Genomic DNA, 54,119 nt, shown 5'->3' with positions numbered 1-54,119 from the left:
GTCGCCTTCAGCGTCCTCGCGCGACACGTAGACCACCCAAGCGCCCTCGTCGGTCGCGAAGACCCGGACCTCGTCGACCGCACCGTCCGGCAACGGGGCGTCCGGCCACGTCACCCACCGCACGTCGTCGCCCGTGACGATCGCCGCGACCGGCCGTGTGGCGTCCGGCACGATCGTCGCGTCACCGACGCCGACGGCGTCGATCGGCTCGAGGAAGCTGCTCATGCAGCGACCGTACCGCGGCCCTGTGGCCGGGCCGTGAACGGCCGGGAGGCCCATGGCGGGCCCGCACCGCGCCTCCCGTCCGCCCGTTGCCGGTCCCCCTGCCGGACCCGCCGCAGCGGTCGGGCGCATGATGGGCGGATGGCACGCATCCTCGTCACCGGATCCACCGACGGCCTCGGGCGGGGAACCGCCGACTCGCTGCTCCGCAGCGGACACGACGTCGTCGTCCACGCGCGCAACCCGGCCCGCGCCGAGGCGGTCGCCGACCTGGTGGAGCGGGGCGCCGAACTCGTCGTCGCCGACCTGGCGGACCGCGACGCCGTGATCGCCACCGCCCGGGAACTCGACGCTGGCACCCCGCTCGACGCCGTCGTGCACAACGCCGGCGTGATCTCCGGCCGTTCCCTGGTGCCCGTGAACGTCGTGGCGCCGTACCTGTTCACTGCGTTGCTCCGCTCGCCGGAGCGGCACGTGTACCTGAGCAGCGGGATGCACCGGGGCGGCCGTCCGCGCCTTGACACCGTCGACTGGACCGGCGCTTCGGAGACGAACTCGTACTCCGACACGAAGCTGTTCGTGACGGCGCTCGCCGCCGAGGTGCCGCTCCGACGCCCGGGCGTGCTGAGCAACGCCGTCGACCCGGGCTGGGTGGCGACCAAGATGGGCGGGGCCGGCGCTCCGGACGACTTCGAGCTCGGACACCGCACGCAGGAGACACTCGCGACCGAGCCGGACCAAACCGCGACGGGTGGTTACTGGTTCCACGGGGAGCGGCAGGAGCCGCACCCGGCGGTCGCCGACCAGCGGTTCCGCGCCGAACTGCTCGACGCGCTGGCGACGGCCACCGGCGTCACGCTCTGAGTCGCGCGCACCGTCGTCAGGAGCGGCGGAGCGTCTCGCTCGGGTACTCGCCGTGCTGTTCCGCGTACGCCCCGGAGAACCGCCCGGCATGCGCGAAGCCCCAGTACCGGGCGACGTCGGCGACGTTCGTCGTCGCCGGATCGGACGCCATCAGCTCGGTGCGGATGCGGTCGAGGCGCACCGAGCGGATGTAGGCGTTCGGGGACATGCCGAGTAGTCGCTGGAACGCGGCCTGCAGCGCGCGGAGGCTGAGGTGCGCCATCTGGGCCAGGTCGGAGGTGGTGATCGGCAGGTGCGCGTGCTCGTGGACGTACTCGACGACCTGGCGGATCCGACGGTGCTGCGGCAGCAGGAGTCCGGGTGGCAGGTCGGCGGTGGCGCGGGGGTAGAGCTCGAGCAGGGAGACCGCGGCCAGTCGCCCCATCTCGGCCTGCAGGAGCGGCGAGGCCTGCCGGTCCATCGTCGTCGACGAGATGAGCTGGACCGTCTGTCGCCACTGTCGTACCGCGTCGTCGTCGATCTGGGCGGTGTGGTCGAAGCGGCGGAGCGACAGCCCACGCTCGGCGGCGACCGCCTCGACGGCGGCACGGTTGACCTGGACGAGCCGTTGGTCGTAGTCCTCGAAGCGGAACGTGAACGCCTCGTTCGGCCACATCTGTGGCCGACCCGGCACGAGGTGGATGGCGCTCCCGCCGTCGCCCAGGATGCCGAGCCCGCGGGTGATCCACTGCACGACGAAGTCGTCGCCGGCGGGCATCTCGCCGGTCAGACGTCCGCCGAAGTGCACGGCGCGGAGCGTCATCGTCCCGTCGCCGGCCGCGGTGTACCGGTAGTCGAAGTCGTCCCCGGTGGTGTCGGCGTCCCATGCGATGCCGTCGTACGCCGTCGCGAGCGTCTGCTTCGCCGCCGCGAGGTCGGTTCCGCGTTCGTCGACGCGGATGCGGTCGGGCCGCTCGGGTTGCTCGGTGTGGTCGTCCATGGTCGCTCGAGCAGTAGTTTCACACCGCCGTTCGAGCACGGCGCACCATTGTCCAGAACGGGTCAGAAGAGCGCTTCGCCCTCGTACACCGCGAGCAGCATGGCCGCTGCCGTGCGGGCCGTCCTGGCCGGCTGCGCGGACCGGTGGACCGCTGCTCCGACCCGGGCACCCTGGACCAGGAGCGTCAGCGCCTGGCCGAGGTGCACCGGCAGCGCGGCGTCGGCACAGCGTTCCGCGATGTGGGCCTCGACCTGCCGGAGGTGTTCCTGCACGAGGTCCGGATCGCCGTGGTCGTCGCAGTGGGGCCGACCGCTCGTGCACTCGCGCTCGAGGTGGTCGAACACGGCCAGCACCCGGTCGCGGGGGTCCACGAACTCGGCTTCCCGCGCCAGGAGCCCCTGCATCCACTCCCGGTGCCGGGACCGGACGGACTCCGCGACGAGCTGCCGCACGGACGGGGCGGGCAGCTGCTCGACCACCGTGGTCGTCGTGCTCACGCGGTGACGAAGAAGTCCGCGTACGTGGGGTCCGCCGGTACGCCCCGCACGACGCCGGCCAACCGCCGTTCGACGATCGCGTCGAGTTCGGACGGCGGTGTCATCCCCCGCCGGCGCCACTCACCCGGTCGGCCGCGGAGCACGTCGAGGAACGGGTCACCCGGGACGTGACGGCTCGCCGCGCTCATGCGCCGAGGCCGATCACGACGACGGCCGCGGAGGCGGCGGCGGTGACGGAGACGATGCCGGTCGTGGTCGCGGCGACCATCAGCGCGCGCATCCGGGCCTGCTCGCGGACCTCGGTGAACGGGCTGCGCTCGGAGACGCAGCGCGCCCGGCGTGCCACGGCGGTCCGGGCGTGCCTCGGCTCGAGTCCGGACTCTGTGGTGGTGAACGTGGTCATGGTGCCCATTCCTCTCTGTGTCCTCGCCGCTGCCGGCGACCCGGTCGATCGGGCTGGGGACGACGGTAGGTCGCGCTCCGCCGCGGTCGCGGACGAGCGCCGGCCCACGGCGAAAGTCGGACAGCCCGGATGCGGAAGGTGTCCGGAACCGGCTGCGGCACCAGCGCGATCCGGCCAGGACACTCCTGCGAAGGCGTTCGTGGCGTCCGGACGAGGATGGCGGCACACGACGAACGGAGGACCGGGTGACCCTCGCCCTGCAGAACGGACCGAGCGGATGGCAGCGCGTGCGACGGCACGGCCTCCTCATCGCGAACGTCGCCGTCTTCCTCGGGTGCTTCGTCGGCATGGTGTTCGCCGGGTGGCGGGTGTCCGTGGCGGACGCACTCCAGCACGGCCAGGCCGTCGAGTCGCTCTGGGGGTTCCTGTCGAGCGGGGAGTTCGCCGAGGCCACGTTCGAGAACTGGGAGAGCGAGTTCCTGCAGATGGGCGCGTACATCGTGTTCACGGTGTTCCTGTTCCAGAAGGGCTCGAGCGAGTCCGAGCCCCTGGACGAGGAGAGCCCGCAGGACGAGGACCCCCGGGAGCACGCCGACGACCCGCGAGCTCCGTGGCCGGTCCGTCGGGGCGGGATCGTGCTCGTGCTGTACGAGAACTCGCTGCTGATCCTGTTCGCCGTGCTGTTCCTCGCCAGTGTCGTGGGGCACGTGATCGGTGGCGCTGCGGCCTACAACGAGGAGCAGCTCGAGCACGGCGGCAGTGTGATCTCGGCGTGGGGCTACCTGGGGACGAGCCAGTTCTGGTTCGAGTCGATGCAGAACTGGCAGTCGGAGTTCCTCGTCATCTCGGTGATGGTCATCGCAACCGTGTCCCTGCGGCAGCGTGGGTCGAGCCAGTCGAAGCCCGTGGCGGCGCCGACGGAGCAGACGGGCGCCTGACCGGACCCGGCTGACGACGATCGCGGGCTTTCCCCACCGACCACGGGGGCCAGCACCGGTGTGCGGGACGACCCCCGCGGCGAGGCTGGTGTCGGGCAATAAGCTCGTCACCGACACGAAGAGGTCCGCATGTACACCGCCGTCGCCACCCCGGGCGAACCCACCACCGTCCCCCGGTTCCGACCGTTCCGCGCCGTCGCCGACGCCAGCACCTGGCGGGCGTACGCGTTCCACGTGGCGCACCTGCCGATCGCGATCGGGGCGCTGGCCTGGTTCGTCGTCGTGCTGGCCGTCGGCATCCCGGTGTCGCTGACCTGGGTCGGACTGGTCGTCGCCGCGTTCCTGCTCGGCGGGTCGAACTGGTTCGCCGCGATCACCCGCCGGATGTCGGCCGCGCTGCTCGGGCAGACCGTCGTCGCTCCAGCACCGCCCCGGCGTGCGTCGACGCCGCTCGGCACCGCGTTCGCGCGGCTGTCGGACGGCCCGACCTGGCGGGCGTTCGCGTACCTGCTCGCCGGGTTCGTGCTGACCACCACCACCTTCGCCGTCTCGACCGCGGTGCTCGTCAGTGGTCTGGGCGCGATCACCCACGCGGCGTGGGGGCACTTCCTGCCGGCCCAGGAAGGTGCGGACGGCGAGCTCCACCACGGCGCGCAGTTCTTCGGCGTCTTCGTCGACACTCCGCCGCTGCAGGTCGCGTTCGCGGCGCTGGGCCTGCTCATCGTGCTGTTCCTCTGGCCGGCCGTGAACCACGGGCTCGCGGCGCTGCAGCGGGTCGTCATCCGGTCCCTGCTCGGTGCCACCGCCCGCGACCTGCGGCTCCGCCAGGTCACGGCATCCCGCGACGCCGCCGTGCTCGACGCCGACACCACCCTGCGGCGCATCGAGCGCGAGCTGCACGACGGCACGCAGGCCCGGCTCGTCGGCCTCGCGATGACCCTCGGCGACGCCCGTGACCGTCTGCAGACCGGCACCGACCCGGACGCGGTCACCGCACTGGTCGACCGGGCGCACGCCTCGACCAAGGAGGCACTGGTCGAGCTCCGCGCCCTGGCCCGCGGGATCCACCCGCCCGTCCTCGACGAGGGGCTCGAGGCCGCACTGGCCTCGGCGTGCTCCCGGACGCCGTTCCCCGTCGCGCTGTCGGTCGACCTGCCCGTCCGGCCGTCCCGCGTGGTCGAGGGGATCGCCTACTTCGGCGTGCTCGAGCTGCTGACGAACGTGTCGAAGCACGCCCACGCATCGGCCACCGCCGTCCGGGTCGGCATGCTCGGCACCGACCTGCTCGTCGAGGTCGAGGACGACGGCCACGGCGGCGCGCACGTCGCCCTCGGGACGCCCGACGGACACGGCACCGGACTCGCCGGGGTGCTCGAACGCCTGCGCGCCGTCGACGGCGACCTGCAGGTGGACAGCCCAGCCGGCGGCCCGACCCGCGTCCGGATGCGCATGCCGAGCGGAGCCGAACGGTGAGGATCGTCGTCGCCGACGACAACACGATCGTGCGGGAGGGGCTGACGTCCCTGCTGCGCGGTCGGGGGCACGAGGTCGTGCCGGTGTCGGACGGTGACGCCGCGGTGGCGGTCGTCGCGCACGGCGAGGTCGACGTGGTGGTGATGGACATCCGGATGCCGCCGACGCACACCGACGAGGGCGTGCGCGCGGCGATGCGGGTGAAGGACGTCCGGCCAGACGTCGGGGTGCTCCTGTTCTCGCAGTACGCCGAGGCCCAGTGGGCGCGGGCCCTGCTCGACGTCGCGACGGTCGGGGTCGGGTACCTGCTCAAGGACCAGGTCGCCGAGGTCGGTACCTTCATCGACTCGCTGCACCAGGTCGCCGCCGGCAACGTCGTGCTCGACCCGGAGGTCGCGTCCGCGCTGGTTCAGGCGCCACGTGCCACGAGCGGTCCGCTGGACTCGCTGACCGCCCGCGAGACGGACGTGCTCCGCCTGATGGCCGAGGGCCGGTCGAACGCCGCGATCGCGGACACGCTCTTCCTGTCCGGCGGGACCGTCGAGAAGCACGTCACCGCCGTCTTCACGAAGCTCGGGCTCGAGGCGACGCCGAACGAGAACCGGCGGGTGCTCGCGGTCCTGCGGTTCCTGGCGGACTGAGCGGGGCCCTGGACGGGCCGGAGGGCGGACGGGAGGCCCGTGGCGGGCCCGCACCGTGCCTCCTGTCCGTCCCGTCCCGCGTCTCAGGCCGCGACCGGCTCCGCAGGTCGCTCGCGCAGCGCCGGGCAGTGCTCGGCGGTGGGGTGCTCGGTGATCGCGATGACCTCGTCGAGTCGCCCCCTCGCCGCCTCGAGCTCGGCCAGCTGCGCGGTGATCCGGTCGCGCTCGGCGATGAGCAGGGCGAACGACTCCGGTGTCGACTCGCCGCGGTCGACGCACGGCAGCAGCTGCACGATCGTGCGGCTCGCGAGCCCGGCCGCGAACAGCTGCTGCACGAGCTGGACGCGCTCGACGGCCGCGTCGGCGTAGACCCGCTGCCCGCTCGGGGTGCGCGACGCCGTGAGCAGCCCCTGCTCCTCGTAGTACCGCAGCGAGCGGACGCTGACGCCCGTCTCGGCCGCGAGGTCCCCGATGCGCATGTGTGCTCCGATCCGGGCTTGCCCCTGACATGGATGTGAGGTCTTAGCGTAACCGAGCCACCGTGGGACACACCCGCGCGGCAGGAGGAGACACCATGGACATCGCTGGATCGGTCGCACTCGTCACCGGCTCGAACCGCGGCATCGGACGCCGCTTCGCCCTGGAGCTGCTGGAGCGCGGGGCCACCAAGGTCTACGCGACCGCACGCCGCCCCGAGCTCGTCGACGTCGAGGGCGTCGTCGCGCTGCCCCTCGACATCACCGACCAGGCATCGGTCGACGCGGTGGCCGTCGCTGCGGGTGACGTCACGCTGCTCGTCAACAACGCGGGCATCTCCACGCAGGGGTCCCTGGTGACCGACGACCTGGCCATCGTGCGCGCCGCGATGGACACGCACTTCTGGGGCAGCCTGTCGATGATCCGCGCCTTCGCGCCGGTCATCGAGCGGAACGGCGGCGGCGCGATCGTCAACGTGCTGTCGGCGCTGTCGTGGTTCGCGGCCCCCGGTGCGGGTGGGTACGCGGCGGCGAAGGCGGCCGAGTGGAACATGACGAACGCGGTCCGGCTCGAGCTCGCCGACCGTGGCATCAGCGTGCAGGGCCTCCACCTCGGCGCGGCCGACACCGACATGATGGCCGACTACGACGGCCCGAAGACGGACCCGACCGACGTGGCACGCCTGGCGCTGGACGGTGTGGAGCAGGGCACGGCCGAGGTGCTGGTCGACGACTGGAGCCGCATGGTGAAGGCGTCGCTCGCCGACGCACCGGAGCGCTTCTACTCGCAGATGGCCTGAGCATCCCCCGGCGGCTGGGCACGCGCTCCTGACCGGACACGCGCCCCTGACTGGGGGCGTGTCCTCGCAGCGCAGTCCTGGACCCGGTGCGGGGTGATCAGCGAGCATGGACCCCGATCAGGAACGGGGGGCACGTCGCCCGCCGCTGGAAGGGAACCATGCGTCCAGTCAGGAACGCACTCAGCGCCGGGGCGATCGTCGCGATCCTCGCAGGCCTCACCATCACCGCGGCACCCGCCCAGGCGGCGACCCCGGGGGCCGGCACGAGCTGTGCCCCCGGGACGCTCTCGGTGCAGACGCTCGAGACCGGCTGCACGGCGACGTCCGGCACCGTCGTCACGCCCGACGGCCGCACCTTCGCGCTCCCCGCACCGGGTGAGAGCGTCATGGCGAGCAGCTCGGCCGCGCCCGGCGCAGCCGAACTCGCCGACGTCCTCATCGCGAACAACGGCTCGGCCGGTGTCGCCGTCCGCGTCGACGAGGCCTGGACCGGCTCGGCCCCCGCCGTCGAGCAGGAGCGCGTCCAGAGCGCGACCGCCACGACCCAGGCGGCCCCGAGCGCCGCGACCGCCGCGAGCACGAAGTGCACGAGCACGGCGTGGGCCCCGTCCGGCTACAGCTGGGCGAGCACGGTGAAGTGGTACTACAACCAGACCGACCAGAAGTCGACGTACGCCAAGGACGCCCTGCGCAAGGGAGCGAACGCGTGGATCGGCACGATCTCGGCCTGCGACCGCACCGTGACGTCGACGGCCAAGAACGACTACCTGCGCCTCGCGACCCAGAAGCCCAACCTCACCGACCAGGGTGGCTGCTCGCGGAACAACGGCTACAACGTGATGGGCTGGGGCAAGCTGCCCACCGGCACGCTCGGCGTGACCTGCGTCTGGTTCGACGGCAACGGCAACGCCCGTGAAGCCGACCAGCGCTACGCCACGGGCTTCAAGTGGAGCTCGACGGCCACCTGCTCGGGAGCACGCTTCGACACCCAGGTCGTCGCGACGCACGAGTGGGGCCACCTGTACGGCCTCGACCACGTCGCGACCGGCACCGGTCAGGTCATGGAGCCGTCCGGCGGGTACTGCGAGCTCGAGGGGCGCACGCTCGGCCGCGGTGACATGACGGGCATCTCGACGCTCTACTGAGCTCGACGCTCTCGTGGGACAGCGACGGGGTCGCGGCGGAGAACCGCCGCGACCCCGTTGTGCTGTTCCGGATGTCCGCCGGAACTGGTCGTCCGGCCTCGCTCAGACCGCGTCGGCGCGCAGGAAATCCGCCACCGGGGTCGACCCCGTGTTGAAGCGGAAGGTGTTGCCGGCCGTGCCGGGGTGCTCGACGACGTCGGCGAGCACGTGCGCCACGTCGCCGCGCGGCACCTGGGTCGACGAACCGTCCCAGTCCACGGACCCGGTCGGCTCGTCGTCGGTCAGGGTGCTCGGCGCGACGATCGTCCACTGCAGCCCCGAGTCGCGGAGCACGGCGTCGGCGATCATCTTGGACTGCGCGTACGCGAAGAAGTCCTGGTCCTGCGGGATCCCGTGGTCGAGCTGCGAGCCCGAGAACGACACCATCACGTAGCGGTCGACCCCGGCCTGCTTCGCCCCCTGGATCGACAGGACGGCGGCGTCGCGGTCGATGGCCCACGTGCGGTCGACGGAACCGCCACCGGCACCGGCCGACCAGACCACGGCGTCGTGCCCGCGGACGAGCTCGGCGAAGTCGTCCAGGGTCAGCTGCTGGATGTCGGCGACGTGCGGTTCGCCGCCGTGTGCCCGGATCTCGTCGGACTGGTCGGCGTTCCGGATGACGGACGTGACCGTGTGTCCGCGCTCGGACAGGATGCGGGTGGCGAGGAGTGCGACCTTGCCGTGGCCGCCGAAGACGATGACGTTGCTCATGGGCCGGACGCTACTCGGAGCGGCTCCGTGCCCGGGGAACGCCGGCGATGGCGCCTGGCGCCCGGCGCGTCTCGTGCGTCTCGATGCTCGGAACACCCGAGGTCAGCGTGCGTACCGTCGGGGGCAACACGACAGGAGTCACGATGAGCAAGCAGCACGAGCAGCACACCCTGGTCCGCACCCTGGTCCTCGGCATCCTGAGCGGCGGCCGGAGTGCCACCCCGCTCGCCGTCCTCGCACTGAACCACGACCGGTCCTCGTTGAAGGGCTCGTGGCAGCAGTGGAAGGTCTTCAGCACCCCGGTCGGCCGCGGGCTGCTCGTGGCCTCCGCCGTCGGTGAGCTCATCGGCGACAAGCTGCCGAAGACCCCGAACCGCATCGCCCCGTCCGCGCTGCTCGGCCGCGTCGCGTCCGGTGCCCTCGCCGGCGCCGCGCTCGGCACCACGGGCAAGCGCGACCTGCGCATCGAGGGTGCGATCCTCGGTGGCGTCGGCGCCCTCGTCGGCAGCTTCGTCGGCTGGGGTGCGCGCAAGCTCCTCGGGGGCGCGGGCCTGCCCGACCCCGTCGTCGCGCTCGCCGAGGACGCCGCGACCATCGCCGGCTCCGTGAAGGTCATCACCGCCGACTGAGCGTGCCGCTTGCGCGTTTCGTGAGCAGGAACGGTCGGGTCGCACCGCCGCACCCGACCGTTCCTGCTCACGATCCGCACGCCGCGGCCTACGGTGGCCCCCATGCACATCGTCGTCATCGGAGCCACCGGCCACATCGGCTCGTTCCTCGTTCCCCGTCTCGTCAGCGCCGGCCACCGGGTCACCGCCGTCACCCGCGGCACGAGCACCCCGTACGCCGACGCCCCGGAGTGGCAGCAGGTCGAGCGGGTCACCGCCGACCGCGAGCACGAGGACCGCGACGGCACCTTCGGCTCCCGCATCGCCGCGCTCGGCGCCGACGCCGTCGTCGACCTCGTCTGCTTCACCGAGTCCTCGGCCGCCGCGTTGGTCGATGCCCTCCGTGGCTCCGGCACCCACCTGGTGCACTGCGGCTCGATCTGGCTCGCCGGCGTCTCCCACGTGCTGCCGATCACCGAGCAGAACGCGACCCCGCCGTTCGGCGACTACGGCGTCCAGAAGGATGCCATCGCCCGGATGCTCAAGGAGGAAACCGCATCAGGCGGTTTGGTCACGACGTCGCTGCACCCCGGTCACATCAGCGGTCCGGGCTGGACGCCGATCGGTCCGCTCGGCAACCTCGACACCTCGGTGCTGACGAAGCTGTCCGCCGGCGAACCGCTCGAGGTCCCCGGTCTCGGCGCCGAGACGATGGCACACGTGCACGCCGACGACGTCGCGCAGGCGTTCCAGCTCACCGTCGAGCACCGCGATGCGGCGGCGGGCGAGGACTTCTTCGTCACGGCCCCGACGGCGCTCACCGTGCGCGGGTACGCCCACCTGGCAGCGTCGTGGTTCGGCCAGGAGGCCCGGCTCGACCCCGTCACGTGGGACCGGTTCCGCGAGACCACGGCTCCGGAGCACGCTGACGCCAGCTGGGAGCACCTGTCCCGCAGCCAGGTCTTCAGCACCGAGAAGGCGAGTCGTCTGCTCGGGTACGCACCGGCGTTCACCGCCGAGGAGACCGTGCTGGACGCCGTGCGCTGGCTCGTCGACCACGGTGAGCTCGAGGTCACGAACCCCCTGGTCCGCTGAGCCCCGCGGTCAGGCCCGCTCCGGCTCGACCACGAGCCCACGGTTCCGGTGCACGGCCCAGACCGTCGCGGCGAACCCGGCCAGCACTGCGGCACCGATCGTGACCGCCGTCCAGCCGCCGGTGTTCCACAACACCGACGCCAGGGCGGAGCCGATCGCGCCGCCGACGAAGTTCGAGGTGACGAAGGCGGTGTTGAGCCGGCTGCGCGCGGCCGGGTCGACCGAGAAGAGCCGGGTCTGGTTGAGCACGTTCGCGGCCTGCACCGCGACGTCGAGCAGGAGCACCGCGAGCAGCACCACGACGATCGACTGCGCACCGATCCCGGCCACGACCAAGGAGACGAGCAGGAGCACGATCGCTCCCCCGGTGACGGGCACCGACAGCCCGCGGTCGTGCAGTCGCCCGACCCGCTGCGCCGCCACGGCACCCGCGAGCCCCACCAAGCCGACCAGCCCGATGCTGCTGGTGGAGAAGTCGTAGGGGTCGCTGCTCAGCAGGAACGTCAGCGCGGTCCAGAACATCGTGAAGACCGCGAAGACCGTCGAGCTGATCACCAGGGTGACCTGCACGGTCCGGTGGGTCCGGACCGCGCGGAACACCGAGAGGATGAGCTGCGGGTACGGCACCCCGCCGCGGGCTTCGAGCTCCGGGACGGCCCGCCGCAGCAGCACGGCGAGGACGACCGCGACGACGGCGGCGAGCACGTAGATCGCGCGCCACCCGAAGGCGTCCGCGACCAGGCCGCTGATCGTCCGCGACACCAGGATGCCGGTGAGCACCCCGGACGCGATCGTGCCGACCACGCGTCCGCGCTGCGCGGGGTCGGCGAGGTCCCCGGCCAGCGGGATGAGGAGCTGCCCGGCGACCGTGGTCAGCCCGACCAGCGCCAGGGCGACCAGGAGTGTCGTGAACGTCGGGGCGATCGCGGCGAGGAGCAGCGCGACCGCGGAGGCGACGAGCACCCAGGGGATGAGCCGTCGTCGGTCGAGGACGTCTCCGAGCGGCACGACGAGCAGGATGCCGAGTGCGTAGCCGACCTGGGTCAGCGTCACGAGCAGCCCGGCGAGCGATGCCGAGGTGTCGAGGGTCGAGGCGATGTCGTCCAGCAGCGGTTGGGACCAGTACAGGTTGCCGACGGCCGCTCCCCCGGCGACGGCGAACAGCAGGGTCCGGCCCGTCGACATCGAGTGGTCCGTGGTCATGCTGCGGGTGCTCCCTCGTCCAGGGCGGCCAGGGCGTTCAACGTGCGCGGGTAGCCGATGAGCGGGACGAGCACGGTGAGGACGTCCAGCATCTGCTGCCGGGTGTTCCCGACGTTCAGGTTGCCTGCGACGTGCCCCTGCACCTGTGCGTCGGCCCCGCCGAGCGCCGTGAGCACGGCGAAGGTCAGGAGTTCACGGGTGGGCAGCGACAGCCCGTCACGTCCGACGGTATCCCCGAAGCAGTTGCCGGACAGGAACCGCTGGAAGTGCACGGCGTCCGCGGGAGCGTTCTCGTACATCGCGTCGACGCGGTCCGCGCCGACGACGGACCCCTGCACCGCCCGGCCGCGCTCGAGTCGGTCGGCCGGGGTCGTCGTCGACTGTCCGGGCAGCGGCAGGGCGACCCCACGGGCGACGAGCACCGTGTTGGTGATCGTGAGGAAGTCGCCGACGCGTGCGGAACCGACGTAGGCAACGGCCTGGTACACGATCTCCTTGACCTCGGTGGGTGACAGTGGACCGTCGAGCGCCGGGGTGAGCAGGTCGCGGAAGGCCGTCGGTGCTCCGGCCGCGATCGTCGCACCGAGTTGGACGACCACGCGGTCGTGCTCGCTGAGCGAGGCGTTCCGCAGGGTCTCGTCCACGAAGTCGGCGTGGTACCGGGCGAACTCGGGGTCGGTGTCGGCGAACGTCATGTCCTCGACGCTAGGGCCGACCGCGGACCGGTGACAGGTGCTGTCCTCCCCCCTCAGCCGTCACCGCCGCCGGAACAATTCCCCCAGGTGCCACGGCCCGGGCGTGAGCCGCACGGCCGCCTCGGCTCGGACCCGTTCCTCGAGCTCGCGGTCACGGGTGAGCTCGTGGATCTCCTGCTCGGCGCGCAACCGGAACCGCAGCCGGCTCAGGGGCCCGGTGGACGGAGCCGGCACCACTGCCCGGACGGAGTCGGTCTCGTTCATGCATCCTCCGCCGAGGCAGCGACAGCGTCGGTCGACGCGGTCGACGCGGTCGACGCGGTCGACGCACCGGTCGCACTCGTCGCCGCGAGGTTCGCCAGCAGCTGCAGCCGTTCCTCGGACGCCGACCCGGGCTCCGTGCCGTAGACGACCATGGTGAGCCCGGAGTCCGTGACGAGCTCCATCGTTTCGTAGCGCATGTCGAGATCGCCCACGTCCGGGTGGTGCAGGCGCTTCACGCCGCTCTGGTGCCGCATCACGTCGTGTGCCGCCCAGCGCCGCCGGAACACGTCACTGCGGGTGGAGAGCTCCCCGATCAGGTCGGTCAGTCCCCTGTCGTACGGCGAGCGGGCCGCCTCGGCGCGCAGGGCGGCGACCACGTCGCGGGCGACGGCGTCCCAGTCCCGCCAGAACTGCTGACCGCGCGGGTCGAGGAACGCGAAGCGTGCGGTGTTCGGGGTACCGGAGGGCGACAGGAACAGCGGCGAGTACACCGCACGGGCGAGTGCGTTGCCGGCGAGGAAGTCGAACCGGCCGTTGCGGACCCAGGCGGGGGCGCTGATCGAGTCGAGCACCCGCTGCACGTTCGGCCGGACCTTCGACGTCGGGATGGTCCGGCGCGAGGCGCCCGAGGCGTTCTGCAGTCGGGCCAGGTCGAACAGATGGGCGTGCTCGGCATCGTCGAGGCGGAGCGCGCGGGACAGCGACTCGAGGACGCTCTCGGACACCCCGGTCAGGTTCCCGCGCTCGAGGCGGACGTAGTAGTCGACACTCATCCCGGCGACCAGTGCGAGCTCTTCGCGCCGCAGCCCCTTCACGCGGCGGACCCCACCGAAGTCGGGCAGACCGACCTGCTGCGGCGTGACGCGCTCGCGGCGTGTGCGGAGGAAGTCGCGCACTTCGCTTCTGGTGTCCATGCGCCCACGGTACGGCCGGCCGGGTGCCGGAAGCAGGGGTTGCTGGTACCCGTCAGCCGGGGGTCGGCGGTCGTAGCGTCGTCGGCATGGAGACAGTCACCCTGAACAACGGACTCGAGATCCCCGCCATCGGTTTCGGCGTGTTCCAGAGCGCCCCGGAGGAGACCGTGGACGCCGTCCGCACGGCCCTGGAGACCGGGTACCGCCACATCGACACCGCCGCCGGGTACGGCAACGAGCGCGAGGTCGGCGAGGGCATCCGCGCCTCGGGCATCGACCGCGACGGCATCGTGGTCGAGACCAAGATCTGGGTCTCGGACTACGGCTTCGACCAGACCCTGCACGCCTTCGACAAGGCCACCGGCAAGCTCGGCTTCGACACGATCGACGTGCTGATCCTGCACCAGCCCGCGCCCGCCCGCTTCGAGCAGACCGTGCAGGCGTACCGGGCCCTCGAGCGCCTGTACGCCGACGGCCGGGTCCGCGCGATCGGCGTGAGCAACTTCATGCCGCACCACCTCCGCTCGCTGCTCGAGCAGTCCGACGTCATCCCGGCGCTCAACCAGATCGAGCTGCACCCGTACTTCACCCAGCCGGACGTCCAGCGCGCCGACGCCGAGCACGGCATCCTCGATCAGGCGTGGTCCCCCATCGGCGGCATCACGTTCTACCCGGGCTGGGGCGACGAGCGGGTCAGCGTGATGGAGGACCCGACGATCCGGTCGATCGCCGAGGCGCACGGCAGGACGCCGGCGCAGGTGATGCTCCGCTGGCACGTGCAGCAGGGCCGGAACGCGATCCCGAAGTCGACGAACCCCGGGCGCATCGCCGAGAACTTCGACGTCTTCGACTTCGCGCTGACCGAGGACGAGCTCGCGCGGCTCGACGCCCTGGACACCGGGCGTCGCAACGGCCCGGACCCGGACGGGACGGACACGAGCTGGTTCGACCGGGTGATCCCGGAGGCCTGACGCGAGCACGAGCGGCCTGGAGGCGCGGGGCGGGCCCGCCCCGCGCCTCCACGCCCGTGGGGTGGTCACCGCCACCGCGTCAGGCGAGCTGGCGCGCCCGCTCCGCGATGCCCTCGGTCGCCGCCCACGAGGCGAGCACGCGGAGCGCGTCGGCCGTCGGGCTGCCCGGCGTCGCCGGGTAGATGGTGAGCGCGAGCCCCGGGTCCTCGGCGAGTTCGAGCGTCTGGAAGTGGAGTTCCATCGGGCCGACCACGCTGTGCCGGAACGCCTTGACGCCGGCGTAGTGGCGTCGGACGTCGTGTGCCGCCCAGAGGCCGCGGAAGTCGTCGCTCCGCATCGACAGCTCGCCGATCAGTGCAGCGAGGTCCTTGTCGTTCGGCGTCCGGCCCGCTTCGCGGCGCAGGATCGCGACGTTCGTGTGCGCGGCCCGCTGCCAGTCCTGGTAGAAGTTCCGCGCCTGCGGGTCGAGGAAGATGAAGCGCGAGAAGTTCATCGGCCGTGCCGGTGCCGCGACCAGGTCCGAGTGCATCGCGAAGCCGAGCGCGTTCGCCGCGACGATGTCCTGCCGGTTGTTGATGATCATCGCCGGGGCGTCCGTGACCACGTCGAGCAGGTACTGCAGCTCGGGCCGGACGGCGGCCACCGGGACGACGCGACCGGCGCGGCGGGGGGTCTCGTTCTGGTGCCGCGCGAGGTCGCGCAGGTGCTCGTGCTCGGCGGCGTCGAGCTGCAGCGCCCGGCCGATGGCGTCGAGCACGCTGTCCGAGACGCCCTGCAGGTTCCCGCGTTCGAGCCGCGTGTAGTAGTCGATGCTGACGCCGGCCAGGCGTGCGACCTCTTCGCGACGCAGCCCGGTGACGCGACGCCGCGTGCCGAATGTCTCGACGCCGGCCTGCTCGGGGGTGATGCGGGCGCGACGGCTGGAGAGGAAGTCGCGCGCTTCGTCGCGGTGGTTCATGCCGTCACGGTACTTCGCGCGGTTCCGCGCGAGCGAGGGGCTGCGGGAACCCCTTTCACGCGCGCGTGAACGGGACGGAGACGATCCGGTCGTCTCCGCTCGACGGTGTCCCGCGGCCGTCGGTGTTGTTCGTGACGAACCAGAGGGTGTCCGACGGGCCCTCGAGCACGGTGCGGATGCGGCCGAAGTCACCCGCGAAGTACTCGGTCGCGGTGCCGGGTTCGTCGGCGGGGATCGCCCGCAGCACCTCGCCGCGCAGGTTCGCGACGAACACGGTGTCGTCGATGACGGCCAGGCCGCTCGGGGACGCCTCGTCGGTGGACCACTGCTGCACGGGGTCGACGAAGCCCTGGTCCTCGCCACCGGTGCCCTCGACCTCGGGCCAGCCGTAGTTCGACCCGGGCTCGATGACGTTGAGCTCGTCGCGGGTGTTCTCCCCGAACTCCGACGCGAACATCGTGCCGTCCGACGACCAGCCCATGCCCTGCACGTTGCGGTGTCCGAGGCTCCACACCGGTGACCCGTCGATCGGGTTGTCGGCGGGGACGTCGCCGTCCGGGGTGAGCCGCAGGATCTTGCCCGCGAGCGACTCCTCGTCCTGTGCGTCCGTGCTCGCGCCGGCGTCCCCGACGCTCGCGTAGAGCATGTCGTCGGGCCCGAACGCGATCCGCCCGCCGTCGTGGAACGTGTTCTTCGGCAGGCCGTCGATGATCGTCGTCGCCTCGCCGAGCCCCCACGACCCGGTGCTCCCCGTCAGCTCGTACCGCTGGATCCGGTTGCCGTCGTCCGCCGTCGAGTACACGAACAGGTCGTCGTCGTGCAGTGCGAGTCCGAGCAGGCCGCCCTCGCCGCCGTGGCTGACGCCGTCGACCGTGCCGACCTCGCGGGTGGAGCCGTCGGACCGCAGCTCGAGCACCCGGGCCGAGTCGCGCTCGCTGACCAGCGCGTCGCCGTCGCGACCGGTCAGGACCACCGACCAGGGGGCCTCCAGGCCGGTGACCACGTCGGTGGTGTCACCGTCGAGCGCCACCTGACCGGCCGACAGGTCGGCGGGCGCGCTCGCGCGGGCCGACGGCGAACCGACCCGGTCGGATCCGTCCCGCTCTGCTCCGTCGCCACTCGTGCAGGCGGCGAGGGCCAGCGTCGCGACGGCGGCGAGGCCGGCCACCGACCAGAGGCGGCGGCTGCGGGGCGTTCCGGCGGGTGTGTCCACGATGATCCTCCCGGGTCGTGCGTCGATCACACACGCCGTCGTCGGGAAACCCCTGAGGGGGTCTGCCGGCACCTCCCGACGGTGCGCACACCGGCCTACCGTCGTCGGCATGCAGATCCAACCGAAGCAGCCGACCGTCAAGAACCCGGCGGCGCAGTTCACCGGAGACGTGTACCTCGACGCGATCGCCTCGCCCCAGGAGCCCGGTCAGACGATGACCGTCGCCAAGGTCCGGTTCCTGCCCGGCGCCCGCACCGCCTGGCACGCGCACGCCAAGGGCCAGACCCTGCACGTCACCGAGGGCGTCGCGTGGATGGGCACCCGGGACGGCCGCGTCATCGAGGTGCAGGCTGGACAGACCGTCTACACACCCGCCGGCGAGGAACACTGGCACGGCGCGACCCCGACGGACTACATGGAACACCTCGCGATGCTCGAGGCCGCCGACGACCCGGCGACCACCACCACCTGGCTCGAGCACGTGAGCGACGAGGAGTACACCGCATGACCACCATCGCCATCGTCGGGGCCGGCAAGGGCCTCGGCCTCGCCGTCGCCGAGCGCTTCGCCCGTGAGGGCTTCGCCGTCGCCCTGATCTCCCGCAACCAGGACCGCCTGGACGGGCTCGCCGCGGAACTGCGCGAACGCGGCCACACCGCCGCCGGCTTCGCCGCGAACGTCCGCGACGGGGACTCCCTGCGCACCGCACTCGAGCGCGCCACCGAGCAGCTCGGCCCCATCGAGGTGCTGCAGTACAGCCCACTGCCCGCCAAGGAGTACATGCGGCCCGTGCTCGAGACCACGGCGGACGACCTGGTCGGCCCGATCGAGTTCTCGGTCTACGGCTCGGTCAACGCCGTCCGCCAGGTGCTGCCCGGCATGCGCGCGATCGGCCACGGCACGATCCTGTTCGTGAACGGCGGCAGCGCGGTCCGACCGGGAGCCCGCGTCACCGGCACCTCCGTCGCCTTCGCGGCCGAGAGCGCCTACGCGCAGCTGCTGCACGACGCCGTCCGCGACGAGGACGTCCACGTCGGCCAGCTCATCATCCCGTTCGGCATCGACGACGGGCAGCCCGAGCACTCCGGGGAGTCCATCGCCGACCGCCTGTGGGCGATCCACACGGAGCGCGGCGACTTCCGCACCTACGCGGAGGCGCTGCCCGAGCTCTCGTGAGCGTGGCGCTCGCCGCTTCGTGAGCAGGAATGGTCGGGTCCGGCACAGCGACCCGACCATTCCTGCTCACCATGTGACGGACGGGAGGCCCGTGGCGACGCCGCCACGGGCCTCCCGTCCGTCCCGTGTGTGCGTGACGCACGTCAGTGCGCCCGTCGCACCGCCACCCGCCGCCGACCCCGCGAGGTCAGCCACGCCCCGGCCGTCACCACGAGGGGCAGGCCGATCGCGAGCAGGGCCAGCACCGGCCAGTCCGCCACGAAGGGCATGTGGTTCACCCCGACCGGACTCTCGGTGAACCGCAGGGTCAGGGCGCGGATCGGCAGGAGCCCGAGGAGCGTCCCGATCACCGAGCCGACCGTCGCCAGGATCGCCGCCTGCCAGGTCGACACCCCTCGGCGCAGGCGCGGGGCGGCACCGATGGCGTCGAGCACCTCGTCGTCCCGCCGGCCGTCGGACCGTGCGAGCCCGATCGCCACCGCCGTCGCTCCGATGGTGACGGCCGCGGCCAGGGCGAGCACGATCGCCCGGATGAGCGCATCGCTGTCGGTCGGACCGGCTTCGTACATGAACGACGGGCCGCTCCACCGTGCACGGTCGTCGCCGCCGAAGCTCTGCCACGCCGAGCTCAGCTCGTCCGACTGCACCGGCTCGATGTCCTGCGGCAACGTCGTGACCAGCATGCCGTCGACCACGGGGACGCCGTAGTGCTCTGCGGTGGCCTTCGTCATGAAGACGCCGACCTGGATCCGCGGGGTCTGCACGTCGAGCACGGCCGGGATCGACACGCTGGCAGCCGGTCGGCTGCGCTCCGTGAGCGGCTTGCTGTCCCACGTGCGGTCGTGGAAGGTGTCGATGCGGACCGCACCGTCGTGGGCGTACTCCGGCCAGAGCGACACGGCCTGCCCGCCCTCGAGCGCGTCCCGCACGGCGGCGGACGGCCGGTGTCCGGTGAGCACGGCGTAGTCGTCGATGGTCCCGGTCCAGATGTGCGGGCTCGACACGCTCGCCGTGTCCAGGTAGTACGAGCAGCTCGTGGTGTCGTTCACCGGGCAGTCGTACGGGGACCACCGGTGCGGGACCGTGATGGTCGACGGTGCCTCGCCGGGCGTCTCCTGCGCGACGCCGAGCACCCGGATGCGGTCCTGGTCGAACACCCCGGCCACCACCTTCGCCGCGTGCGCGGTCAGCGCTGCGTCGTGGCGGCCGGTGGCACCGCCCTCCTCCGTCTCGGTCTGCACCTCGGACGTCGCGACCCCGACGGCGGTCCGGTACTCGTATCCGCGGACGTACTGGGCGTGGGTCGAGGCGCTCCACGTGATGACGACCGACGCCACGAACACGACGCTCATCACGCTCGCGAGCACCGGCACCGTGCGCACCGGGTTGCGACGGGCGTCGCGGGCGGCCAGCCGTGCGGACAGCCCAGCCCGAGCGGTGAGCCGGGTCACCAGGGCGAGCAGCCACGGTGAGCAGACGGCGATCCCGAGCTGGATCAGGCACGGACCGATCGCGACGCCGGCACCGACGACGAACGCCCAGCGGTCCTCCTGCACCGGGCGGTCGTTGAGCATGAGCACGCCGACGCCGCACGCCATCGTCATCACGGCTCCGAGGACCATGAGCAGCGGACCCCAGATGCGCCGCCGACGACGAGCCGGACGGCTCACCGGCACGGGACGGAGCGATCCCCGCAGCGCCGCGAGCACGTTGATCCGGGTGGCCGACCGAGCGGCGACGAGTGCGGAGACGAGTCCGGCGAGCACGCCAGCCACGGCGATCGACAGCAGCAGGAGCGGCGGCACGTGCAACCCGGGGAACGACACCACGTTGCCGTTGTCGATCAGTCGGAACGCGAGCACGCCGATGCCGGTGCCGACCGCGACCCCGAGGACCGCGCCGACGAGCCCGAGCACCACGCCGGAGCCGGCGACGATCGTGCGGACGAACCGCTTGTCACCGCCGACGCTCGTGACGATGGCGTAGGAGCGGGTGTCCGCCCGGGTGCCGACCAGGAACGCAGCCCCGGCGAGCAGGGCGACCTCGAACATCGCGAAGACGCCGAGCAGCGCCATCGCGCCGAGGTACCAGCCGAGCGACGAGCCCGCGGCACCACCCGGCAGGCGGGCGTCCGGCGGATCGAGCACGACCGGCCGCGACTGCACGACGATGCCGTGCGCGTTGAGCTGCCGGATCTCGGACCACGTCGGGGCGTCCGACGGCAGGTACACGGTGACGTCGGTGAGCCCGGCGTCGTCGGTGGTGTCGGTCGTCGAGAGCGTCGTGCCCCAGGGCAGGAACACGCCCTGCGAACCCGGGTCCGTCCCCAGGTCGGTCATGGTGCCGGTGATCGTGAAGCGCTTGGTGACCGGGTCGGTCAGGTCCACCGCGTCGCCGATCTGCGCCCCGAGCCGGTCGAGCGTCGCGGGTGTCACCATGAGCTCGCTGCGGGTGGTCGGCCTCGAGCCGTCGAGCACGTGCCAGTGCCCCTCGAGCGACGGGTCCCAGACGCTGCCTTCCACGGCCGTCAGCCCGATCGGACCCTTCGGTCCCTGGAGCACGACGGGCGTGCCGCCGACCGGGATCGCCAGCGCGCCGTCGGGCACGTGGGCCAGGACGTTCGCGAAGGGCGAGTCCTCGTCCGACTTCGTGACGGGGCTGTTCTTCTTCGAGTCCGTGGACTGCCACTCGACGGGGTCCTGCACCATGCCGGGCAGGTCCGGACCGGACACCCGCATCTGCGCCGATGCCTGGCCGAGGTCGTGGTCGAGCTGCTCGGTGACCGTGGCCTGCGTCGACTGCACCACGACGGCGACGGCGGCGAACCCGGCGGTGGGGATCCCGATGAGCGCGATGATCAGTGCCGCGCGGCCCGCCTTCGCGAACGCCAGCCGACGCCCCAGTCGGAGCGCCGGTCGGAGGGCGAACGGCGTCCGGGTGGTCCCGTCACGCCGACCGCGGCTCACGACGCGGTCCGGTCCGTCAGTGCTGCTTCGACACCCGAGTACACGGTCTCGTCGACCACACGGCCGTCGCGCAGGAACACGATGCGGTCCGCCCAGGCGGCGTGCCGGGCGTCGTGGGTGACCAGGAGCGCTCCGGCTCCGGCGTCGACGTGCCGACGGAGCATGCGGAGCACGACCTCGCCGGTCTGCGAGTCGAGCGCACCCGTCGGCTCGTCGGCGAGCACGAGTCGACGCTCACCGACCACGCCGCGCGCGATCGCCACGCGCTGCTGCTGTCCGCCGGACAGGTCGTCCGGGTAGGCGTCGGCACGGTGCGACAACTCGACGTTGTCGAGCGCGAGCTCCGCGGCACGGCGGGCCTGCGAGGCCTTCCACCCGTCGAGCTCGAGCGGCAGCGCCACGTTCTCGACCGCGGTCAGCGAGGGGATCAGGTTGAAGTCCTGGAACACGAAGCCGATCAGTCGGCGTCGCAGCGCCGCGAGCTCCTTGGCGGGACGGTCGGACACGAAGGCGCCGTCGATCAGGACCTCACCGCTCGTGGGCGGGAGCAGGGTGCCGGCGCAGGCGAGCAGCGTCGACTTCCCCGAGCCCGAGGTGCCCATCACGGCCACCATCTCGCCGCGCTCGACCCGCAGGTCGATGCCGGCCAGTGCCGTGACGGCCTTCGCACCGGATCCGTAGTGCACGCTCACGGCGTCGAGCTGCAGGAGCGGTGCGGCGGTCACCGTGCACTCCGCGCAACGGCAGCGGCAGACGATGCGGCAGCACCGGCAGCACCGGCAGCACCGGCAGCGGTCGGCGTCGCCGGGTGCTCGTCCGGCCGGTACCGCGCCACGCTCGACTCCACGTGGTCGAGCCAGCGCACCTCGGCCTCGGCCTGGAACACCATCGACTCGAGCACGAGCGACCATGCCAGGTCCGTCTCCGGATCGGTCGTGCGCTTCAGCCGGGTCAGGTCCTGCAGGTTGCGGATCGCGGCACCGCGCTGCACCTGCACCAGCCGGGCAACGTCGACCCCGGGCACCGTGACCGCGAGGGCGAACTTGATCGCCAGCTCGTCGCGGCCGCGCTTGGCCGGCACGGGCTCGCTGAACCAGCGGGCCACTTCCTCGCGGCCGGAGTCGGTCGCGGTGTAGACGACGTGTCCGTCGTCGTCGGTGTCGCCGCGGGCCACGAGGCCGTCGCGTTCCAGGCGGTCGAGGGTCGTGTAGACCTGGCCGATGTTCAGCGGCCAGCTCCTGCCGGTGCGGTGCTCGAACTCCCCCCGGAGCTGGTACCCGTAGCCGGGTCCGCCCACCAACAGCGCGAGTACGCCCATCCGAACGCTCATGACACTTCCCCTGTCTCGGGCCACCGTGGCCATACCGAGTATGCACATACCCGGTATGCCTGCGCAAGCGCGGATCTGGACAGGGCGGAAAAGCGGACGGGAGGCGCGGTGCCAGCTGGCACCGCGCCTCCCGTCCGTCTGCTGGTCGCGTCCCGGGGTCAGTGACCCAGCTTCGCCAGCTCCTCGAACTCGTCGTCGGTCAGCTCGACGGTGGCACCCGCGAGGTTGTCCTCCAGGTGCGCGACGCTCGACGTGCCGGGGATCGGCAGCATCACCGGGGAGCGCTTGAGCAGCCAGGCGAGCGCGAGCTGCGCCGGGGTGGCGCCCTTGCGCTCGGCGATCTCGGTGAGCGGCGAGTCCTCGCCGGTCAGGCCGCCCGTGGCCAGGGGGAACCACGGGATGAAGCCGATGCCCTGCTCTTCGGACCAGTCGAGCAGTGCCTCCGAGGAACGGTCGGTGAGGTTGTAGAGGTTCTGCACGGAGACGATCGTGGCGATCTCCTGCGCGGCCTTGACCTCGTCGACGGAGACCTCGGAGAGACCGATGTGGCGGATCTTGCCCTCGTCCTGCAGCTTCTTCAGCTCACCGACCTGGTCCTCGAGCGGGACCTTCGGGTCGATGCGGTGCAGCTGGAACAGGTCGATGCGCTCGAGGCCCAGGCGGCGGAGGCTCATCTCGGCCTCCTGGCGCAGGTACTCCGGGCGGCCGACCGGCGGCCACTCGTTCGGGCCGGTGCGGGTCAGGCCGGCCTTCGTCGCGATCAGGACGTCGTCGCCGTACGGGTGCAGGGCCTCCTTGAGGAGTTCCTCGGCGACGTACGGGCCGTACGAGTCGGCGGTGTCGAAGAAGTTCACACCGAGCTCGACGGCACGCTTGAGGACGCGGATCGCCTCGTCGTGGTCCTTCGGCGGTCCCCAGACGCCGGGGCCCGTGAGCTGCATGGTGCCGTAGCCGAGTCGGTTGACCTCGAGGTCGCCGCCGATGCGGAAGGTGCCGGAGGACGCGGCCGGACGGTTCGTGGTGTCAGTGCCTGTGGTCATGTCCCCGGTCTACGCCCGGAGCGTTGCCGGTCCCTGAGTCGGTGTCCCCCGACCGCTTGCCGTGTTCGCGGGTCGCGGGTCGCAGGTCGCGGGTCGCGGGTCGCGGGTCGCGGGCGAGCATGTCACGGACGGGTGGGCCGTGGGTACGGGGTCTCGCCCCGTTCGAGTCCGCCGACGAGCTTGGTGAGCCGGTTGCTCCGCACCGTGGCGTTCGGGGCGGTGGTGATGCGGTGCAGCACGGCGTACCGGTTCGTCGCGTCGAGCTCGGCGAACAGTGCGGCGGCTGCGGGGACGGCGTCGAGCGCGGCCTGCAGGTCTTCGGGAACCGTGGCGGTGGCCGAGCCGGCGTAGGCGCGGTCCCACCGACCGTCGCCCTTGGCACGCTCGATCTCCGCGTGCCCGCGCTCCCGCATCCGCCCTTCGGCGATGAGTGCCGCGACCAGGCCGAGGTTCCGCTGCGACCACAGCGAGGCCTTCCGGCGCGGGGTGAACCGCTGCCGGAACGTGTTGTCGTCACGCCCGCGCCGCTGCCCGTCGATCCAGCCGGAGCACAGGGCCTCGTCGAGCGCCGTGTCGTACGTCAGGGTCGTCGGCTCCGTGACGCCCTTCTTCGCGAGGACGAGCCAGACGCCGTCGGGTTCGGCCTCGTGGTCGTCGAGCCAGGCGCGCCACGCGGCAGGGTCCGGCAGCACCAGGTCGACGATGTCCATGCGGTCATCGTAGGACGCTGCCGGCCGTGGGCCCGGTCGAGTTTCGCGCTGAGCGACAGTTCACGGGGTGCAGGACGCGTGAGGTGTCGCTGGGGCCGAAACCCGGACCGCGCGCACCGTCCCCGGGCCGTCGTCAGACCCAGTGCGACCGACTCCGCCGGCGATGAGCGCGCGGCGTGAGGTGGCGGTCGTCCGGCGGGAGCCTGCTGGTTCGGTCACCGGACCTGTCTACGCCGCGCTGCTGCTGATCCGGGTCGCGTTCGCCCAGTCGTGCACCCAGTCCGGCACGGTCAGGTCACGGTCCGCCCCGCCCGCGGCCTCGAGCAGCTCCGCCGTCGACACCGTCCCACCGGAGCGCCGCAGGAACCGGGCCTGCACGACGGCACGAGCCATCACGGCACCTCGTCGCACGAACGTCTGCTCGAGGTACACGGCACGGTCGTCGACCCCGAGCACGTGGGTCCGGAGCTCGAACCGCTGCCCCAGTGTCAGCGACCGCTTGTACGTGATCGTCTGCGCGGACACGACCGGGTACCAGCCGTGCTCGGAGAGCGCCGCCCAGTACCCCGAGCGGAGCATCAGGTCGAGCCGACCGAGGTCGAGCATCGACAGGTACTTGCCGTTGTTGACGTGGCGCAGCGGGTCGAGGTCGGTGGGCACGACCCGGAACGGCGTCCGCACCTCGTCCCACAGCGATGTCCGGCGTCCGGCGACCCGGGGGCGCAGACGGATGCGGAGCTGCAGCAGGAGCAGTCGGAAGTACAGGTTCACGGGACGATCACACCAGTGCGCAGAGCACCCGTGCCAGCACCTTGGAGGAACCTCACGAAGCGCGAGCACCTCGGGTGACCGCCGACCGGCGGCTCCCGACAACCGCCGGAGCGGTCAGGTGGGTCAGCCCGGGAACATCCCGCCGGCACCGCTGCCACCCGGGTGCGCGGCCTTCGAGACCCCTTCGGCCGTCGAGCGAGCCGCGTCCGCGTCGTGCATCGCGCGCGCGCCAGCAGTGGGGTCGGAGAAGTCCTCGAGGTCCGCGAGCGCTCGCCGCCGACGACGGTTCTGCACCTCGAGCACGATGAGCAGGGCGCCGAGCACGACGACCACGGCGATGACGATCCAGACGACGACCACGACATTCCCCCGAGCCCGGGGCGTCTGCCCCGTCCCTCGCAGCGTAGCGGTGCGGAGGCGGGTACAGCCAGTGCCTCCCGCCGTCCTGTGGACCGGGAGTAGACCTGCAGCATGCAGACACGCAAGCTCGCAGACCTCGAGGTCGGCCCGATCGGCCTCGGAACCATGGGCATGAGCGCCTTCTACACGGGCGCCGGCACCGACGACGACGAGTCGATCCGCACCATCCACCGCGCGATCGACCTCGGCGTCACCCTGTTCGACACCGCCGAGGCGTACGGCCCCTACACGAACGAGGAACTCCTGCGCCGCGCGCTCGAGGGCCGCCGGGACGACGTCGTCATCGCGACGAAGTTCGGGCTGTACCACCACGAAGCCGGCGAGGAGACGCCGACCCAGCAGCGCGGCATCTCCAGCCGGCCGGAGTCCGTGCGCGAGGCCCTCGAGGGCTCCCTCCGTCGCCTCGGCACCGACCACATCGACCTCTACTACCAGCACCGCGTCGACCCGGCCGTGCCGATCGAGGACGTGATCGGTCAGCTCGCCGGCTTCGTGCAGGAGGGCAAGATCCGGCACATCGGGCTGTCCGAGGCGAGCGCGACGACCATCCGCAAGGCCCACGCCGTCCACCCGATCACCGCGCTGCAGAGCGAGTACTCGCTGTGGACGCGCGACCCCGAAGGCGACGTCCTCGACACGCTCCGCGAGCTCGGCATCGGGCTCGTGCCGTACTCGCCGCTCGGTCGTGGGTTCCTGACGGGTGCCATCACGAAGCCGTCCGACCTGGACTCCGACGACTTCCGCCTGGCGAACCCGCGCTTCCAGCAGGAGGCGTTCGAGCAGAACATGCGCATCGTCGACGCCGTCAAGGACATCGCGACCGAGGCCGGCGCCACCCCGGCGCAGGTCTCGCTCGCCTGGCTGCTCGCGCAGGGCGACGACGTCGTCCCGATCCCCGGCACGAAGCGGGTCTCCCGCCTCGAGGAGAACGTCGGCGCAGCCGACCTGACCCTCACCGCGGACCAGCTGTCGCGCCTGTCGGCGCTGCCCGTCCCGACCGGCGACCGCTACCCCGACATGTCGACCATCGGCCGGTAGACGCGACCACCTGACGGCCTGGAGGCCCGTGGCGGATCCGTCACGGGCCTCCCGTCCGTCGTTCAGTCGCGTTTGCGGACGCGAGACGCCGGCGTCAGCGTCAGACGCCCCCGAATCCGGCGGCGTCTCGCTGACTCGGCGGCGTCTTCCGAGGACGCCGGCGTCTCAGACCTCGGCGGCGAAGGACGCGGCCCGGAGCTGCAGGTCCTCGATGCGCCGGAGGCGCGCGGCCTCGACGTCGTAGCCCTCGTAGGCGGGCGGCGGCAGCTTCCGCACGTTCCGCGAGCACTGGAAGTCCTGGCAGACCAGGGTGCCGACGGTGTTGCCGTTCCGTCCAGCCGGCCCGGACCGCTTCGCGCTGTAGAACGCGACGTCGTTCGGCAGCGTGACGTCCTGGCACCACGAGCACTGCGCGCGGGAGCGGGGCGAGGCCTCGGCCTGCCGGAACAGGACGCCGATCAGCTCGCCGTCCAGGGTCGGCACGACGGCGTACGCACGCCGCCCGATCTTCGGGTCGCGCCAGCCGAGGTAGTCGAGCGCGTCCCAGTCGAGCGTCTCGAAGCTGGCGGGCAGCGTGAGGTCGGACACCTCCTTGCGTGAGGCGTTGACGAAGGACGTGCGGAGGGTCTTCTCCACGATGGGGAGCATGGATGATCGCTTTCGTGCGGGCCCGGGGCGTGCGGACGCACACCGCACCGGGCGGAGGAGGTCAGGGTTCGACGAGGGCGGTCGCACCCGAGGGCACGACCGAGGGCCTCACGCCCTGATGCCGGCGATACGGGCGCCGACCACCTCCTGGAAGCTCACCCGACCAGCCTACGTCCGGGTGTCAAGCCCGGGCACGGTCGGGTCTGACCGGCCAGCGCCGCCGCTGTGTTCGTCCGCAGTCAGTTCGGCGTCGCCGTGACCAGGACGAGCGAGCCCTCGTACGTCGGGCGGATCCGGAGCGACCCGTGCCGTCGGTCCCACTCCCCCGATTCGAGCGCGGTCCGGAGCGCCGACACCGACCGTCGCACGGTGAACTCGTCGACCAGGCCCCACGCCGGGTCCGCCCGGCGCACGCCGGGGTCGAGCAGGCGCTCGGGGCGGGCGTAGTACGCCTCGGAGAACCCGTCGACGCAGGTGAACGGGATCGGCAGCGGGGTGCTCGTCACGGTGTCACTGCCGAGCGCGTCGGCGATCCGCGGGAGCGCCGGGTGACGGCGGGCCTCGGCGGCCGTCACCTCGGGCGCGTACTCGGCGAGCCAGGAGCGCTCGATGCGGTCGGGGTCGAACGTCAGGACCACGATGGGGCCCCGGGTCACGCGACGCGCCTCGGCGAGCACGCGTTCGAGGTCGTCCCACTCGTGCAGCGAGAAGGTCGTCATCGCGGCGTCGAAGGTGTCGTCGGCGAAGGGCAGGTCTGCGGCGGGCTCCACGGCGGTCACGTCGCGGTCGGTCGGCGCGTACGACAGGGCACCGGCCCCGGCACCGACGTCCAACACGGTCCGGGCATCCCCGAGGGCCTTCGCGACCGCACGGGCGAACGCGGGTTCGGGCCGGCGGTGCTGCCGGTGGTCCGCGTCCCCTGCTGAGCCGTCCGTGGTCCTCGTCACGTCCCCACCCTACGAACCCGCGCTGCTATGTTCGACGGATGCTCGCAGACAGTGGTCTCGGATTCGTCGTCGTCCTCTACGCCCTGTTCGTGCTGGCGCTCGCCGTGCTGGCCGTCGCCCTCATCGTGCTCGTGTTCGCCGCGATCCGTGTGCTGCGGTTGTCGGCGACGGAGCGGCAGCTGCGCATCGAGCGGATGCGCTCGCCGGAGCTGTTCGACGGGGACGTGCCGCCCCAGGCGTGACCGTCCGGCCTCGGGGCTGAGGCTCCTGACGATCCGGGGTCCGGGTCAGTCGACCGACTCGGACTCGGACTCCGACTCGCGCAGGGCCGCGTACTGCTCGGCCCGCTCCGTCGCTGCCCAGCTGCCGAGCAGCGCGAGTGACCGCTCGGACTCGCTGCCCGGCTCGGCCGAGTACGAGAACAGCGTCAGGCCCGGGTCGGCGACCAGGTCGAGCGCCTCGTAGGACAGCCGCAGCTCCCCCACGATCGGGTGGTCGATGCGCTTCTTGCCGGTGCGCTGCATCCGCACGTCGTGGGCGGCCCACCAGCCGCGGAACTCCTCGCTCCGGGTGGAGAGCTCGCCGACGAGCGTGATGAGTCCGGGCTCGCAGGGATTCGACACCGCGGCGGTCCGGAGCACGGCCACGGCGTCCTTCGCGGTCTGCGCCCAGTCCGGGAAGAAGTCGCGGGCCGCCGGGTCGAGGAACGTGAAGCGCGCGGTGTTCACGGGGCGACCGGGGCCGGCGAACAGCGGCGCGTACAGGGCACGGCCGAGCTCGTTCGTCGCGACGACGTCCCCGCGCTCGTTCCGCACCCAGGCCGGTGCGCCGGTGATGGCGTCGAGGAGCCGCTGGACGCCGGGGCGCACGCGGGTCGGCACGTTCCGGTGCATGACCTTCGCGCCGGAGTTCGCCAGGCGCGTGAGGTCCCACAGGTGCGCGCGCTCGTCCTCGTCGAGCTGCAGGGCGCTCGCCAGGCCCTCGAGCACGCTGTCCGAGACGCCCTTGAGCGATCCGCGCTCGAGGCGTGTGTAGTAGTCGACGCTGACGCCGGCGAGCATCGCGACCTCGTGACGACGCAGCCCGGGCACGCGTCGCACCCCGCCGCCGAACGACGGCATGCCGACCTGCTCGGGGGTGAGCCGCGCCCGCCTGGAGGACAGGAAGTCGCGGATCTCGTTGCGCACGTCGATACCCATGCGACGAGCGTACGTGCCCGGGCCGTGCGTCCGGCAGGCACGGGCGGTAACCGTCAGGCCCCGGTGCGCAGAAGCGACACTTCGCGGGTCGCCCTGCCGTCCGGTCGGCGAAAGCGACAGATCGTGCCCGAACGTTCGCGGGGTTCTGTCGCTTCGACGGGGTGGACGCGACCAGGGCCGGTCGGGAGGCCCGTGGCGGGGCCGCCACGGGCCTCCCGTCCGACGCGGGGGCGCGATCAGGGCGCGGAGTCGGCTGCGATGCGCACGCGAGCAACGCGGTGACCGTCCATGGCGGTCACCTCGAGGCGGTGGGCTCCGACCAGGACGACGTCGCCGACCTCGGGCACGCGGTCGAGCTGCACCTGCACGAGCCCACCCACGGTCTCGTAGTCACCGTCCGGCAGCACCGGGCCCCCGTCGGCCGCCAGGTCCTCGAGCACGGTGGCACCGTCGACGCCGTCGTGCTCGGCCACCGGTTCGTCGTACTCGTCCCGGATGCGGCCGACCAGGTCCTCGAGCAGCGCCTCGAGCGTCACCATGCCGGCGCTGCCGCCGTACTCGTCGACGACCAGGGCGATCTGGTGCCCGTCGGTGCGCATGTCCGCGATCGCGCTCGACAGCGACTTCGTCTCGGGCAGCGCGAGCACCGGGCGGACGAGCGTGGCGACCGGAGCAGCGGGGTCGACCGGACGGAGCAGGTCGCGGAGGTGCACGAAGCCGTCGACCTCGTCGCGCCCACCGGAGGTCACGAGGTACCGGGTGTGCCCGGCCGCGATGGCCTGGTCGGTGGCCTCGGCGACGGACAGCCCGGCGTCGAGCGTCGACACGTCGTACCAGGGACGCATCGACTCGCGCAGGATGCGGTCACCGGCGTCCAGGGCGCTGCGGGCGATGCGGCGCCCCTGCTCGTCGACGCCGGTGTGCTCGTCGACCAGCCCGCGGAGTTCCTCGGTGCTCATCGACTCGCTGCGGGCGTCCGGGTCGCCGCCGAGCAGTCGCACCACGGTGTCGGTGGACTTCGAGAGCAGCCAGATCACCGGCCGCATCAGCACGGCGAAGCGCTCCAGGGTCGGGGCGACGGCCATCGAGAAGCCCTCGGCACGCTGCAGGGCGAGGCGCTTCGGCACGAGCTCGCCGAACACGAGCGACAGGTACGCGATGACGAGGGTCATGAGCACCAGCGCGACGGCTTCGGCCGTGCCCTGCTCGAGACCGAGACCCTGGAACAGCGGTGCGACGTCGGGCGCGATCGAGGACGCTCCGTACGCGGCGGAGAAGAACCCCGCGACGGTCACGCCGATCTGCACGGCGGACAGGAACCGGTTCGGGTCACGGCCGAGCTCGGCGACCCGCATCCCGCGGGGGCCACGGCGTTCGAGCTGCTGCAGCTGGGATTCGCGGAGGGAGACGAGTGCGATCTCGGCGGCCGCGAAGACCCCGCCGACGAGCACGAAGAGGATGACGAGCCCGAAGGCGATCCAGGTGTCGGCGCCCATCAGCGGGCTGCCGTTCCGGATCGACGACGGGCGGGCGGTCTGTGGGGATCGTCCATGTCTGTGAGTCTGCACAGGAGGACTGGGACATCACCGTGCTGCCGCTCGAAAGCGGCTGTGGATCCTGCCTCGCGACGGGGAGTGGGCGCTACAGCGTGAGCGAGCGGCCGATGCGGGCTTCGAGCCACGCCTCGGGGTCGATCGGCGTGACGCCGTCCATCAGGACCTCGAGGTGCAGGTGTGCACCGGTCGAGACGCCGGACGACCCGACGAGCCCGATGAACTGCCCGGCAGCGACGGTGTCGCCGACCTTGAGCGGCGACGACCCGGGGATCATGTGGCCGTACAGCGTCGAGACCTGGCGGCCGTCGATCACGTGGTCGATGATGACCGCGTTGCCGTACGAGAAGTAGGTGCCGGAGACCCGGACCTTGCCGGCGGCGACGGCACCGATCGGCGTGCCCATGCCCGGAGTGAAGTCGAGTCCCTGGTGCAGGGACGAGCACGCGCCGCACGGAGCCGAGCGGTAGCCGAAGCCGGAGCTCATCTGCACCGGGCCGGGGAACGGCGAGCGGACGGCGCCACCGAACGAGACGGCACCGCCGGCGGTCCCGGTCGTGTCGGCGGAACCCGCGGTCTTCGCGGTGACGGTCGAGCCTCCGCCGACGGTGAACCCGTCGCGGTCGAACCCGGCGGCCGTGACCGCCTGGGTCACGGCGTAGTCCTGGGTGCGCACGATCGGCGCGATGGTCGAGGTGGCCATCGAGGTGCCGGCGCTGGCGTGTGCGGGCATCGCCGACGCGGCGAACATGGCGATGGCGGCGGCGGCGCTGGTGAGCGTGATGCGACCGGCACGGGCCGACCGGGAGGCCCGGGGTGCGCTGGTCGTGCGCGTCACCTTGGGTGCCGGGCGGCGGACGACGCGCTGGATGCGGTCGTCGACGTGCTCGGTGGTGGCGCGGGCGGCGGCGGCACGGCGGCCGGTCGGCTCGGCGGTGGAGATGGTCGACGTCGTGGCGACGACGACGGTCTTCGTGGCCTTCGGTGCCTTGGCGGGCTTCGCGACCTTGGCGGGCTTCGCGACCTTCGCGACCTTGGCGGGCTTCGCCGCCTTGGGGGCCTTCTCGGCCCTGGGGGCCTTCTCGACCTGGGGGACCGGGGCCGCCTTGCTGCGACGCTGCGGTCCGCGGGCTGCGGCGCGCTCGGCCTCGAGGGCAGCGCGACGGGACAGGTGCACCACCGGGGTCTCCGGGTGCTGGTCGAGTTCGGGTGCAGTCGTCATGGCCGCCCACCATTCTGCACGACTCTGTCGCTTTGTACAGGGCCTACCGTGATCTTTTCGTTACCGAGTGTGCTGAGAGGCGCCTGACCACTCCGGGCTGCGGCGTCCCCCGGACCCCGTCGATCGGTACCGTCATGGGAAAGCGACGGAAGGACCCGCACCATGGCCCGATCGCCGCGTGAGCGGTACGGAACGGTCGACCTGGCGTCGGCCGACGTCGTGCTGGCCGGCACCCAGGAACTCCTGCCCGTCCTGCGGGCAGCGGCCGTTCGGGCCGGGATCGACGCCGCGCGGATGCGGGTCGTCGGGGTGGACGACCTGCCGGATCCCGAGGGCACCTGGGACGCAGCGCTGGCGGTCATCGCGATCCGGCGTCCCGGCGACGACCCCGCCTTCCACCGAGCCCAGGAGGCGGCCGAACTGATCGCGCCGATGCTCGCCCCGCACGCCGTGCGCATCGTCGTCACGGTGTCCGGGGTGACCCGGCTCGCGCCGAAGCTCGAGCGCACCCTGACCTCCGAGGTCCTGCACCAGATCGATGCCGCGTCGGCGTCGTCCGGGTTCCGGCGTCCCTTCCGTCCCCTGCGCATGCGGCTCGGGCTCGCCGGGCTCCGTGCCGCGGGCGTCCGGGTGTTCCGCGTCTCGATCGGCGACTGACGGTCAGGCTCCGTCGGGGCCCGGACCGTGGACGGCGCCGGCCTGCACCGAGTGCTGCGGCGGTGCGGTGTGCGCGACGACGGAGACGCTGCCGACCGCGAGCACGAGCGCCAGTGCTCCGGCGGTGCAGGCCGTACCGACCCGCCGCCGTCTCGATCGGCTGCCACGCTGTCGCGGTGCGAACCGGCGAGCACTCCCCCGGGGCTCCGGGCCGACGAGCCAGGGGCCGGACCCGTCGGGGTCGTACGAGAAGGGTCCGGAGCCGTCCGGCGCGTACCGGTAGGGGCCGCTGCCGTCCGAGGCGTACGCGGACCGCAGGTCCTCCGCCCTCCAGCCGAAGTCGTCCGGGGTCTGCCGTGTCGTGGTCATGCGCGCTCTCCCTCGCTCTGGTGCTGCGGGAGGCCAGTCCACGCACCGTTCCTATGTGTCGACGGTGTGCCTCCAGGGTGTGGGCCGAGCATCTGCCGCGCGGAAGCAGGGGCCATGTATCTTGATGTCGAGACATCCTGCGCCACGAGTACCGTGGACGTACCGACGGTCGAACAAGGGAGTACCCGCCAGCATGGCCAAGATCATCTACACCCTCACGGACGAGGCGCCGTTCCTCGCCACCCACTCCTTCCTCCCGGTCATCCAGGCCTTCGCCGGCACCGCGGGTGTCGACGTCGAGACCCGCGACATCTCGCTCGCCGGCCGGATCATCGCCCAGTTCCCGGAGCGGCTCACCGACGAGCAGCGCCTGGACGACGCCCTCGCCGAACTCGGCGACCTGGCGAAGACCCCCGAGGCGAACATCATCAAGCTGCCGAACATCTCGGCATCGATCCCCCAGCTCAAGGTCGCGATCAAGGAACTGCAGGCGCAGGGCTACGACCTGCCCGACTACCCGGACGAGGCCACGACCGACGAGCAGCGCGACGTCCGCGCCCGCTACGGCCGTGTCCAGGGCAGCGCCGTCAACCCGGTGCTGCGCGAGGGCAACTCCGACCGCCGCGCACCCCTGTCGGTCAAGAACTACGCCCGCAAGCACCCGCACCGCATGGGCGCCTGGTCGCGTGACTCGAAGACGAACGTCAGCACCATGGGCGTCGACGACTTCCGGTCGAACGAGAAGTCCTGGATCGCTCCCGCCGACGACGTCCTGACGATCACCTTCGTGGCCGAGGACGGCACCGAGCAGGTCCTCAAGCAGTCCATCCCCGTGCTGCAGGGCGAGGTCGTCGACGGCACCGTGCTGCACGTGGCCGCACTCGAGTCGTTCCTGCGGGAGCAGATCGAGCGCGCCGCGGCCGAGGACGTCCTGTTCTCCGTGCACCTCAAGGCAACGATGATGAAGATCTCCGACCCGATCATCTTCGGCCACGTCATCAAGGCGTTCTTCCCGTCGGTGTTCGAGCGCTACGGTGCCGACCTCGCCGCCGCGGGCCTGACCCCGAACGACGGTCTCGGCTCGATCCTCGCCGGCCTCGGTGCACTGCCGAACGGCGCCGAGATCGAGCGCGCGTTCAAGCAGGGCATCGCCGACGGTCCCGAGCTCGCCATGGTCGACTCGGACAAGGGCATCACGAACCTGCACGTGCCGAGCGACGTCATCGTCGACGCGTCGATGCCCGCGATGATCCGCACCTCGGGGCACATGTGGGGTCCGGACGGCGACGAGCACGACACCCTCGCCGTCATCCCCGACTCGAGCTACGCCGGCATCTACCAGGCCGTGCTCGACGACTGCCGCGCCCACGGCGCCTTCGACCCGTCGACGATGGGCTCCGTGCCCAACGTCGGCCTGATGGCGCAGAAGGCCGAGGAGTACGGCTCGCACGACAAGACGTTCGAGCTCCCCGGTGCCGGCGTCGTCCGCGTCACGACCGCCTCGGGTGACGTCGTCATCGAGCACGACGTCGAGCCCGGCGACATCTGGCGTGCCTGCCAGACCAAGGACGTCGCCATCCGCGACTGGGTGAAGCTCGCCGTCACCCGCGCCCGTGCCTCCGCGACGCCCGCCGTGTTCTGGCTCGACGAGACCCGCGCCCACGACGCCAACCTCATCGGGCTGGTCCGCACGTACCTCGGCGAGCACGACACCGAGGGCCTGCAGATCGAGATCCTCGCGCCCGAGGACGCCATGCGCTTCTCGCTCGAGCGGATCCGCCGTGGCGAGGACACCATCTCCGTCACCGGCAACGTCCTGCGCGACTACCTCACCGACCTGTTCCCGATCATGGAGCTCGGCACCTCGGCGAAGATGCTCTCCGTCGTCCCGCTGCTGGGCGGCGGCGGCCTGTTCGAGACCGGTGCCGGTGGTTCCGCGCCGAAGCACGTGCAGCAGCTCGTGCAGCAGAACTACCTGCGCTGGGACAGCCTGGGCGAGTTCCTCGCGCTGGCGGTCAGCCTCGAGCACCTCGCGGGGGTGACGGGCAACGAGCGGGCGAAGATCCTCGGCGAGACCCTCGACCGCGCCACCGGCACCTTCCTCGAGGAGGACAAGTCCCCCGGGCGGAAGCTCGGCTCGATCGACAACCGCGGCAGCCACTTCTACCTGGCGAAGTACTGGGCCGAGGAGCTCGCGGCGCAGACCCAGGACACCGAGCTCGCGGCGTCGTTCGCGGACCTCGCGGCGAAGCTCGGTGAGCAGGAGCACACGATCGTCGACGAGCTCGTCTCGGTGCAGGGCCACCCGGCCGACATCGGCGGGTACTACCGCCCCGACGACGCCAAGACGAGCGCGGTCATGCGTCCGTCCGCCACGTTGAACGCGGCGCTGGCAGCGCTCTAGCAGCGCCAGCCCACGGACGGGAGGCCCGGTGCCAGCTGGCACCGTCCCTCCAGGCACGACCGTCACCCCGCTGGCGCGGTGCGCCGGTACCGGCTGGTGGGGCCCACCTCCCGTCCGTCTGTGGTCGCGACCACGGCCGCGCTTCGTGAGCAGCAACGGTCGGGTCCGCACCACGAACCCGACCATTGCTGCTCACGAAGTGACGCGCGGGGACGCGCGGGGGCGCGCGCTCAGCCGCGGGGCGGCACGGGCGGTCCGGCGGCCAGCAGCCCCGTGAAGACCAGGGCGACGGCCACGACCCCGATGCCGGCGGCCAGCGCGGGGCGACGCACCACGAAGAACAGCAGGCGGTCCCAGAACCCGGATTGAGCGTCGGGTGAGCGGCGCCAGGAGCCCTCGAGCATGCCGCGGCGGGCGACGGCGACCTCGAACGGCACCGTGGCGTACGGCACGACGGCACTGGCCCAGCCGAGCACGAGCGCACCGAACGACCACCGCTGGTTCACCGCCACGACCGTCGTGACCACCAGGTACGCCAGGAACACGAAGCCGTGCACGCCGCCACCGATGCGGACGCCCCAGTCGCCGGCGTCCAGGCCGTACTTCAGCACCATCCCGAGGATGAGCAGGGTCCAGGTCACGAGTTCGGCGACCGCGGCGGCGCGGAACAGGGAGCGTGGGGTCATGGCGTCCATGGTGGCGGACCCTGGTTGACAGACAGCAGGACGCTCCGGTGGACAGCAGGGCGCCCCGGGCCGTTCGACCCGGGGCGCCCTCGACGTCCGATCAGTGCTGCACGACCACCGTCTGGCCGAGCCGGTTCACGCCGGTGTCCGGGTCCCACGTGCCCGTGTTCGCCGTCTGGATCGCGAACGCGGGGTCCGCGGCCACCGAGGCCTCCGGGGCGGGCAGGGCGAGGGCGACGCTCCAGCGTCCGTTCGGCACGTCCGCCAGCGACGCCCGGACCGTCACGGTCTGGCCCGGCTGCCAGGACGACGCGTCGGCGTCCACCGGCACGGTCACCCGGCGGTCGCCGTCGGTCAGCACGAGCTGCACCGGACGGCTGTTGTACGGCGCCGCCCAGCCGTCGTTCCGGATCGACACGGCCACCGACGCCTGCGCACCCGAGGTGGCGGTGCTCGAGGTCATCGTGAAGCGGTAGCCGAGCTTCTTGGCGGCGTCGGTCATGCCGGCCGTACCCCAGCTCGCCAGCACGTCCTTGTTGTAGTCGAGGTTGAGGTAGCTGTAGTGGTACTTCGCCATCTCGGCCGAGGCGGACGGGTACAGGGTCCGCGGAGCGTTCACGGCGCAGGTCTCACCACCGACGGGGACGTACCGCGACTCGGCCGCCAGGTAGTCCTGGTCGAGGGACAGCGGGTTGCTCAGGAACGTGCCGAAGTCGTCCGGCGAGGCGAGGAAGCAGTCGTTGTGGTGCCCGACGCGTGACGCTGCCGAGCCGTCGTGCGCCTGCTCCGGGGTGAGTGCCCCGGCCGTGCCCGACGGGGTGCGGAGGGCGTCCTGCTTCATCTGCATGGTGCGGGCCTGGACCGAGCGGCTCGACGGCAGGGCGGCGAGTTCGGCCTGGAGCACCTGGCGTCGGGCGTCCTTGTCGGCCTCGGTGAGTACGCCAGGGTTCGCCGGGTCACTGGCGAAGTGGTCGGTGTAGTAGCCCTCGCCCCAGAGCCCGATGAAGCCCCCCTGCAGGGTCGGGATGACGTCGGCGTTCCGGCGGAGCGTCGGGGTGAGCTGCTCGATGTGCCCGAGCACGGTCGGCAGGTCGGCGTCGCCGTAGGGCGCCGTGTACGGCCCCGAACCGCCCTGGACGTAGGCGAACCGGGTGATCACGCCCACACCCGCTTGCCGCGCGGTGTCGTAGTCGTGCTGCACGAGGTCGAGCCAGGCCTGGCTGAGCTGTCGCTGCTGGGCGAAGGCCTCCATGTAGAACACCCGGACGACCTGCGTGACGCCCTCGGCCCGGTAGCCACGCAGCGTCGCGGCGTCGAGCGGCGTGTACCCGGTGCCGTCGGCGCGGTAGTGCGTCTCGGTGGTGTGGTCGAACCCGCGCGAGGGGTTCGGGATGACCGCGTCGCTCGCCGTGTAGGTCACGGTCGAGGTGGTCGCGGTGCGGGTCGGGTGGTGACCGGTGGGCGAGGATGCCCATGCGGTGGTCGGTACGGCGAGTGCGAGTACCGCCGCGAGCGCGGCGGTGGAGATGGTGCGGTGCTGCATCGGACGAGCCCCTGTCCTCGGCGCGGACGGTGATCGACGCCCCCTGGCGTCGCCGTCTGCGCGATAGTGATCCGAAGGTAGGTCAAACGATCAGAAAACGCCAGTGCCTGCGCGTACCGATCACGGGTAGCGTGGGCGGATGTCGCCGTCGACCGAGAACCGTCCCCTGAACATCGTCGTCTGGAACGAGAACGTGCACGAGACCCGCGGTGACGCGACGGTCGTCGGGCACTACCCCGACGGCATGCACGCCGTGATCGCCGAGGCGCTCCGGCGGCTGCAGCCCGGGGCCGACGTCTCGACCGCCACCCTGCAGGAACCCGACCACGGCATCACCGCCGAACGCCTGGCCGCCACGGACGTGCTGTTCTGGTGGGGGCACGCCGCCCACGACGAGGTGAGCGACGCCGTCGTCGACCTGGTCGTCGACGCCGTGCACGCCGGCATGGGCCTGGTGGTGCTGCACTCCGGCCACTACTCCAAGCCGTTCAAGCGCCTGATGGGCACGACCTGCTCGCTGAAGTGGCGGAACGACGGTGAGCGCGAACTCGTCTGGACCGTCGCGCCCGAGCACCCGATCGCCGCGGGGGTGCCGCACCCGATCGTCATCGACCGGCAGGAGATGTACGGCGAGTACTTCGACATCCCGCGCCCCGACGAAGAGGTGTTCCTGTCGACCTTCGCCGGCGGCGAGGTCTTCCGCTCCGGCGTCGCGTACCGCCGGGGCCTGGGGAAGGTCTTCTACTTCTCGCCGGGCGACCAGGAGTACCCCGTCTACCACCACCCGGACATCCAGCGCGTGCTGTCGAACGCCGCCGCGTGGGCTGCCCCGGTGTCCGAGCGCCGCGAGCTGACGGCCGACCCCCACCCGCGGGACTGGTTCCTGTCGGACGATCGGGGTAGACAGGCCGGGTGACCAACCATCTCGACGGTGCGGACAGGCGCACCGCGGTGGTCGAGGCGCTCGCCATCTTGGGATCAGGACCCGAGGAGCGTTTCGACCGCATCACCCGCATGGCCCACGAGGCGTTCGACGTCCCGTTGACCTTCCTCAACCTCGTCCACCACGACCTCGTCACGACGCAGTCGACGTTCGGCTGGCACCAGGGGTCGAGCGTCCCCGCCAGCGAGCAGTTCTGTGCGACGACGGTCCTCGCTCGCGAGCTCATGGTGATCCCGGACGCGTCGCTCGACGCCCGGTTCGCCGACACGGCGGCGGTGGCGGAGCACGGCATCCGGTTCTACGCCGGGGCACCGTTGACCATGGTCGACGGCACCCGGGTGGGCACGCTGTGCCTGATGGACGCCGTGCCGCGGGTGTTCTCGGACGAGGACCTCGACCTGCTGCGCGACCTGGCCCGGTGGACCGAGCGGGAGCTCGGCGTCGCGATCGACCGCGGGCGGGTGCGCCGGGCGCTCGACGGCCTGGTGCCCGACCCGGTCGACGTCCCCGGGTACGCCCTCGACTTCCTGGTCGCCCAGCACGACGGCGGCGGAGGTGACGTCGCCGACTGGCGCGTCGCGCCGGACGGCGCCCTGCACGTGACCGTCGGTCGCGTCAGCGCCGCCGGACCGGCCTCGGGGCTGCTCGCCGCGGCGGTCCGCGGAGCGGTGGCGGCACGGACCGCGACCGGTATGCAGGACGCGATCGGCGGCCTGGAGGCGCAGGTCACCGCCGACCTGTCGGCTGCGGACGCCGTCGGCTCGCTCTTCCACCTGCGGCTCGACCCGACGTCGGGTCACGTCGACTTCGGCGACGCCGGGCACGGGCTGGCGGTGCTCGTCCGGGCGGACGGCTCCGCCCGGGTCCTGCACCCCCTCGACCTGCCGCTCGGCCTGCAGCCGGAGTCGATCCCCCGGTCGCCCGGGGCACTCGACCTCGCGCCGGGCGACCGGCTCGCGGTGTGCACCCAGGGCGTCCTGACGTTGGACGGGCTCCGGCACCTGGACGACCTCGCCGCGCTGGTGCGCTCGGCTCCGGACGGGGCCGCCGCGGTCGAACGGGTGCGTGCGGCGGTCCCTACGGACGCCGCGGTCGACGTCACGCTGGTGGTGCTCACGCGGCACTGATCGGGACACGTCGCCCCGGTGCGGCGTGCTGCCCGGGGTGGGTCAGGAGCGGGGGCGGTCCTGCCGCGGGCGCGGGGTGCCGGTGAGCGCGACCACGAGCAGCGTGGCGAGCAGGGCGAACCCGGCGAGCTCGATGCCCAGGCCGGCGAGCTGCCAGTACGCCCTGCCGACGTGCTGCGGCTGCGTGATCGACTCCGGCCACCACGACTCGATGAGCGGGAACGAACCGGGGAACGGGTCGAGACCGAACACCACGAGGCCACCGAGCAGCAGCACGACCCCCAGGGCGGCCATCGCACCGCGCGACCGGCCGAGCATGTGCACGACGAGCGCCGCTGCCATGCCGGCGAGTCCGACGACGGCGATCAGGAAGGCCAGCACCACGATGGTCTGCGGCGCGAGCGCGACCCAGTCGAGCACCGCGATCGGCAGCAGCAGCCACCGCCCCGTCCGTGCCCAGCGCGCAGGGTTCCGCCATCCGTCCATGGCGACCGACCGTAGGGCACCCGGCCGAACGCCTGCCGAATGCGGCCAGGGAACCCCGGCGGTCGGATGCGCTGACTACGATCGGACCCCATGGTGCAGGACCGACCGACCCGGCAAGAGCGGTCGCTCGCGACCCGCGCCGCGATCATCGAGGGCGCGGCCGCGGAGTTCGACGAACGCGGGTACGTCGGCGCCTCGATGGACGGCATCGCCGAGCGCATCGGGATGACCAAGGGCGCGCTGTACTTCCACTTCACCTCGAAGGCCGACATGGCGGGCGCCGTGGTCGCCGAGCAGCACGCGATCTCCCGCCGGTACGGCGAGGCAGCGCTGGCTCGGGGCGCCACCCCGCTCGAGTCGATCATGTGGCTGTGCCAGGGGCTCGCGGTCCAGATGACCGCCGAGGTCGTCGTGAGCGCCGGTGTCCGGCTGTCGACCGACGTGGCCGCGAGCGACGTCGACCGGCGGGACCCGTACACCGACTGGACCGAGGTGATCGCCGGCTTCGCGCGCCAGGCGATCGACGCGGGTGAGATCGACCCGCGGTGGGACCCAGAGCTCGTCGGCCGGGTCGTCGTGCGTGCGTACACGGGCGTGCAGACGGTGTCGGACGCGATGACCCGCCGATCCGACATCTTCGAGCAACTGCGGGAACTCTGGACGGTCCTGCTGGACGCGTTCGTCTCCGAACGGCTGCGTCCGGAGATCCCGCGGCTCGTCGCGGTGATCGCTCCGGAGTGACGCGGGTCCCCCCAGGGAAACACCCACGTCACCTCGCTACGACAATACCGAGAAGGGTGTCGCGCCAACGGCCCCAGTTCGCGGGCGTGTGTCGTCCGGCCCACTAGCCTGACCCGGTGCCCACCCCGTCCGCCGAGGTCGACGTCGACGTCCCGCTCGTCCGGTCCCTGCTGCTCGACCAGCACCCGGACCTGGCCGGCCAGCCGCTCGAGGTCGTCGCGAACGGCTGGGACAACGTCGTGCTGCGCCTGGGCGACGACCTGGCCGTGCGGGTCCCCCGCCGGGCGATGGCCGCGCGCCTGGTCGAACACGAGCAACGCTGGCTGCCGGAGATCGCCGCCCGGGTCGGTCCGGTCGTGCCGGTCCCGGCACCGGTCCGCACGGGACGTCCCGCCCTCGGTTACCCGTGGTCGTGGAGCATCGTGCCGTGGCTGCCCGGCGCGCCCATCGGTGCACGGGCTGCCGGGGTGTCCGTGGCCGAGGCGCTCGCCGCGTTCGTCGGTCGCCTGCACGTCCCGGTTCCGGCCGACGCCCCCGCGAACCCGTTCCGCGGCGTCCCGCTCGCATCGCGCAGCGACGCCGTGCTGGCGCGACTCGACGGGCACGACGTGCCCCGTGCCGGAGAGCTGGCCACGCTGTGGCGGACCGCAGCGGCCGTGCCCGCGCACGCCGGGCCTCCCGTCTGGGTGCACGGCGACCTGCACCCCTTCAACCTGCTCGTCGACCGGGCACCGGACGGCGTCGACCGCCTGTCGGCGGTGATCGACTTCGGCGACGTCACCGCGGGGGATCCCGCCGTCGACCTCGCGACCGCCTGGCTGACGCTCGACCAGCGGGGGCGTCGCGCGTTCCGGACGCACGTCGTCGCCACGGAAGTCACCTGGCAGCGCGCACGCGGATGGGCCGTCGCGCTCGCGTCCGCGCTCGCGACCGCCGACGAACGCGCCTTCCGGAGCGTCGCACGACGGAGCATCGACGCGGTGCTGGACGACTGAGTCCCGGCGGGGCTATCGTGACCGCACCATCCGTGCACAGCCGATCGGAGGGGCCGCCATGACCCTCGAGCTCCGCGTCCAGCACGACGTCGCCACCGACGCCTCCCCCGTCCACGTCCGGCCCGAACGACGGGGACTCCGCGGTCTCCTCGACCGGCTCGCGGACCGTCGCGCCGCCGCACGCGCGCGTCGGGTCGACGACCAGGTCCGGGAACTCGCCGAACTCGTCCACCTGCTCTCCGACGCCCGCGCCGTCGTCGAACGCGGTTGGATCCAGCACGCCTGGTTCGCCTACCTCGACGAGCACGGCCGGGAGCGGAAGGCCTCGAGTGCCGCTGCGATGGACGTGCAGGGACGGCCGCTCGTCGGCGCCTGCCTGGTCGGCGCCGTCGTGTCCGCCGCCGGCGGTCCGCACGCGGTGCACGCGCCGCGGGTGCAGCACTCGCTCGACGTCGTCTGGCACGCGCTCGCCCGCGACGAGGACGAGCCCGTGCTGTGGTGTCCCGCCCCGGACATCCGGATGGGGCGGGTGCGCGACCTGACGAGCTGGAACGACGCCCCGGCCCGCACCGGGGCCGAGGTCGCCGGGCTCCTGCTCACGGCCGAACGGGTCGCGGTGCAGGAGTCCACGCGCCTGCAGGAGCTCCGGGTGGCACGATCGGGGACATGAGCGACGTCGAAGCGGTTCCCCACGTGCACCCCGCGAGCACCGGCACCCTGGCGGCGAGCGGCAGCGCGCTGCTGTCGGACGAAGGGTCCGCGCGGCACCCGGACGGCGCGACGGCCGCGGACGCCGCTGCCGCCGACGCCGCGGTGAAGCGGACGCTGCACCGGTACCTGCAGAAGCACCGTGCGGCCCTGCTGGCCAAGCTCGACGGGCTCGCGGAGCGGCAGGCCCGCTGGCCGGTGACGCCGACGGGGACGAACGTCCTCGGGCTGGTGAAGCACGTCGCCGGGGTCCAGGCCGGCTACTTCGGCGAGGTGTTCGGGCGGCCGTTGCCGGACCAGCCCGCCTGGCTCGAGTCGGAGGACGGCGAGGACATGTACGCCTCGCTCGACGAGACCATGGCCGACATCGTGGCCTTCCACCACCGGAGTGCCGCCCACGCCGACGCCACGATCGAGGCGCTCGACCTCACCGCCACCGGGATCGTGCCGTGGTGGCCGGAGGAGCACCGGGACGTCACGCTGCACCGCATCCTGGTGCACATGGCCTACGAGACCGCCCGGCACGCGGGCCACGCCGACATCGTGCGCGAGATGCTCGACGGCCTGGCCGGCGACGGCGACGGCAACCTGGCCGACAAGTCCCCGGAGGAATGGGTCCGGTGGCGTGAGCAGCTCGTCGACATCGCGGAGCGATCCGGGTTGCGCGACCTCGACGCATAGCCGAGCAGGCAGACCGATCGTTACCGTTCTCCCAGGCTCGGCACGGTGAACCACTCCTGACCTGGGGTTATCCTCCTCGCAACCGCAAGGGAAACCGTCGTACAGGCGGGGTTGCGTTGTACAACCGGTCCAGCTGTTGCATAGCTTTGGCCGAGCTCGTGCCCCGATCTGTGGGCAGTTCAGCCGACCGGAAGGGGAGCGCCCACCCGTGTTCCAGTACGTCGTGGAGCGATGGAACCAGATCTGGTTCGCATCGTGGCAGCACTTCTCACTGGTCGTCCAGTGCGTCGTCCTCGCCACGGTCATCGCCGTGGTGCTCGCCACACTCGTCTACCGCAGCCCCCGCCTGACCTCGGTCGCGAACGGGGTGTCCGCCATCGGCCTCACCCTGCCGTCCTTCGCGGTCATCGGCCTGCTCATCGTCCCGCTCGGCTTCGGCGTCCTGCCGTCGGTCGTGACGGTCGTCTTCTTCGCCGCGCTGCCGATCCTGCGCAACGCGGTCGTCGGCCTCGCCGAGATCCCGCCTGCCGTCGTCGAGTCGGCGCGCGGCATCGGCATGGGCCGGTTCCGCACCCTGCTGCAGGTCGAACTGCCGATGGCGTGGCCGATCATCCTCAGCGGCGTCCGTGTGTCCGCGCAGATGGTGATGGGCATCGCCGCCATCGCCGCCTACGCGCTCGGCCCGGGACTCGGCGGCTTCATCTTCTCCGGGCTCTCCCGCCTCGGCGGCGCCAACGCGCTGTCCTCCGTCGTGGTCGGGGTGGTCGGCGTCGTCCTGCTCGCCCTCGTCCTCGACCTGCTCCTCCTCGGCCTCGGCCGCCTGACCATCTCGAGAGGTATCCGTGTCCAGCACTGACTCCGCCACCACCACCGCGCCCGACGGGGACGTCACCGGACGCAGCATCCTGCTCGACGAGGTCACGAAGCGGTACCCCGGGCAGTCGAAGCCCGCCGTCGACGGCATCACGCTCGAGATCCCGGCCGGCAAGATCGTCATGCTCGTCGGCCCATCCGGTTGCGGCAAGACGACGACCCTCAAGATGATCAACCGCCTGATCGAGCCCACGCAGGGCCGGATCGTCGTCGGCGACGACGACGTCACGGGCATCGACGGCGACGAGCTCCGCCGCCGCATGGGCTACGTGATCCAGGCCGGCGGTCTCTTCCCGCACATGACGGTCGCGGCGAACATCGCGATCGTGCCGAAGATGCTCGGCTGGTCGAAGGAGAAGATCGCGGCGCGCGTCGACGAGCTGCTCGACCTGGTCTCGCTCGACCCCGACACCTACCGCGACCGGTTCCCCCGCGAACTCTCCGGTGGGCAGCAGCAGCGCGTCGGCGTGGCCCGTGCGCTTGCGGCGGACCCGCCCGTCCTGCTCATGGACGAGCCGTTCGGCGCCGTCGACCCGATCACCCGCCAGCGCCTGCAGGACGAGCTCCTGCGCATCCAGGAGGAGCTGCACAAGACGATCGTCATCGTCACGCACGACTTCGACGAGGCCGTGAAGCTCGGCGACTGGATCGTCATCTTCACCGAGGGCGCACACATCGTGCAGTACGACACCCCCGAGCGGATCCTGGCCGAGCCGGCGAACGAGTTCGTCGAGAACTTCATCGGTTCCGGCGCCGGCCTGAAGCAGCTCACGCTGAACCGCGTGCGCGACGTCGAGGTCGAGTCCGCTGTGACCTGCTCCCCGGGCGAAGAGGTCAAGGCCGTGCTGCAGCGGATGAACGAGGCCGGCGGGCACCAGCACGCCGTCGTCGTCGACCACCGCCAGCGTCCGATCGGGTGGCCCTCGCGCCGCCAGCTCGAGCGCCTCGACCGCATCCCCGACGGCGTCGAGCCCGGCCTGCCCGTCGTGGGCGAGGCCGCGACCCTCAACGACGCGCTCGACACCATGCTCGTCTCGAGCGCCGGCGCCGCACTGGTCACCGGTCGTCGTGACGCCTTCCGCGGGGTCATCACCGTCGAGACCGTGATGGAGGCGATCACCCGCTCCCGCGCGACCGCCGCCGGTGACCAGGCCTACACGCCGGTCGGCACGAACACGAACCCGATCGAGACCATGCCGTCGTCGCCGGTGTCGGCGATGCCAACCGGAGAAGACCTGTGAGCGCAGTCGCCGTCGCCGGCCCCGCCACCGGCGCGAGCACCTCGTGGAAGGGCCTGCTGTTCCAGCCGATCGCGATCCTGGTCGTCCTGGGCGGCTTCGCGGTGTGGCTCGCGACGGCGGACCTGACCCCGACGGAGCGCACGACGCTCAACCCGGCGGACATCCTCGCCCTGACCGGCCAGCACCTCGTGCTGACGCTCCAGTCGACGGTCCTGGTGCTCCTGATCGGCATCCCGCTCGGTGTCGTCCTCACCCGCGGGCCGCTGCGCCGGGCGAGCCCGTACGTCCTCGCCGTCGCGAACTTCGGGCAGGCGGCCCCGGCCGTCGGCCTCATCGTGCTGCTCGCCGCCTGGCTCGGCCTGAACAGCTCGTCGGCCGTCATCGCGCTCGTGCTCTACGCGATCCTGCCGGTCCTCCGGAACACCATGATCGGCGTGCAGAGCGTCGACGCGCGGCTGGTCGAGGCCGGTCGGGGCATGGGCATGAGCGCCTTCAGCGTGCTGATGCGCGTCGAACTGCCGCTCGCGGTGCCCGTGATGCTCTCGGGCATCCGGACCGCACTGGTGCTGCTCGTCGGCACGGCGAGCCTCGCCACCTTCGTCGGTGCGGGTGGCCTCGGCCTGCTCATCACCACGGGCGTGACGCTGTTCCTGCCGAAGGTGCTCATCGCCGGGGCGCTCCTGGTGGCCCTGCTCGCCCTCTCCATCGACTGGCTCGGCCGCGTGGTCGAGACGGTCGCACGACCGAAGGGACTCCGATGACCCGCCGCACCCGCAGCACCCGCCGCACCCGCACCCGGGTCGGAGCCGCCGCGTTCGTCGCCGGTGCCACCGCCCTCGTCCTGACCGGCTGCGGCCTGCAGCCCGCCACCTCGTTCGTGCCGGAGGCCGGTGCCGGCTCCATCCAGCGCATCGACGACCTGCCGGCCGACGCACACATCACCGTGACGTCGAAGAACTTCACTGAGCAGCTCGTGCTCGGCAAGATCGCCGTGCTCGCCGCCAAGGCCGCCGGGTTCGACGTCACCGACGAGACGAACGTGCCCGGCAGCGTCGCGGTCCGTGAGCTCATGACCTCACACGCGGCCGACTTCACGTACGAGTACACCGGCACCGCCTGGCTGACCTTCATGGGCCACGCGGAGGGGATCCCGGACAAGACCGAGCAGTGGACGGCGGTGAAGAAGGAGGACGCCGGCAACGGGCTGACCTGGCTCAATCCGGCGCCGATGAACAACACCTACGCGTTCGCGGTCCGCGACGAAGCGGTCAAGGAGCTCGGGGACGTCAAGACGCTCTCCGACATCACGAAGCTGCCGGTCGACCAGCGCACGTTCTGTGTCGAGTCGGAGTTCAACTCGCGTGCCGACGGCTTCAAGCCGATGCTCAAGAAGTACGGCTTGGAGCTCGGTGGATCGGGCGCGAACGGGGTGCCGAGCCGCAACGTCAGCATCCTCGACACCGGCACGGTCTACACGGCCACCGATCGCGGCAAGTGCAACTTCGGCGAGGTCTTCACGACCGACGGCCGCATCAAGTCGCTCGGGCTGACGGTGCTCGACGACGACCAGGGCTTCTTCCCGGCGTACAACGTCGCTCCGGTCATCGACTCGGAGACGCTCAAGGAGTACCCGCAGCTCGAGGGGATCTACGACCAGATCTCGCCGAAGCTCACCGACGCCGTGCTGCAGGAGCTGAACCGCCAGGTCGACGTCGAGGGGCGTGAGCCGGCCGACGTCGCCTTCGACTGGATGGTGAAGGAGGGCTTCATCACGAAGCCCTGACCGTTCTCGACGCACCCACCGACGGACGGGAGGCGCGGTGCCAGCCGGCACCGTCCCTCCAGGCACGGCCGTCACCCCGCTGGCGCGGTGTGCCGGTACTGGCTGGTGGGGCCCACCTCCCGTCCGTTCGTGGTCGCGTCTCAGGCCGCGGCGATGCGCGCTGCCGTGTCGCGGATCGACGCGACCACCGCGGCCCGCACCTGCTCCGGGTCGGACCCCTCGTGCCGGGCCGAGCTCCGCAGCCCCGTCATGCACATACCGAGCAGCATCTCCGCCGCCTGCGGGGTCGCGGCCTCGGGGCCCCAGGCCGGGTCGCGCTCGAGGATGGTGCGCACCGCGCCGGTCATCGCCTCGGCGACCGTGGTCATCCGCGCCACCTGCCGCCGCATCAGCTGGGGGAACCGCACGATGACCTCCTTGCGCTCGAGTCGCTCGTGCTCGTCACCGAACGACGACCCGAACACCAGGAACGCCAGGTCGACCACGGCCTGCGCCGCCGGTTCGCCCGCGACGGCTGCCAGGTGCGCCTCGAGGGTGGCGGGATCGAGGTCGAGCTCGGTGTGCCCGAGGACCGCGTCCTCCTTGCTCTCGAAGTAGTTGAAGAACGTCCGCGGGGAGACGTCGGCCCGCGCGGCGATCTGCTCGATCGTGGTGCCGTCGACGCCCTGCTCGAGGGCCAGGGACCGAGCCGCCTCGGCGATGCGGTTGCGGGTCTCGATGCGCTTGCGGTCACGGAGACCGAGTTCTGACGGCGTCGCGGAGTCGGGCATGGCCCGACTGTAACCGGAACGTCACATGATCTACGGCAAACGCAAACTTGCAGTCGTGCACCGGACACTACGGTGAACCCATGACCACTCCCGTGCTCGAGGCCCGTGACCTCGCCAGGACCTACGGCCGCGGCGCAACGCGGTTCGACGCCCTCAAGGGGGTGTCGCTGGCGGTGCACCAGGGCGAGAGCCTGGCCATCGTCGGCAAGTCCGGCTCCGGCAAGTCGACGCTCATGCACCTGCTGGCGCTGCTGGACAAGCCGTCGGCCGGGCAGGTGCTGCTCGACGGCACCGACGCGGCGACGCTGGGCGCGCGACAGGTGAACCGCACGCGCAACAGCACCTTCGGGTTCGTGTTCCAGCAGTTCTTCCTGACGCCGAAGACCTCGGTGCTCGACAACGTCGTGCTCCCGCTCAAGATCGCCGGCGTCTCCGGCGCCGAGCGGAAGCGCCGGGGCATGGCGGCGCTCGACGCCCTCGGCCTGGCCGACAAGGCGAAGAACGACGCGAACGACCTGTCCGGTGGGCAGAAGCAGCGCGTGGTCATCGCCCGGGCACTGGTCGGCGAGCCGAGCGTGATCTTCGCCGACGAGCCGACCGGCAACCTCGACACGAACACCGGGCAGGTGGTCGAGGACATGCTGTTCGGGCTGCAGCGCGAGCGGGGGATCACGCTCGTCGTGGTCACGCACGACGAAGAGCTCGCCGCACGTTGCGACCGCAGCGTGAACGTCCGCGACGGCCTGATCGTCGGCGGCTCGGACGACGCGGTCGACGCGCCGGCCACCCACGGAAGGCACTCCGCATGAACGTCCTCGACCTCCTGCGCACCGCGGTCGCCAACACCTTCCGCTCGAAGCTGCGCACCACCCTGACGGTCATCGCGATCTTCATCGGCGCGTTCACGATCACGCTCACCTCGGCCATCGGCACGGGCGTCAGCAACTACATCGACAGCCAGGTCTCCTCGATCGGTGACGACGGCACCCTCGTCGTCACGAAGGCCGTGGACAGCACCTCGACCGACAGCGGCCCGGCGGAGTACGACCCCGAGGCCTCCGGTCAGAGCGTCGACCGCGGGCCGGCGTCGTTCGCGTACCTGTCGCAGTCGGACATCGACGCCATCGAGAAGACCGACGGCATCACGAGCCTCCGCCCCGCGGTCGCGCTCGCGCCGAAGTACGCCGAGTACGGCGACCAGGGCAAGTACGTCGTCTCGCTCACGGCCAACGCCGGGGAGCTCGACGCCGACCTGGCGAGCGGGAAGCAGCTCGACGACCAGACCGACACCAACCAGGTGATGCTGCCGACCGACTACCTGAAGAACATGGGCCTCGGCAGCGCCTCCGCCGCCGTGGGCAAGGAGCTCACCTTCGCCGTCGACGACTACCAGGGCAAGGCGCACACGCTCACCGCCACGGTCGTCGGGGTGCAGAACGAGTCGCTGTTCGGCAGCGGAGCCGGGGCGAACGCCGCACTGACCGACGCCATGCAGGCCGCGCAGGAGATCGGCAAGCCCGACTCGATCGCGACGTCCTACGCAAGCGCCACCGCGACGCTCGACTCCGACGCCTCCGTCACCGCGGTCAAGAAGTCCCTGGCCGACGACGGGTACCTCGGCCAGACCATCCAGGACCAGCTCGGCCAGTTCCAGACGGTCATCAGCGGCATCGTGGGGGTCCTGAACGCCTTCGCGGTGATCGCCCTCATCGCCGCCGGCTTCGGCATCATCAACACCCTGCTCATGAGCGTGCAGGAGCGCACCCGCGAGATCGGCCTGATGAAGGCGATGGGCATGGGCGGCGGCAAGGTCTACACGCTGTTCTCGCTCGAGGCGGTGTTCATCGGGTTCCTCGGCAGCGCGATCGGGGCCGGGGCCGCGATCCTGCTCGGCACGGGCATCTCGAACGTCCTGGCCGGCACGCTGCTGAAGGACCTGCCGGGGCTGCAGATCATGCAGTTCGCGCCGGGATCGGTCGCGACGATCATCCTCGTCGTGATGTTCATCGCGTTCCTGGCGGGCACCCTGCCGGCACGACGAGCCGCACGGCAGAACCCGATCGAGGCGCTCCGGTACGAGTGACAGGCAGGGGTGCCTAGTGTCTGGACGGTGACGACGTTCGGACGCGACCTCGGTGACGGCTACGCGCTGACGCTGCGCGACCTGACGACGGTCGACCAGGTACTCGCACTGGTGCACGCCAACACCGATCGTCTGCGGGCCGCGGAGCCCTGGGCCTGGGATCCCCAGACCCGCGAGGCCATCGCCCTGCACACGGAGCGGCTGCTCGGCCAGTTCGCGATGGACCGCGCGCTGCCCTGCGTCATCCGCGCCCACGACCGGATCGTCGGGGTGGCCTCGCTGACGTTCGACCCGTACCTGGGACAGGCATCGCTCGGCTACTGGGTGGACGCCGGACAGGAGGGCCGGGGTGTCGCCCGGCGGGCCGCCACCGTCCTGATCGGGGTCGCCCGGGCGCGCGGCGTGGCACGCATGGAGATCCGGACGGCCGTCGACAACGTCCGGAGCCGCGGGCTCGCCGAGCGGCTCGGCTTCGCGCACGAGGGCACCCTGCGCGGCGCCCTGCCGCTCGGACCGGAGCGGGTCGACGTGGCGGTCTACGGCCTGCTGCTCTGAGCCAGCCCGCCCTCGTGCAGACGGACCGACACCGGTCGCCGGTATCGTCGGAGCATGGCCCTGTTCGGACGACGCAACCACGACGTGCGCGATCGACCCATCAGCCAGGTCGAACTGAAGCGGGCGGTCGACGAGGGCTTCCTCATCGCGAAGGCCGCCGTCACGATCGCGGTGGCCAACCGCATCATCACGAACGCCCTGCGCGACCAGGGGTACTTCGACCACGCGCTCATCGCCGAGGCCACGCGGCAGGAACTCCACCGCATGGCCGAGGAACAGCGGGGTGACGCCGAACGCATGCGCGCGATCCGGTCCACCTCGAGCAAGCAGAAGGGCCGCTCCCGCCACCAGCACGACTACCGGCGGGGCGACGACCTGAAGCTCCGGATGCGCGAGGCCACGTACGAGCAGCTCGCCACCATGCTCGACAAACGACGCGACGACCAGCACTTCGTCGACGGCATCGTCCTCGCCGCCCGGGCCCGGGCCTGGGACGACATCGGCACCACCGTCGTGGGGCGGCTGGGGTGGGCGCAGCGCCCGGCGGACGACTACGAGATCGGTCGCGACGACCGGCTGCAGCAGATGCTCGACGAGGACTTCGCCGAGCTGCTCGCCGAGCACCCGGTCGGCTCGACCCCGGTCGGCTCCGACGAGCCCGACGACGCAGACGGTGACCAGGACGAGTCCGACCCGGCCGATCCGGACACGTCGCGCACCTGACCGGTACTTGATATACCGACTCGTCTTCGATACGCTCATCGAGTAACGCCCCAGGACCATTCGGCTCGCCGGACTCCTGGGGCGATTGCTGTGTCAGAGGGGTGCGACGAGGGGCGCGATGATCGATCCAGCCACGCTGCAGGCACTCCCGAGGCTGCTCAGCGCAGCGCGTTTCGGCCGTTACGCCGCTCGCTACGACGGCCGTACCGACCTCGCTGCCCGGCTCTACGCCTGGAACTCAGAGATCGCGTCGGCGTTCTGGGGTCCCGTCGGTTGCCTCGAAGTGTTCGTCCGGAATGCCCTCCACGACGAACTCCGCCGGGGGCGTCGGGACGACTGGTGGAACGACCCCGCAGTGCACCTGCTGGAACGCGAACGCAGAGCGGTCGACGACGTCACTCGAACCCTGCGTCGACGGGGCTTCTCCGATCCCGAACCGGATCAGGTGGTCGCTGCGACGAGCTTCGGTTTCTGGGTCGGCCTCACCGATGCGGGCATCCCCCGAGACCCGTTCTGGAGCTACGAGACGACGCTCTGGCAGCCCCGGCTCGTGCACGCGTTCCCCGGCCTGGGGGCGGTCCGACGCAAGCAGCTGCACCGGCGACTCGATGCCGTGCGGAGATTCCGGAACCGGCTCGCTCACCACGAACCCATCCACAACGCGCCGTTGGCGGCCATCCGCGACGACATCGTCGCGATCGCCGGAGCGATCGATCCCGACGCAGCGGCCTTCATCACCGGTGCGCACCGTATCGACGACGTCCTGGCTCGGAAGCGGATGGCGGTGTCGACAGGCGCTTCGGTGATCTGACCGACACCACACGCAGTCACGAGTCCCTAGGCTCGGTGCATGGTTGATGCGGTGGTCGTCGGTGCCGGACCCAACGGGCTCGCGGCAGCGGTGACGCTCGCGCGCGCCGGACTGTCGGTCGAGGTCGTCGAACGGAACGACACGATCGGCGGCGGCGCCCGCACGGCCGAGCTCACCCTGCCCGGCTTCCTGCACGACGTCTGCTCCGCCGTGCACCCGATGGCCCTGCAGTCCGAGTTCTTCCGGCTGTTCCGCATGGAGGAGCGCATCGAGCTCCGCCTGCCCGAGGTGCAGTACGGCCACCCGCTCGACGGCGGCCGCGCGGGCATCGCGTACCAGGACCTCGACCGCACCGCCGCTGAACTCGGTGTCGACGGACCGGCCTTCAAGCAACTGATGGCGCCGCTGTCCCGGAACGCCGACCAGGTCGCCGACTTCGCGACCGACGCGCTCCTGCACGTGCCGCGGCACCCCCTGACGGTCCTGCGCTTCGGTCTGCGGGCGCTCGAGCAGGGCACCGCCGCGTGGAACCTGCGCTTCCGCGGCGAGGCCGCCCCGGCGATGGTGTCCGGCGTCGCGGCGCACTCGATCCAGCACCTGCCGTCCTTGTCCACCGCGGCGGCGGCACTGTCGCTCGGCTCCTACGCGCACGCCCGCGGCTGGCCAGTACCGATCGGCGGCAGCCAGGCGATCGTCGACGCGCTCGCCGCCGACCTCGTGGCGCACGGCGGCCGTATCGTCACCGGGCAGGAGGTCCGAGCGCTCGGTGACCTCACCCCGGCGAAGGCGGTGCTGTTCGACACGAGCGTGCCCGGCATGCTCCGGATCGCGGGCAAGCAGATCCCGACCCCGAAGCGCGGTGCACTGCGACGCTTCCGGTTCGGCAACGCCGCGGCGAAGGTCGACTTCGCGCTGTCCGACCCGGTGCCGTGGACCAACGAGTCGCTGCGGAAGGCCGGGACCGTGCACATCGGCGGGACCCGCCAGGAGATCGCGGCCGCCGAACGTGCCGTGGCGCACGGCCAGCACGCCGAGCGCCCGTACGTGCTCGGCGCGGAGCCGACCGTGGTGGACCCGACCCGCGCCCCGAAGGGCAAGCACGTCTTCTGGGCCTACGCGCACGTCCCCGCGGGGTCGGACGTCGACCCGACCGAGGCCGTCACCCGCCAGATCGAGCGGTTCGCGCCGGGGTTCCGCGACGCGATCCTGTCGTCGAGCTCCCGCACCGCCGTGCAGATGGGCGAGTACAACCCGAACTACGTCGGTGGCGACATCGCCGCCGGTGCCGCGAGCTTCTGGCAGCTCGTCAAGCGGCCCGTCCTGTCCAGTGACCCGTGGCGGATGGGCGGCGGCATGTACCTGTGCTCCGAGTCGTCCGCCCCCGGCCCCGGTGTGCACGGCATGGCCGGGTGGCACGCCGCGAAGAGCGCTCTCCGGCACACCTTCGGGCTGCCGGAGGACGTCGACCTCACCCCGGAAGGCTGATCCACCATGGCGAAGAACGTCCGCATCCTGCACTGCCGCCCCGAAGCCGTCTTCGACGTGCTCGCGGACGGCTGGCTCTACACGACCTGGGTGGTCGGGGCCTCGCGCATGCGCCGGGAGGAGTCCGAGTGGCCCCAGGTGGGCGCCCGGCTGCACCACTCGTTCGGCGCGTGGCCGATCGTGATCAACGACGTCACCACCTCGCTCGTCTGGGAGCCGCCGCACCGCATGGTCATCCAGCCCCGGGGCTGGCCGATCGGTGAAGCCCGCGTCGAACTCACGGTCGAGCCGCACCGGCACGGCTGCAAGGTCACGATCGTGGA

The 54,119-nt window shown here is 71.8% G+C and carries 62 protein-coding genes (2 of these 62 running past the window's edge); 32 read left to right on the top strand and 30 right to left on the bottom strand.

The window, feature by feature from the left end; translation table 11 throughout:
* On the bottom strand, positions 1–225 hold the 5' end (the start) of the coding sequence (locus KK087_RS04995) for a hypothetical protein (RefSeq protein ID WP_214564395.1). It extends 1,179 nt beyond the left edge of the window; 225 of the gene's 1,404 nt are visible here — the first part of the coding sequence; its start codon is at positions 223–225; its stop codon lies off the left edge, out of view.
* 138 nt (positions 226–363) lie between these two features.
* On the opposite strand from KK087_RS04995, the gene KK087_RS04990 reads away from it, so the two are divergent.
* Positions 364–1,086, top strand: a complete 723-nt coding sequence (locus KK087_RS04990) for an SDR family NAD(P)-dependent oxidoreductase (RefSeq protein WP_214564394.1) — start codon at positions 364–366, stop codon at positions 1,084–1,086.
* Positions 1,087–1,102: 16 nt separating this feature from the next.
* Here KK087_RS04990 and KK087_RS04985 read toward each other — a convergent pair whose 3' ends face one another.
* From KK087_RS04985 to KK087_RS04970, 4 genes are all read right to left on the bottom strand, one after another.
* The gene (locus KK087_RS04985) at positions 1,103–2,065 is read right to left on the bottom strand and encodes an AraC family transcriptional regulator (RefSeq protein WP_214564393.1); all 963 of its coding nucleotides are present in this window, start codon (positions 2,063–2,065) and stop codon (positions 1,103–1,105) included.
* A gap of 62 nt (positions 2,066–2,127) precedes the next feature.
* Positions 2,128–2,562, bottom strand: a complete 435-nt coding sequence (locus KK087_RS04980; RefSeq protein WP_214530664.1) for an F-actin-capping protein subunit alpha — start codon at positions 2,560–2,562, stop codon at positions 2,128–2,130.
* The gene (locus KK087_RS04975) at positions 2,559–2,750 is read right to left on the bottom strand and encodes a hypothetical protein (RefSeq protein WP_214564392.1); all 192 of its coding nucleotides are present in this window, start codon (positions 2,748–2,750) and stop codon (positions 2,559–2,561) included. Before KK087_RS04975 ends, KK087_RS04980 begins: the two co-directional genes overlap by 4 nt.
* A complete protein-coding gene (locus KK087_RS04970; protein ID WP_214564391.1) occupies positions 2,747–2,965 on the bottom strand; it encodes a hypothetical protein in 219 nt (72 codons plus the stop codon). The genes KK087_RS04975 and KK087_RS04970 overlap by 4 nt, the downstream gene beginning before the upstream one ends.
* Before the next feature lie 245 nt (positions 2,966–3,210).
* On the opposite strand from KK087_RS04970, the gene KK087_RS04965 reads away from it, so the two are divergent.
* From KK087_RS04965 to KK087_RS04955, 3 genes are all read left to right on the top strand, one after another.
* On the top strand, positions 3,211–3,903 hold the full coding sequence (locus KK087_RS04965) for a DUF6766 family protein (RefSeq protein WP_307859984.1): 693 nt from the start codon (positions 3,211–3,213) through the stop codon (positions 3,901–3,903).
* Positions 3,904–4,032: 129 nt separating this feature from the next.
* Complete coding sequence (locus tag KK087_RS04960) at positions 4,033–5,376, top strand: sensor histidine kinase (protein ID WP_214564390.1); 1,344 nt, start codon at positions 4,033–4,035, stop codon at positions 5,374–5,376.
* Positions 5,373–6,017: a response regulator transcription factor gene (locus KK087_RS04955; RefSeq protein ID WP_214564389.1), complete on the top strand. Its 645-nt coding sequence runs from the start codon at positions 5,373–5,375 to the stop codon at positions 6,015–6,017. The genes KK087_RS04960 and KK087_RS04955 overlap by 4 nt, the downstream gene beginning before the upstream one ends.
* A gap of 83 nt (positions 6,018–6,100) precedes the next feature.
* Here KK087_RS04955 and KK087_RS04950 read toward each other — a convergent pair whose 3' ends face one another.
* On the bottom strand, positions 6,101–6,496 hold the full coding sequence (locus KK087_RS04950) for a MerR family transcriptional regulator (protein WP_214564388.1): 396 nt from the start codon (positions 6,494–6,496) through the stop codon (positions 6,101–6,103).
* A 95-nt stretch (positions 6,497–6,591) separates the two neighbouring features.
* Here KK087_RS04950 and KK087_RS04945 point away from each other — a divergent pair, with 95 nt between their 5' ends.
* Both KK087_RS04945 and KK087_RS04940 read left to right on the top strand, forming a co-directional pair.
* Positions 6,592–7,293, top strand: coding sequence for an SDR family oxidoreductase (locus tag KK087_RS04945; protein WP_214564387.1), 702 nt, complete (start codon positions 6,592–6,594; stop codon positions 7,291–7,293).
* Positions 7,294–7,451: 158 nt separating this feature from the next.
* Positions 7,452–8,438 (top strand): matrixin family metalloprotease, encoded by a 987-nt coding sequence (locus KK087_RS04940; RefSeq protein WP_214564386.1) that lies wholly within the window; start codon positions 7,452–7,454, stop codon positions 8,436–8,438.
* A 102-nt stretch (positions 8,439–8,540) separates the two neighbouring features.
* Here the strand turns inward: KK087_RS04940 and KK087_RS04935 are convergent, their stop codons facing one another.
* The gene (locus KK087_RS04935) at positions 8,541–9,191 is read right to left on the bottom strand and encodes an SDR family oxidoreductase (protein WP_214564385.1); all 651 of its coding nucleotides are present in this window, start codon (positions 9,189–9,191) and stop codon (positions 8,541–8,543) included.
* Positions 9,192–9,334: 143 nt separating this feature from the next.
* Here KK087_RS04935 and KK087_RS04930 point away from each other — a divergent pair, with 143 nt between their 5' ends.
* Positions 9,335–9,820, top strand: coding sequence for a DUF4126 family protein (locus tag KK087_RS04930; protein ID WP_214530655.1), 486 nt, complete (start codon positions 9,335–9,337; stop codon positions 9,818–9,820).
* Positions 9,821–9,922: 102 nt separating this feature from the next.
* Positions 9,923–10,894 carry an NAD-dependent epimerase/dehydratase family protein gene (locus tag KK087_RS04925; protein WP_214564384.1) on the top strand — a complete coding sequence of 324 codons (972 nt, stop codon included), beginning with the start codon at positions 9,923–9,925 and terminating at the stop codon, positions 10,892–10,894.
* Between the two features lie 9 nt (positions 10,895–10,903).
* Here KK087_RS04925 and KK087_RS04920 read toward each other — a convergent pair whose 3' ends face one another.
* From KK087_RS04920 to KK087_RS04905, 4 genes are read right to left on the bottom strand one after another with little or no spacing between them, the layout of a single operon-like run.
* Positions 10,904–12,097, bottom strand: a complete 1,194-nt coding sequence (locus tag KK087_RS04920) for an MFS transporter (RefSeq protein ID WP_214564383.1) — start codon at positions 12,095–12,097, stop codon at positions 10,904–10,906.
* Positions 12,094–12,792: a carboxymuconolactone decarboxylase family protein gene (locus tag KK087_RS04915; protein WP_214564382.1), complete on the bottom strand. Its 699-nt coding sequence runs from the start codon at positions 12,790–12,792 to the stop codon at positions 12,094–12,096. Before KK087_RS04915 ends, KK087_RS04920 begins: the two co-directional genes overlap by 4 nt.
* A 60-nt stretch (positions 12,793–12,852) precedes the next feature.
* A complete protein-coding gene (locus KK087_RS04910) occupies positions 12,853–13,056 on the bottom strand; it encodes a hypothetical protein (protein ID WP_214564381.1) in 204 nt (67 codons plus the stop codon).
* Positions 13,053–13,970 (bottom strand): helix-turn-helix transcriptional regulator, encoded by a 918-nt coding sequence (locus tag KK087_RS04905; RefSeq protein WP_214564380.1) that lies wholly within the window; start codon positions 13,968–13,970, stop codon positions 13,053–13,055. Before KK087_RS04905 ends, KK087_RS04910 begins: the two co-directional genes overlap by 4 nt.
* 86 nt (positions 13,971–14,056) lie before the next feature.
* Between KK087_RS04905 and KK087_RS04900 the strand changes: the two genes are divergently transcribed.
* Entirely contained in the window at positions 14,057–14,941 is an 885-nt protein-coding gene (locus tag KK087_RS04900; RefSeq protein WP_214564379.1) for an aldo/keto reductase, read from the top strand.
* A 79-nt stretch (positions 14,942–15,020) separates the two neighbouring features.
* Here the strand turns inward: KK087_RS04900 and KK087_RS04895 are convergent, their stop codons facing one another.
* Together KK087_RS04895 and KK087_RS04890 are read right to left on the bottom strand one after the other, a co-directional pair.
* Positions 15,021–15,899, bottom strand: coding sequence for a helix-turn-helix transcriptional regulator (locus tag KK087_RS04895; protein ID WP_214564378.1), 879 nt, complete (start codon positions 15,897–15,899; stop codon positions 15,021–15,023).
* Between the two features lie 55 nt (positions 15,900–15,954).
* Positions 15,955–17,112: a PQQ-dependent sugar dehydrogenase gene (locus KK087_RS04890; RefSeq protein WP_214564377.1), complete on the bottom strand. Its 1,158-nt coding sequence runs from the start codon at positions 17,110–17,112 to the stop codon at positions 15,955–15,957.
* Positions 17,113–17,221: 109 nt separating this feature from the next.
* Between KK087_RS04890 and KK087_RS04885 the strand changes: the two genes are divergently transcribed.
* On the top strand, positions 17,222–17,620 hold the full coding sequence (locus KK087_RS04885) for a (R)-mandelonitrile lyase (protein ID WP_214564376.1): 399 nt from the start codon (positions 17,222–17,224) through the stop codon (positions 17,618–17,620).
* Positions 17,617–18,288: an SDR family NAD(P)-dependent oxidoreductase gene (locus tag KK087_RS04880; protein ID WP_194631859.1), complete on the top strand. Its 672-nt coding sequence runs from the start codon at positions 17,617–17,619 to the stop codon at positions 18,286–18,288. Before KK087_RS04885 ends, KK087_RS04880 begins: the two co-directional genes overlap by 4 nt.
* Positions 18,289–18,431: 143 nt before the next feature.
* Here the strand turns inward: KK087_RS04880 and KK087_RS04875 are convergent, their stop codons facing one another.
* The 7 genes from KK087_RS04875 to KK087_RS04845 all read right to left on the bottom strand — a co-directional run bounded on the left by KK087_RS04875 (position 18,432) and on the right by KK087_RS04845 (position 25,465).
* On the bottom strand, positions 18,432–21,254 hold the full coding sequence (locus KK087_RS04875) for an ABC transporter permease (protein ID WP_214564375.1): 2,823 nt from the start codon (positions 21,252–21,254) through the stop codon (positions 18,432–18,434).
* Positions 21,251–21,979: an ABC transporter ATP-binding protein gene (locus KK087_RS04870; RefSeq protein WP_027466859.1), complete on the bottom strand. Its 729-nt coding sequence runs from the start codon at positions 21,977–21,979 to the stop codon at positions 21,251–21,253. Before KK087_RS04870 ends, KK087_RS04875 begins: the two co-directional genes overlap by 4 nt.
* Positions 21,976–22,584, bottom strand: a complete 609-nt coding sequence (locus tag KK087_RS04865; protein ID WP_250900809.1) for a PadR family transcriptional regulator — start codon at positions 22,582–22,584, stop codon at positions 21,976–21,978. The genes KK087_RS04870 and KK087_RS04865 overlap by 4 nt, the downstream gene beginning before the upstream one ends.
* A 158-nt stretch (positions 22,585–22,742) precedes the next feature.
* Positions 22,743–23,624 carry an aldo/keto reductase gene (locus tag KK087_RS04860; protein ID WP_214530648.1) on the bottom strand — a complete coding sequence of 294 codons (882 nt, stop codon included), beginning with the start codon at positions 23,622–23,624 and terminating at the stop codon, positions 22,743–22,745.
* 122 nt (positions 23,625–23,746) lie between these two features.
* Entirely contained in the window at positions 23,747–24,334 is a 588-nt protein-coding gene (locus KK087_RS04855) for a YdeI/OmpD-associated family protein (protein ID WP_214543450.1), read from the bottom strand.
* 228 nt (positions 24,335–24,562) lie between these two features.
* Entirely contained in the window at positions 24,563–25,105 is a 543-nt protein-coding gene (locus tag KK087_RS04850) for an acyl-CoA thioesterase (RefSeq protein ID WP_214564374.1), read from the bottom strand.
* Positions 25,106–25,228: 123 nt separating this feature from the next.
* On the bottom strand, positions 25,229–25,465 hold the full coding sequence (locus tag KK087_RS04845; protein WP_214530645.1) for a hypothetical protein: 237 nt from the start codon (positions 25,463–25,465) through the stop codon (positions 25,229–25,231).
* Positions 25,466–25,576: 111 nt separating this feature from the next.
* Between KK087_RS04845 and KK087_RS04840 the strand changes: the two genes are divergently transcribed.
* Complete coding sequence (locus tag KK087_RS04840) at positions 25,577–26,563, top strand: aldo/keto reductase (RefSeq protein ID WP_214564373.1); 987 nt, start codon at positions 25,577–25,579, stop codon at positions 26,561–26,563.
* 165 nt (positions 26,564–26,728) lie between these two features.
* On the opposite strand, the gene KK087_RS04835 is transcribed toward KK087_RS04840, so the two are convergent.
* Both KK087_RS04835 and KK087_RS04830 read right to left on the bottom strand, forming a co-directional pair.
* Positions 26,729–27,211, bottom strand: coding sequence for an FBP domain-containing protein (locus tag KK087_RS04835; protein ID WP_214564372.1), 483 nt, complete (start codon positions 27,209–27,211; stop codon positions 26,729–26,731).
* 239 nt (positions 27,212–27,450) lie between these two features.
* On the bottom strand, positions 27,451–28,158 hold the full coding sequence (locus KK087_RS04830) for a class I SAM-dependent methyltransferase (RefSeq protein ID WP_214564371.1): 708 nt from the start codon (positions 28,156–28,158) through the stop codon (positions 27,451–27,453).
* A 38-nt stretch (positions 28,159–28,196) separates the two neighbouring features.
* On the opposite strand from KK087_RS04830, the gene KK087_RS04825 reads away from it, so the two are divergent.
* Positions 28,197–28,400 carry a hypothetical protein gene (locus KK087_RS04825; protein ID WP_017887883.1) on the top strand — a complete coding sequence of 68 codons (204 nt, stop codon included), beginning with the start codon at positions 28,197–28,199 and terminating at the stop codon, positions 28,398–28,400.
* 45 nt (positions 28,401–28,445) lie between these two features.
* On the opposite strand, the gene KK087_RS04820 is transcribed toward KK087_RS04825, so the two are convergent.
* The 3 genes from KK087_RS04820 to KK087_RS04810 form a co-directional block, all read right to left on the bottom strand.
* Complete coding sequence (locus KK087_RS04820; protein WP_071406260.1) at positions 28,446–29,357, bottom strand: helix-turn-helix transcriptional regulator; 912 nt, start codon at positions 29,355–29,357, stop codon at positions 28,446–28,448.
* A 236-nt stretch (positions 29,358–29,593) separates the two neighbouring features.
* On the bottom strand, positions 29,594–30,853 hold the full coding sequence (locus KK087_RS04815; protein ID WP_214564370.1) for a hemolysin family protein: 1,260 nt from the start codon (positions 30,851–30,853) through the stop codon (positions 29,594–29,596).
* Positions 30,854–30,998: 145 nt separating this feature from the next.
* Positions 30,999–32,132, bottom strand: coding sequence for a M23 family metallopeptidase (locus tag KK087_RS04810; RefSeq protein WP_214564369.1), 1,134 nt, complete (start codon positions 32,130–32,132; stop codon positions 30,999–31,001).
* A 162-nt stretch (positions 32,133–32,294) separates the two neighbouring features.
* Here KK087_RS04810 and KK087_RS04805 point away from each other — a divergent pair, with 162 nt between their 5' ends.
* Positions 32,295–32,789: a hypothetical protein gene (locus KK087_RS04805; RefSeq protein WP_214543443.1), complete on the top strand. Its 495-nt coding sequence runs from the start codon at positions 32,295–32,297 to the stop codon at positions 32,787–32,789.
* 3 nt (positions 32,790–32,792) lie between these two features.
* Here KK087_RS04805 and KK087_RS04800 read toward each other — a convergent pair whose 3' ends face one another.
* Complete coding sequence (locus tag KK087_RS04800; RefSeq protein ID WP_214543442.1) at positions 32,793–33,158, bottom strand: hypothetical protein; 366 nt, start codon at positions 33,156–33,158, stop codon at positions 32,793–32,795.
* A 193-nt stretch (positions 33,159–33,351) separates the two neighbouring features.
* On the opposite strand from KK087_RS04800, the gene KK087_RS04795 reads away from it, so the two are divergent.
* On the top strand, positions 33,352–35,562 hold the full coding sequence (locus KK087_RS04795) for an NADP-dependent isocitrate dehydrogenase (protein ID WP_214564368.1): 2,211 nt from the start codon (positions 33,352–33,354) through the stop codon (positions 35,560–35,562).
* 230 nt (positions 35,563–35,792) lie between these two features.
* Here KK087_RS04795 and KK087_RS04790 read toward each other — a convergent pair whose 3' ends face one another.
* A complete protein-coding gene (locus KK087_RS04790) occupies positions 35,793–36,248 on the bottom strand; it encodes a DUF3817 domain-containing protein (protein WP_214564367.1) in 456 nt (151 codons plus the stop codon).
* A gap of 100 nt (positions 36,249–36,348) precedes the next feature.
* Positions 36,349–37,791, bottom strand: a complete 1,443-nt coding sequence (locus tag KK087_RS04785; protein WP_214564366.1) for a DUF4832 domain-containing protein — start codon at positions 37,789–37,791, stop codon at positions 36,349–36,351.
* A 139-nt stretch (positions 37,792–37,930) separates the two neighbouring features.
* On the opposite strand from KK087_RS04785, the gene KK087_RS04780 reads away from it, so the two are divergent.
* Together KK087_RS04780 and KK087_RS04775 are read left to right on the top strand one after the other, a co-directional pair.
* Entirely contained in the window at positions 37,931–38,707 is a 777-nt protein-coding gene (locus KK087_RS04780) for a ThuA domain-containing protein (RefSeq protein ID WP_250900808.1), read from the top strand.
* Positions 38,704–39,861 carry a GAF domain-containing protein gene (locus KK087_RS04775; protein WP_214564365.1) on the top strand — a complete coding sequence of 386 codons (1,158 nt, stop codon included), beginning with the start codon at positions 38,704–38,706 and terminating at the stop codon, positions 39,859–39,861. The genes KK087_RS04780 and KK087_RS04775 overlap by 4 nt, the downstream gene beginning before the upstream one ends.
* A 42-nt stretch (positions 39,862–39,903) precedes the next feature.
* Here KK087_RS04775 and KK087_RS04770 read toward each other — a convergent pair whose 3' ends face one another.
* Positions 39,904–40,347 (bottom strand): hypothetical protein, encoded by a 444-nt coding sequence (locus KK087_RS04770; RefSeq protein WP_214530633.1) that lies wholly within the window; start codon positions 40,345–40,347, stop codon positions 39,904–39,906.
* A gap of 90 nt (positions 40,348–40,437) precedes the next feature.
* Between KK087_RS04770 and KK087_RS04765 the strand changes: the two genes are divergently transcribed.
* The 8 genes from KK087_RS04765 (at position 40,438) to KK087_RS04730 (ending at position 47,369) form a co-directional block, all read left to right on the top strand.
* Complete coding sequence (locus KK087_RS04765; protein ID WP_214564364.1) at positions 40,438–41,088, top strand: ScbR family autoregulator-binding transcription factor; 651 nt, start codon at positions 40,438–40,440, stop codon at positions 41,086–41,088.
* A 116-nt stretch (positions 41,089–41,204) separates the two neighbouring features.
* Positions 41,205–42,083 carry an aminoglycoside phosphotransferase family protein gene (locus KK087_RS04760; RefSeq protein ID WP_214564363.1) on the top strand — a complete coding sequence of 293 codons (879 nt, stop codon included), beginning with the start codon at positions 41,205–41,207 and terminating at the stop codon, positions 42,081–42,083.
* A gap of 58 nt (positions 42,084–42,141) precedes the next feature.
* On the top strand, positions 42,142–42,753 hold the full coding sequence (locus KK087_RS04755) for a DUF6197 family protein (protein WP_214564362.1): 612 nt from the start codon (positions 42,142–42,144) through the stop codon (positions 42,751–42,753).
* Positions 42,750–43,472 carry a DinB family protein gene (locus KK087_RS04750; RefSeq protein WP_214564361.1) on the top strand — a complete coding sequence of 241 codons (723 nt, stop codon included), beginning with the start codon at positions 42,750–42,752 and terminating at the stop codon, positions 43,470–43,472. The genes KK087_RS04755 and KK087_RS04750 overlap by 4 nt, the downstream gene beginning before the upstream one ends.
* 208 nt (positions 43,473–43,680) lie before the next feature.
* Positions 43,681–44,328, top strand: coding sequence for an ABC transporter permease (locus KK087_RS04745; RefSeq protein ID WP_214543432.1), 648 nt, complete (start codon positions 43,681–43,683; stop codon positions 44,326–44,328).
* On the top strand, positions 44,315–45,586 hold the full coding sequence (locus tag KK087_RS04740) for an ABC transporter ATP-binding protein (protein WP_017887899.1): 1,272 nt from the start codon (positions 44,315–44,317) through the stop codon (positions 45,584–45,586). Before KK087_RS04745 ends, KK087_RS04740 begins: the two co-directional genes overlap by 14 nt.
* The gene (locus KK087_RS04735) at positions 45,583–46,347 is read left to right on the top strand and encodes an ABC transporter permease (protein WP_214530627.1); all 765 of its coding nucleotides are present in this window, start codon (positions 45,583–45,585) and stop codon (positions 46,345–46,347) included. Before KK087_RS04740 ends, KK087_RS04735 begins: the two co-directional genes overlap by 4 nt.
* Positions 46,344–47,369 (top strand): glycine betaine ABC transporter substrate-binding protein, encoded by a 1,026-nt coding sequence (locus KK087_RS04730; protein ID WP_214543430.1) that lies wholly within the window; start codon positions 46,344–46,346, stop codon positions 47,367–47,369. Before KK087_RS04735 ends, KK087_RS04730 begins: the two co-directional genes overlap by 4 nt.
* A gap of 140 nt (positions 47,370–47,509) precedes the next feature.
* On the opposite strand, the gene KK087_RS04725 is transcribed toward KK087_RS04730, so the two are convergent.
* Positions 47,510–48,139, bottom strand: a complete 630-nt coding sequence (locus tag KK087_RS04725; RefSeq protein WP_214564360.1) for a TetR/AcrR family transcriptional regulator — start codon at positions 48,137–48,139, stop codon at positions 47,510–47,512.
* 80 nt (positions 48,140–48,219) lie between these two features.
* On the opposite strand from KK087_RS04725, the gene KK087_RS04720 reads away from it, so the two are divergent.
* The 7 genes from KK087_RS04720 to KK087_RS04690 all read left to right on the top strand — a co-directional run.
* Positions 48,220–48,948, top strand: a complete 729-nt coding sequence (locus tag KK087_RS04720) for an ABC transporter ATP-binding protein (protein ID WP_214564359.1) — start codon at positions 48,220–48,222, stop codon at positions 48,946–48,948.
* Positions 48,945–50,222, top strand: a complete 1,278-nt coding sequence (locus tag KK087_RS04715; protein WP_214564358.1) for an ABC transporter permease — start codon at positions 48,945–48,947, stop codon at positions 50,220–50,222. The genes KK087_RS04720 and KK087_RS04715 overlap by 4 nt, the downstream gene beginning before the upstream one ends.
* 27 nt (positions 50,223–50,249) lie before the next feature.
* Positions 50,250–50,777: a GNAT family N-acetyltransferase gene (locus tag KK087_RS04710; protein ID WP_214564357.1), complete on the top strand. Its 528-nt coding sequence runs from the start codon at positions 50,250–50,252 to the stop codon at positions 50,775–50,777.
* A 54-nt stretch (positions 50,778–50,831) separates the two neighbouring features.
* Positions 50,832–51,500, top strand: a complete 669-nt coding sequence (locus KK087_RS04705) for a hypothetical protein (RefSeq protein WP_214564356.1) — start codon at positions 50,832–50,834, stop codon at positions 51,498–51,500.
* A 118-nt stretch (positions 51,501–51,618) separates the two neighbouring features.
* Positions 51,619–52,311 (top strand): hypothetical protein, encoded by a 693-nt coding sequence (locus KK087_RS04700; RefSeq protein WP_214564355.1) that lies wholly within the window; start codon positions 51,619–51,621, stop codon positions 52,309–52,311.
* A 39-nt stretch (positions 52,312–52,350) separates the two neighbouring features.
* Complete coding sequence (locus KK087_RS04695) at positions 52,351–53,796, top strand: phytoene desaturase family protein (protein WP_214564354.1); 1,446 nt, start codon at positions 52,351–52,353, stop codon at positions 53,794–53,796.
* Between the two features lie 6 nt (positions 53,797–53,802).
* Positions 53,803–54,119, top strand: the 5' portion of a protein-coding gene (locus tag KK087_RS04690) for an SRPBCC family protein (RefSeq protein WP_214564353.1). 127 nt of this gene lie beyond the right edge of the window; only the first 317 of its 444 coding nucleotides appear in the window; it begins with the start codon at positions 53,803–53,805; its stop codon lies off the right edge, out of view.

It is taken from the genome of Curtobacterium aurantiacum, assembly GCF_018598555.1.
Lineage (GTDB): Bacteria > Actinomycetota > Actinomycetes > Actinomycetales > Microbacteriaceae > Curtobacterium > Curtobacterium aurantiacum.
The sequence above is the reverse complement of the archived record's forward strand: the minus strand, read 5'-3'. Positions and strand labels throughout refer to the sequence as shown.

Excerpts from the sequence above, each read along its gene's own strand:
- KK087_RS04990 (WP_214564394.1), top strand. The coding sequence starts at position 364 with ATGGCACGCATCCTCGTCACCGGATCCACCGACGGCCTCGGGCGGGGA.
- KK087_RS04985 (WP_214564393.1), bottom strand. The coding sequence starts at position 2,065 with ATGGACGACCACACCGAGCAACCCGAGCGGCCCGACCGCATCCGCGTC.
- KK087_RS04975 (WP_214564392.1), bottom strand. The coding sequence starts at position 2,750 with ATGAGCGCGGCGAGCCGTCACGTCCCGGGTGACCCGTTCCTCGACGTG.
- KK087_RS04970 (WP_214564391.1), bottom strand. The coding sequence starts at position 2,965 with ATGACCACGTTCACCACCACAGAGTCCGGACTCGAGCCGAGGCACGCC.
- KK087_RS04960 (WP_214564390.1), top strand. The coding sequence starts at position 4,033 with ATGTACACCGCCGTCGCCACCCCGGGCGAACCCACCACCGTCCCCCGG.
- KK087_RS04950 (WP_214564388.1), bottom strand. The coding sequence starts at position 6,496 with ATGCGCATCGGGGACCTCGCGGCCGAGACGGGCGTCAGCGTCCGCTCG.
- KK087_RS04945 (WP_214564387.1), top strand. The coding sequence starts at position 6,592 with ATGGACATCGCTGGATCGGTCGCACTCGTCACCGGCTCGAACCGCGGC.
- KK087_RS04940 (WP_214564386.1), top strand. The coding sequence starts at position 7,452 with ATGCGTCCAGTCAGGAACGCACTCAGCGCCGGGGCGATCGTCGCGATC.
- KK087_RS04935 (WP_214564385.1), bottom strand. The coding sequence starts at position 9,191 with ATGAGCAACGTCATCGTCTTCGGCGGCCACGGCAAGGTCGCACTCCTC.
- KK087_RS04930 (WP_214530655.1), top strand. The coding sequence starts at position 9,335 with ATGAGCAAGCAGCACGAGCAGCACACCCTGGTCCGCACCCTGGTCCTC.
- KK087_RS04925 (WP_214564384.1), top strand. The coding sequence starts at position 9,923 with ATGCACATCGTCGTCATCGGAGCCACCGGCCACATCGGCTCGTTCCTC.
- KK087_RS04920 (WP_214564383.1), bottom strand. The coding sequence starts at position 12,097 with ATGACCACGGACCACTCGATGTCGACGGGCCGGACCCTGCTGTTCGCC.
- KK087_RS04915 (WP_214564382.1), bottom strand. The coding sequence starts at position 12,792 with ATGACGTTCGCCGACACCGACCCCGAGTTCGCCCGGTACCACGCCGAC.
- KK087_RS04910 (WP_214564381.1), bottom strand. The coding sequence starts at position 13,056 with ATGAACGAGACCGACTCCGTCCGGGCAGTGGTGCCGGCTCCGTCCACC.
- KK087_RS04905 (WP_214564380.1), bottom strand. The coding sequence starts at position 13,970 with ATGGACACCAGAAGCGAAGTGCGCGACTTCCTCCGCACACGCCGCGAG.
- KK087_RS04900 (WP_214564379.1), top strand. The coding sequence starts at position 14,057 with ATGGAGACAGTCACCCTGAACAACGGACTCGAGATCCCCGCCATCGGT.
- KK087_RS04895 (WP_214564378.1), bottom strand. The coding sequence starts at position 15,899 with ATGAACCACCGCGACGAAGCGCGCGACTTCCTCTCCAGCCGTCGCGCC.
- KK087_RS04885 (WP_214564376.1), top strand. The coding sequence starts at position 17,222 with ATGCAGATCCAACCGAAGCAGCCGACCGTCAAGAACCCGGCGGCGCAG.
- KK087_RS04880 (WP_194631859.1), top strand. The coding sequence starts at position 17,617 with ATGACCACCATCGCCATCGTCGGGGCCGGCAAGGGCCTCGGCCTCGCC.
- KK087_RS04865 (WP_250900809.1), bottom strand. The coding sequence starts at position 22,584 with ATGAGCGTTCGGATGGGCGTACTCGCGCTGTTGGTGGGCGGACCCGGC.
- KK087_RS04860 (WP_214530648.1), bottom strand. The coding sequence starts at position 23,624 with ATGACCACAGGCACTGACACCACGAACCGTCCGGCCGCGTCCTCCGGC.
- KK087_RS04855 (WP_214543450.1), bottom strand. The coding sequence starts at position 24,334 with ATGGACATCGTCGACCTGGTGCTGCCGGACCCTGCCGCGTGGCGCGCC.
- KK087_RS04840 (WP_214564373.1), top strand. The coding sequence starts at position 25,577 with ATGCAGACACGCAAGCTCGCAGACCTCGAGGTCGGCCCGATCGGCCTC.
- KK087_RS04835 (WP_214564372.1), bottom strand. The coding sequence starts at position 27,211 with ATGCTCCCCATCGTGGAGAAGACCCTCCGCACGTCCTTCGTCAACGCC.
- KK087_RS04825 (WP_017887883.1), top strand. The coding sequence starts at position 28,197 with ATGCTCGCAGACAGTGGTCTCGGATTCGTCGTCGTCCTCTACGCCCTG.
- KK087_RS04820 (WP_071406260.1), bottom strand. The coding sequence starts at position 29,357 with ATGGGTATCGACGTGCGCAACGAGATCCGCGACTTCCTGTCCTCCAGG.
- KK087_RS04815 (WP_214564370.1), bottom strand. The coding sequence starts at position 30,853 with ATGGGCGCCGACACCTGGATCGCCTTCGGGCTCGTCATCCTCTTCGTG.
- KK087_RS04810 (WP_214564369.1), bottom strand. The coding sequence starts at position 32,132 with ATGACGACTGCACCCGAACTCGACCAGCACCCGGAGACCCCGGTGGTG.
- KK087_RS04805 (WP_214543443.1), top strand. The coding sequence starts at position 32,295 with ATGGCCCGATCGCCGCGTGAGCGGTACGGAACGGTCGACCTGGCGTCG.
- KK087_RS04800 (WP_214543442.1), bottom strand. The coding sequence starts at position 33,158 with ATGACCACGACACGGCAGACCCCGGACGACTTCGGCTGGAGGGCGGAG.
- KK087_RS04795 (WP_214564368.1), top strand. The coding sequence starts at position 33,352 with ATGGCCAAGATCATCTACACCCTCACGGACGAGGCGCCGTTCCTCGCC.
- KK087_RS04790 (WP_214564367.1), bottom strand. The coding sequence starts at position 36,248 with ATGACCCCACGCTCCCTGTTCCGCGCCGCCGCGGTCGCCGAACTCGTG.
- KK087_RS04785 (WP_214564366.1), bottom strand. The coding sequence starts at position 37,791 with ATGCAGCACCGCACCATCTCCACCGCCGCGCTCGCGGCGGTACTCGCA.
- KK087_RS04780 (WP_250900808.1), top strand. The coding sequence starts at position 37,931 with ATGTCGCCGTCGACCGAGAACCGTCCCCTGAACATCGTCGTCTGGAAC.
- KK087_RS04770 (WP_214530633.1), bottom strand. The coding sequence starts at position 40,347 with ATGGACGGATGGCGGAACCCTGCGCGCTGGGCACGGACGGGGCGGTGG.
- KK087_RS04765 (WP_214564364.1), top strand. The coding sequence starts at position 40,438 with ATGGTGCAGGACCGACCGACCCGGCAAGAGCGGTCGCTCGCGACCCGC.
- KK087_RS04755 (WP_214564362.1), top strand. The coding sequence starts at position 42,142 with ATGACCCTCGAGCTCCGCGTCCAGCACGACGTCGCCACCGACGCCTCC.
- KK087_RS04750 (WP_214564361.1), top strand. The coding sequence starts at position 42,750 with ATGAGCGACGTCGAAGCGGTTCCCCACGTGCACCCCGCGAGCACCGGC.
- KK087_RS04730 (WP_214543430.1), top strand. The coding sequence starts at position 46,344 with ATGACCCGCCGCACCCGCAGCACCCGCCGCACCCGCACCCGGGTCGGA.
- KK087_RS04725 (WP_214564360.1), bottom strand. The coding sequence starts at position 48,139 with ATGCCCGACTCCGCGACGCCGTCAGAACTCGGTCTCCGTGACCGCAAG.
- KK087_RS04720 (WP_214564359.1), top strand. The coding sequence starts at position 48,220 with ATGACCACTCCCGTGCTCGAGGCCCGTGACCTCGCCAGGACCTACGGC.
- KK087_RS04715 (WP_214564358.1), top strand. The coding sequence starts at position 48,945 with ATGAACGTCCTCGACCTCCTGCGCACCGCGGTCGCCAACACCTTCCGC.
- KK087_RS04705 (WP_214564356.1), top strand. The coding sequence starts at position 50,832 with ATGGCCCTGTTCGGACGACGCAACCACGACGTGCGCGATCGACCCATC.
- KK087_RS04700 (WP_214564355.1), top strand. The coding sequence starts at position 51,619 with ATGATCGATCCAGCCACGCTGCAGGCACTCCCGAGGCTGCTCAGCGCA.
- KK087_RS04695 (WP_214564354.1), top strand. The coding sequence starts at position 52,351 with ATGGTTGATGCGGTGGTCGTCGGTGCCGGACCCAACGGGCTCGCGGCA.